General features: G+C 72.7%; 53 protein-coding genes (2 of these 53 only partly in view). 32 read left to right on the top strand and 21 right to left on the bottom strand.

All coding sequences use genetic code 11. From position 1 onward, the window contains the following. Positions 1-937: the 3' portion of a sigma-70 family RNA polymerase sigma factor gene (locus tag BKA00_RS26820; RefSeq protein ID WP_185029396.1), read on the top strand. It extends 494 nt beyond the left edge of the window; 937 of the gene's 1,431 nt are visible here — the last part of the coding sequence; its start codon lies beyond the left edge, outside the window; its stop codon occupies positions 935-937. A 12-nt stretch (positions 938-949) separates the two neighbouring features. Here the strand turns inward: BKA00_RS26820 and BKA00_RS26815 are convergent, their stop codons facing one another. After that, the gene (locus tag BKA00_RS26815; protein WP_185029394.1) at positions 950-2,215 is read right to left on the bottom strand and encodes a PucR family transcriptional regulator; all 1,266 of its coding nucleotides are present in this window, start codon (positions 2,213-2,215) and stop codon (positions 950-952) included. Between the two features lie 119 nt (positions 2,216-2,334). On the opposite strand from BKA00_RS26815, the gene nth reads away from it, so the two are divergent. From nth to BKA00_RS26800, 3 genes are all read left to right on the top strand, one after another. After that, on the top strand, positions 2,335-3,075 hold the full coding sequence (nth, locus tag BKA00_RS26810) for an endonuclease III (protein WP_185029392.1): 741 nt from the start codon (positions 2,335-2,337) through the stop codon (positions 3,073-3,075). Positions 3,076-3,131: 56 nt separating this feature from the next. Next, positions 3,132-3,818, top strand: coding sequence for an NUDIX hydrolase (locus tag BKA00_RS26805; RefSeq protein WP_185029390.1), 687 nt, complete (start codon positions 3,132-3,134; stop codon positions 3,816-3,818). Positions 3,819-4,034: 216 nt separating this feature from the next. Beyond that, the gene (locus tag BKA00_RS26800; RefSeq protein WP_185029388.1) at positions 4,035-5,231 is read left to right on the top strand and encodes a MarP family serine protease; all 1,197 of its coding nucleotides are present in this window, start codon (positions 4,035-4,037) and stop codon (positions 5,229-5,231) included. 5 nt (positions 5,232-5,236) lie between these two features. On the opposite strand, the gene BKA00_RS40060 is transcribed toward BKA00_RS26800, so the two are convergent. The 5 genes from BKA00_RS40060 to acs all read right to left on the bottom strand — a co-directional run bounded on the left by BKA00_RS40060 (position 5,237) and on the right by acs (position 10,520). Further along, a complete protein-coding gene (locus BKA00_RS40060; RefSeq protein ID WP_185029379.1) occupies positions 5,237-5,698 on the bottom strand; it encodes a DUF309 domain-containing protein in 462 nt (153 codons plus the stop codon). Between the two features lie 19 nt (positions 5,699-5,717). Then, complete coding sequence (locus tag BKA00_RS26790) at positions 5,718-6,641, bottom strand: alpha/beta fold hydrolase (protein ID WP_185029377.1); 924 nt, start codon at positions 6,639-6,641, stop codon at positions 5,718-5,720. A gap of 8 nt (positions 6,642-6,649) precedes the next feature. Continuing rightward, positions 6,650-7,081, bottom strand: coding sequence for a phage holin family protein (locus BKA00_RS26785; RefSeq protein ID WP_185029375.1), 432 nt, complete (start codon positions 7,079-7,081; stop codon positions 6,650-6,652). A 12-nt stretch (positions 7,082-7,093) separates the two neighbouring features. Beyond that, the gene (nhaA, locus tag BKA00_RS26780) at positions 7,094-8,257 is read right to left on the bottom strand and encodes a Na+/H+ antiporter NhaA (RefSeq protein ID WP_230298762.1); all 1,164 of its coding nucleotides are present in this window, start codon (positions 8,255-8,257) and stop codon (positions 7,094-7,096) included. Between the two features lie 298 nt (positions 8,258-8,555). Beyond that, on the bottom strand, positions 8,556-10,520 hold the full coding sequence (gene acs / locus BKA00_RS26775; protein ID WP_185029370.1) for an acetate--CoA ligase: 1,965 nt from the start codon (positions 10,518-10,520) through the stop codon (positions 8,556-8,558). Between the two features lie 250 nt (positions 10,521-10,770). On the opposite strand from acs, the gene BKA00_RS26770 reads away from it, so the two are divergent. The 11 genes from BKA00_RS26770 (at position 10,771) to BKA00_RS26720 (ending at position 21,233) form a co-directional block, all read left to right on the top strand. Continuing rightward, the gene (locus BKA00_RS26770) at positions 10,771-11,562 is read left to right on the top strand and encodes a Fic family protein (protein ID WP_185029367.1); all 792 of its coding nucleotides are present in this window, start codon (positions 10,771-10,773) and stop codon (positions 11,560-11,562) included. Between the two features lie 37 nt (positions 11,563-11,599). Further along, entirely contained in the window at positions 11,600-12,217 is a 618-nt protein-coding gene (locus BKA00_RS26765; RefSeq protein ID WP_185029365.1) for a pentapeptide repeat-containing protein, read from the top strand. Between the two features lie 913 nt (positions 12,218-13,130). Next, a complete protein-coding gene (gene ssd / locus BKA00_RS26760) occupies positions 13,131-14,204 on the top strand; it encodes a septum site-determining protein Ssd (protein WP_185029364.1) in 1,074 nt (357 codons plus the stop codon). Continuing rightward, positions 14,201-15,355 (top strand): TadA family conjugal transfer-associated ATPase, encoded by a 1,155-nt coding sequence (locus tag BKA00_RS26755; RefSeq protein ID WP_185029361.1) that lies wholly within the window; start codon positions 14,201-14,203, stop codon positions 15,353-15,355. The genes ssd and BKA00_RS26755 overlap by 4 nt, the downstream gene beginning before the upstream one ends. Before the next feature lie 424 nt (positions 15,356-15,779). Continuing rightward, complete coding sequence (locus BKA00_RS26750) at positions 15,780-16,475, top strand: type II secretion system F family protein (protein WP_230298763.1); 696 nt, start codon at positions 15,780-15,782, stop codon at positions 16,473-16,475. Positions 16,476-16,821: 346 nt separating this feature from the next. Further along, complete coding sequence (locus BKA00_RS26745) at positions 16,822-17,382, top strand: type II secretion system F family protein (RefSeq protein WP_230298764.1); 561 nt, start codon at positions 16,822-16,824, stop codon at positions 17,380-17,382. An 86-nt stretch (positions 17,383-17,468) separates the two neighbouring features. Further along, on the top strand, positions 17,469-17,663 hold the full coding sequence (locus BKA00_RS26740; RefSeq protein ID WP_173394687.1) for a DUF4244 domain-containing protein: 195 nt from the start codon (positions 17,469-17,471) through the stop codon (positions 17,661-17,663). Further along, on the top strand, positions 17,660-18,019 hold the full coding sequence (locus tag BKA00_RS26735) for a TadE family type IV pilus minor pilin (RefSeq protein WP_185029359.1): 360 nt from the start codon (positions 17,660-17,662) through the stop codon (positions 18,017-18,019). The genes BKA00_RS26740 and BKA00_RS26735 overlap by 4 nt, the downstream gene beginning before the upstream one ends. 316 nt (positions 18,020-18,335) lie before the next feature. Beyond that, positions 18,336-18,770, top strand: a complete 435-nt coding sequence (locus tag BKA00_RS40630) for an Rv3654c family TadE-like protein (RefSeq protein WP_338072165.1) — start codon at positions 18,336-18,338, stop codon at positions 18,768-18,770. A 161-nt stretch (positions 18,771-18,931) separates the two neighbouring features. Next, on the top strand, positions 18,932-20,197 hold the full coding sequence (locus tag BKA00_RS26725; RefSeq protein WP_185029354.1) for a hypothetical protein: 1,266 nt from the start codon (positions 18,932-18,934) through the stop codon (positions 20,195-20,197). 664 nt (positions 20,198-20,861) lie between these two features. Then, positions 20,862-21,233: a hypothetical protein gene (locus BKA00_RS26720; protein ID WP_185029352.1), complete on the top strand. Its 372-nt coding sequence runs from the start codon at positions 20,862-20,864 to the stop codon at positions 21,231-21,233. Positions 21,234-21,237: 4 nt separating this feature from the next. On the opposite strand, the gene BKA00_RS26715 is transcribed toward BKA00_RS26720, so the two are convergent. Beyond that, the gene (locus tag BKA00_RS26715; RefSeq protein ID WP_185029350.1) at positions 21,238-23,547 is read right to left on the bottom strand and encodes a DEAD/DEAH box helicase; all 2,310 of its coding nucleotides are present in this window, start codon (positions 23,545-23,547) and stop codon (positions 21,238-21,240) included. A 246-nt stretch (positions 23,548-23,793) separates the two neighbouring features. Between BKA00_RS26715 and BKA00_RS26710 the strand changes: the two genes are divergently transcribed. The 5 genes from BKA00_RS26710 (at position 23,794) to BKA00_RS26690 (ending at position 28,917) form a co-directional block, all read left to right on the top strand. Further along, positions 23,794-24,147: an STAS domain-containing protein gene (locus tag BKA00_RS26710; RefSeq protein WP_021597910.1), complete on the top strand. Its 354-nt coding sequence runs from the start codon at positions 23,794-23,796 to the stop codon at positions 24,145-24,147. A gap of 13 nt (positions 24,148-24,160) precedes the next feature. Beyond that, entirely contained in the window at positions 24,161-24,610 is a 450-nt protein-coding gene (locus BKA00_RS26705) for an ATP-binding protein (protein WP_185029348.1), read from the top strand. 1,030 nt (positions 24,611-25,640) lie between these two features. Next, the gene (locus BKA00_RS26700) at positions 25,641-28,166 is read left to right on the top strand and encodes a sodium-translocating pyrophosphatase (RefSeq protein ID WP_185029346.1); all 2,526 of its coding nucleotides are present in this window, start codon (positions 25,641-25,643) and stop codon (positions 28,164-28,166) included. 129 nt (positions 28,167-28,295) lie between these two features. Beyond that, complete coding sequence (locus tag BKA00_RS26695; protein WP_185035391.1) at positions 28,296-28,436, top strand: hypothetical protein; 141 nt, start codon at positions 28,296-28,298, stop codon at positions 28,434-28,436. A gap of 10 nt (positions 28,437-28,446) precedes the next feature. Next, positions 28,447-28,917, top strand: coding sequence for a SixA phosphatase family protein (locus BKA00_RS26690; protein WP_185029344.1), 471 nt, complete (start codon positions 28,447-28,449; stop codon positions 28,915-28,917). Between the two features lie 4 nt (positions 28,918-28,921). Here BKA00_RS26690 and BKA00_RS26685 read toward each other — a convergent pair whose 3' ends face one another. The 5 genes from BKA00_RS26685 to BKA00_RS26665 all read right to left on the bottom strand — a co-directional run bounded on the left by BKA00_RS26685 (position 28,922) and on the right by BKA00_RS26665 (position 35,709). Beyond that, on the bottom strand, positions 28,922-31,171 hold the full coding sequence (locus BKA00_RS26685; protein ID WP_185029343.1) for an FUSC family protein: 2,250 nt from the start codon (positions 31,169-31,171) through the stop codon (positions 28,922-28,924). Positions 31,172-31,328: 157 nt separating this feature from the next. Continuing rightward, positions 31,329-32,582, bottom strand: a complete 1,254-nt coding sequence (serB, locus tag BKA00_RS26680; protein ID WP_185029341.1) for a phosphoserine phosphatase SerB — start codon at positions 32,580-32,582, stop codon at positions 31,329-31,331. A gap of 63 nt (positions 32,583-32,645) precedes the next feature. Next, the gene (locus BKA00_RS26675; RefSeq protein WP_185029339.1) at positions 32,646-33,689 is read right to left on the bottom strand and encodes an S-adenosylmethionine:tRNA ribosyltransferase-isomerase; all 1,044 of its coding nucleotides are present in this window, start codon (positions 33,687-33,689) and stop codon (positions 32,646-32,648) included. Continuing rightward, positions 33,686-35,017: an MFS transporter gene (locus BKA00_RS26670; protein WP_230298765.1), complete on the bottom strand. Its 1,332-nt coding sequence runs from the start codon at positions 35,015-35,017 to the stop codon at positions 33,686-33,688. Before BKA00_RS26670 ends, BKA00_RS26675 begins: the two co-directional genes overlap by 4 nt. A gap of 23 nt (positions 35,018-35,040) precedes the next feature. Next, the gene (locus tag BKA00_RS26665; protein WP_185029337.1) at positions 35,041-35,709 is read right to left on the bottom strand and encodes an SDR family NAD(P)-dependent oxidoreductase; all 669 of its coding nucleotides are present in this window, start codon (positions 35,707-35,709) and stop codon (positions 35,041-35,043) included. A 214-nt stretch (positions 35,710-35,923) separates the two neighbouring features. Here BKA00_RS26665 and BKA00_RS26660 point away from each other — a divergent pair, with 214 nt between their 5' ends. The 5 genes from BKA00_RS26660 to BKA00_RS40625 all read left to right on the top strand — a co-directional run bounded on the left by BKA00_RS26660 (position 35,924) and on the right by BKA00_RS40625 (position 40,261). Continuing rightward, entirely contained in the window at positions 35,924-37,063 is a 1,140-nt protein-coding gene (locus tag BKA00_RS26660; RefSeq protein ID WP_185029335.1) for a GAF domain-containing sensor histidine kinase, read from the top strand. Beyond that, the gene (locus BKA00_RS26655; protein WP_185029334.1) at positions 37,060-37,761 is read left to right on the top strand and encodes a response regulator; all 702 of its coding nucleotides are present in this window, start codon (positions 37,060-37,062) and stop codon (positions 37,759-37,761) included. The genes BKA00_RS26660 and BKA00_RS26655 overlap by 4 nt, the downstream gene beginning before the upstream one ends. 36 nt (positions 37,762-37,797) lie before the next feature. Next, positions 37,798-38,583, top strand: a complete 786-nt coding sequence (locus BKA00_RS26650) for a PP2C family protein-serine/threonine phosphatase (RefSeq protein ID WP_185029332.1) — start codon at positions 37,798-37,800, stop codon at positions 38,581-38,583. A 528-nt stretch (positions 38,584-39,111) separates the two neighbouring features. Beyond that, positions 39,112-39,456, top strand: a complete 345-nt coding sequence (locus BKA00_RS26645) for a DUF2752 domain-containing protein (RefSeq protein WP_230298766.1) — start codon at positions 39,112-39,114, stop codon at positions 39,454-39,456. A gap of 88 nt (positions 39,457-39,544) precedes the next feature. Next, positions 39,545-40,261 (top strand): RDD family protein, encoded by a 717-nt coding sequence (locus BKA00_RS40625; RefSeq protein WP_185029329.1) that lies wholly within the window; start codon positions 39,545-39,547, stop codon positions 40,259-40,261. Between the two features lie 220 nt (positions 40,262-40,481). Here BKA00_RS40625 and BKA00_RS26635 read toward each other — a convergent pair whose 3' ends face one another. Further along, the gene (locus BKA00_RS26635; RefSeq protein WP_185029327.1) at positions 40,482-41,249 is read right to left on the bottom strand and encodes a hypothetical protein; all 768 of its coding nucleotides are present in this window, start codon (positions 41,247-41,249) and stop codon (positions 40,482-40,484) included. Positions 41,250-41,475: 226 nt separating this feature from the next. Between BKA00_RS26635 and BKA00_RS26630 the strand changes: the two genes are divergently transcribed. From BKA00_RS26630 to BKA00_RS26620, 3 genes are all read left to right on the top strand, one after another. Continuing rightward, on the top strand, positions 41,476-42,264 hold the full coding sequence (locus BKA00_RS26630) for an ABC transporter ATP-binding protein (RefSeq protein WP_185029325.1): 789 nt from the start codon (positions 41,476-41,478) through the stop codon (positions 42,262-42,264). Positions 42,265-42,370: 106 nt separating this feature from the next. Then, positions 42,371-43,144: a sulfite exporter TauE/SafE family protein gene (locus BKA00_RS26625; RefSeq protein ID WP_185029323.1), complete on the top strand. Its 774-nt coding sequence runs from the start codon at positions 42,371-42,373 to the stop codon at positions 43,142-43,144. Between the two features lie 89 nt (positions 43,145-43,233). Further along, positions 43,234-43,470: a hypothetical protein gene (locus BKA00_RS26620; protein WP_185029321.1), complete on the top strand. Its 237-nt coding sequence runs from the start codon at positions 43,234-43,236 to the stop codon at positions 43,468-43,470. Positions 43,471-43,523: 53 nt separating this feature from the next. Here the strand turns inward: BKA00_RS26620 and BKA00_RS26615 are convergent, their stop codons facing one another. The 5 genes from BKA00_RS26615 to BKA00_RS26595 form a co-directional block, all read right to left on the bottom strand. Further along, a complete protein-coding gene (locus BKA00_RS26615; RefSeq protein WP_185029319.1) occupies positions 43,524-44,210 on the bottom strand; it encodes a class F sortase in 687 nt (228 codons plus the stop codon). A gap of 4 nt (positions 44,211-44,214) precedes the next feature. Beyond that, positions 44,215-44,919, bottom strand: a complete 705-nt coding sequence (locus BKA00_RS26610; RefSeq protein WP_185029317.1) for an SH3 domain-containing protein — start codon at positions 44,917-44,919, stop codon at positions 44,215-44,217. Between the two features lie 364 nt (positions 44,920-45,283). Next, positions 45,284-46,198 carry a Rieske (2Fe-2S) protein gene (locus BKA00_RS26605; protein WP_185029315.1) on the bottom strand — a complete coding sequence of 305 codons (915 nt, stop codon included), beginning with the start codon at positions 46,196-46,198 and terminating at the stop codon, positions 45,284-45,286. 105 nt (positions 46,199-46,303) lie between these two features. After that, on the bottom strand, positions 46,304-48,556 hold the full coding sequence (locus tag BKA00_RS26600) for a molybdopterin oxidoreductase family protein (protein WP_185029305.1): 2,253 nt from the start codon (positions 48,554-48,556) through the stop codon (positions 46,304-46,306). Between the two features lie 139 nt (positions 48,557-48,695). Further along, entirely contained in the window at positions 48,696-49,316 is a 621-nt protein-coding gene (locus BKA00_RS26595) for a hypothetical protein (RefSeq protein ID WP_221493300.1), read from the bottom strand. Between the two features lie 245 nt (positions 49,317-49,561). Here BKA00_RS26595 and BKA00_RS26590 point away from each other — a divergent pair, with 245 nt between their 5' ends. Next, positions 49,562-50,662, top strand: coding sequence for a CapA family protein (locus tag BKA00_RS26590; protein ID WP_185029303.1), 1,101 nt, complete (start codon positions 49,562-49,564; stop codon positions 50,660-50,662). A 126-nt stretch (positions 50,663-50,788) separates the two neighbouring features. Next, the gene (locus BKA00_RS26585; RefSeq protein ID WP_185034837.1) at positions 50,789-52,591 is read left to right on the top strand and encodes an SDR family oxidoreductase; all 1,803 of its coding nucleotides are present in this window, start codon (positions 50,789-50,791) and stop codon (positions 52,589-52,591) included. A gap of 1 nt (position 52,592) precedes the next feature. Here the strand turns inward: BKA00_RS26585 and BKA00_RS26580 are convergent, their stop codons facing one another. Together BKA00_RS26580 and BKA00_RS26575 are read right to left on the bottom strand one after the other, a co-directional pair. Beyond that, positions 52,593-53,585, bottom strand: a complete 993-nt coding sequence (locus BKA00_RS26580; protein WP_185029301.1) for a helix-turn-helix transcriptional regulator — start codon at positions 53,583-53,585, stop codon at positions 52,593-52,595. Next, complete coding sequence (locus tag BKA00_RS26575; RefSeq protein WP_185029298.1) at positions 53,582-54,688, bottom strand: LLM class flavin-dependent oxidoreductase; 1,107 nt, start codon at positions 54,686-54,688, stop codon at positions 53,582-53,584. The genes BKA00_RS26580 and BKA00_RS26575 overlap by 4 nt, the downstream gene beginning before the upstream one ends. A 105-nt stretch (positions 54,689-54,793) precedes the next feature. On the opposite strand from BKA00_RS26575, the gene BKA00_RS26570 reads away from it, so the two are divergent. Both BKA00_RS26570 and BKA00_RS26565 read left to right on the top strand, forming a co-directional pair. Beyond that, entirely contained in the window at positions 54,794-55,555 is a 762-nt protein-coding gene (locus BKA00_RS26570; RefSeq protein WP_185029296.1) for an endonuclease/exonuclease/phosphatase family protein, read from the top strand. A 101-nt stretch (positions 55,556-55,656) separates the two neighbouring features. Next, positions 55,657-56,712 (top strand): MBL fold metallo-hydrolase, encoded by a 1,056-nt coding sequence (locus BKA00_RS26565; protein ID WP_185029294.1) that lies wholly within the window; start codon positions 55,657-55,659, stop codon positions 56,710-56,712. 10 nt (positions 56,713-56,722) lie between these two features. Here the strand turns inward: BKA00_RS26565 and BKA00_RS26560 are convergent, their stop codons facing one another. Then, on the bottom strand, positions 56,723-56,763 hold the 3' end of the coding sequence (locus BKA00_RS26560) for a class I SAM-dependent methyltransferase (RefSeq protein ID WP_185029292.1). It continues 721 nt past the right edge of the window; only the last 41 of its 762 coding nucleotides appear in the window; the start codon falls outside the window, past its right edge — the gene reads right to left on this strand; it ends in the stop codon at positions 56,723-56,725.

The following is a 56,763-nucleotide window of genomic DNA, read 5'->3' as shown; positions in this document are numbered from 1 at the left end:
GCGCGAAGGGCTCCGGCAGGCCTTCCTCGTCGCCGGCTCCGGGGGACGTCCGGAGTGCGCGGAGTTCACCGCCCAGCTCGCCGCGAGCGTCCGCCGCCCCGGCCGCCGCCGCAGCCGTGCCCTGCGCCGGCACCTGGAGTCCTGCGAGGAGTGCGGAAGGGCCTCCAGGGAGATGGCCGACCTGAACGGGCGGCTGCGGCGCGCCCTGCCGGTCGGCGCCGTCCTGCTGGGGGCGCCGTCGACGTCGCTCGGCCCGCTCGGACCGCTCGCCCCGGCGGCGTCCCTGCCCGGCTGGACCCTCCCGGCCGCGGTGGCCGGCGGCGTCGCCACCGGCATCGCGATCATCCTGTCCACCACGGTCGGCGGCGGTCCGGGCGAGAGCCCGCACGCCGCCCCGCCTCCCGCGACGCCCACCCCGGCGAGTTCGGCGCCGGCGGACGTCGCCCAGCCCGACTACACCGTCGGCTCCCGCTCCCCCGGAGGCGGCGGCCGGGTCCCGGGGGGCGGCGGCGACGGTGCGGCTTCCGGGGCGCCCTTCCACGTGCGGAACACGACGCTCCAATCGTGCCTGGCACCCAGCGGGACGTCGGTCGTGCAGCGCCCCTGCACCGACCAGGCGACCGGATGGAAGCGCAAGAACACCGGCGGAGGCTTCACGCTGACGAGCAGCTCCACCGGCCGATGCCTGAGCCGCGGGACGCCCGCGGCGGGCGTCCCGTGGGAAGGCGGCAGCGAGTACTCGGTGGTCACGGCCCCCTGCGGAGGCCCGAACCAGGTCTGGAAGCTCGTGCGGTTCGCGCCGTCGGTCTACCGGCTGGCCAACGGCGACGGCTACTACCTGCAGGCGAGCTGGTCGGGTCTGAAACCGGTGACGCTGAAGCCGTCCTCCTTCGCGGGCATGGCGGCCCAGGGCTGGGCCGTCGAAGCCGCCGGCTGACCTCATCGGCGGTCACCCGTAGCTCAGGCGGTCGCGCGCGGCGGCCGGCTCGGCGCCGGATTCGGCGTTGAGGGTGAGCCACGCCCGCAGCGCCATGTGGAGCTCCAGCCGATCCGTCGTCGCGTGCACGGCGTCCCCGAACAGGTCGTCGAGCTGCCGCAGCCGGTACCGGACGGTCTGCGGGTGCAGGTGCAGGTGGCCGGAGACCTCCGTCGCGTTGAACCCGTGCTCCAGGCAGGCCAGCAGCGTCTCGACGAGCCGGTAGCGCTGCGCCGGACGCGCCCTCAGCAGCGGGGCCAGCCGGCGGTCGATCACCTTCTCCACCAGCGCCCGCTCCCGCATCATCACCAGGATCGGCATGTGCCGCTCGGCCGGGATGGGCGTCGCGCCGCGGATCAGTCCCTCGCAGGCGAGGGCCAGGGTCTCGCGCGCCAGCCGCAGGGACGTCCCGACCTCGCCGATCCCGACCGCCGGGCCGATCGCGGCCGTCCAGCCGTGCAACTGCCGCTCCAGCATCCGGGCGCGGCCGGGGCCCTCCGGGTCCGGGACGATCAGGCAGGGCTCCCCCAGGTGCAGGCCCAGCAGGACGTCCGGGGGCAGCGACGGGTGCCGGGCCTCGGCGCCGTCCTCGCGGAGGGTGACGACCGCTAACGTGCGGGGCAGCGCCCAGTCCGCCTCGCGCGCCGCCCCCTTCAGGTCCGCCGGGGACGCGCCGTCCAGCAGCAGGCCGATCAGGCGCCGCCGGTGGTCCTGGAGCGCGCCCGCCGCTCGCGCGGCGGCGTCCGCGTGGCCCTCGGCGACGATCGCCGCCAGCTGGTTCAGGTAGTCGAGCGCCGCGTTGGCGATCGCCGCGATGCTCGCCGGACTCGTCCGGTAGCCCATCCGCTCGGCGTGGTCGGTGAGCCGCTCCACGGCGAGGCCCGTCCCGATCCGCGTCGCCGCCTGCCAGGAGTCCAGCGTCCGCCCCTCGCTGGCCTCGCCGACCCCGATCTGCCGCCAGAACTCCACGACCTCGGCCGACGGGGCGGCGGGGTCGGCCATCAGCTCCAGGAAGTGCCCGATGGCGCACTCCACGCCCAGCTGGACCGCCTTGGCGTAGCGGGGGTCGTGCGGCCGGACGAACTCCGGCAGCCGCCTCTCGATCCGGCGCACCGCCTCCGCCGCGATGCCGGGAACGTGCTCGCGAAGATCACCCACGATCCGGGCGGCGTCCTCGAACGACAGGTCGAGCTCGATCCGGCTCACCGGAAGGCGGACCACCTGGCTGAGGTCGGACATGAGATCTCCTTCGGGAACGTCGTGCCCGGAGAGACGGCCCGCCCCCGCCCCGATTACGCGGATCGGCGCGACTTTCCCGTTCGGCCGGAACGAGACCGCGAGGCTCTAGGCTGGCCGGTATGGCGACGGAGGCGTCCCCGCGGGCGCGGGCTCGGAAGTGGAAGGACGAGACGCGGCTGGGGCTGGTGCGGAGGGCGCGCCGGATCAACCGGATCCTGGCCGAGACGTATCCCGACGCGCACTGCGAGCTGAACTTCGGCACCCCGTTCCAGCTCCTGGTCGCGACCGTGCTGTCAGCCCAGACCACCGACATGCGGGTGAACCTGACCACGCCCGCGCTGTTCGCCAAGTACCCCACACCTGAGGATCTGGCCGCCGCCGACCCTGAGGACGTCGAGGCGATCCTGAAGCCCACCGGGTTCTTCCGTGCCAAGACCAAGTCGGTCATGGGGCTGTCGGCCGCGCTGCGCGACCAGTTCGGCGGCGAAGTCCCCGGCCGCCTCGAAGACCTCGTCAAGCTGCCCGGCGTCGGGCGCAAGACCGCCAACGTCGTCCTGGGCAACGCGTTCGACGTCCCCGGCATCACCGTCGACACCCACTTCGGCCGCCTGGCCCGGCGCTTCGGCTGGACGACCGAAGACGACCCCGTGAAAGTGGAAGAGGAGATCGGCACCCTCATCCCGCGCAAGGACTGGACGATGCTGTCCCACAGGCTGATCTGGCACGGCCGCCGGATCTGCCACGCGCGCCGTCCCGCCTGCGGGGCGTGCCCGCTGGCGCGGCTGTGCCCGTCCTTCGGCGAGGGGCCGGTCGACGAGGAGACGGCGCGCAAGCTCGTCAAGCCCGGACCGTTCTCGTGAGCGGTTCTCCCGACCGTCCAGGGAAGGAACGGAGCCGTTCCGGAGTTGGGACCACCGTGACCGACGCCACCCTCGACTGCCCCGCCTGGCTCGACCGCTTCCGCACGGAGGCGCCGAGGCTGCCCGTGCCGCCCGTCTTCCGCCCTGCCCCCGCCGCCCGCGCCGCCGCCGTCCTGATCCTGTTCGGCGACGGTCCGGCCGGCCCGGACGTCCTGCTCACCGAGCGCGCGGCCACCCTCAACAAGCACGCCGGTCAGCCCGCCTTCCCCGGCGGCCGCATCGACCCCGGCGACGACGGCCCGGTCGCGGCGGCGCTGCGCGAGGCCTGGGAGGAGGCCGGTGTCGAGCCGTCCGGCGTGGACGTGCTGTGCACGCTGCCGGAGCTGTACCTGTCGCACAGCGAGCACCGGGTCACGCCCGTCGCCGGCTGGTGGCGCGAGCCGTCGGAGGTCGCGCCCGGTCACCCCGGGGAGGTCGCGACGGTCGCGCGGGTCCCGATCAGTGAGCTGGTCGACCCGGCGAACCGGCTGATGGTGAGGCACCCGTCCGGCATCAGGGTCGGTCCGGCGTTCCACGTCCGGGACATGCTCGTGTGGGGGTTCACGGCGGCGCTGCTGACCCAGGTGCTGGGCGCGGGCGGCTGGGAACGGCCGTGGGACACCTCCCGCGTCGAGGACCTGCCCGAGGACGTCGTGACCCTCGCCGCGCGCGACCGCGCGGTGGACGCCGCCGCGCGCGACTGAACGGGCGAACCTCGCCGTACCCGGCCGAGGCGTCTCGTCGTTTCCCACGAAATCGCCCGCCCGCGCGCCGAGGGCTCGTGCGCAGGTCAGACGACCGTTCCCGGTGGACACGGCCGCCGTCGCGGTCGCGCGTCACCCCTGGCGGCTATCCGGCGCGCCCCAAACTGGTCCATCGAGGGGACGTGAAGCGGCGGCGCGGCCCTATACGGTGAAGCGGTGCTGCACGACCACATTCTCGACCTGATCCTGCTCGTGCTCGTCGTGCTGTTCGGAGTCTCGGGCTACCGGCAGGGCTTCATCGTGAGCCTGCTGAGCTTCGCCGGCTTCGTCGGCGGCGGCGTCATCGGGGTCCTGATCGCGCCGCCGATCGCCGAGGCCGCGGTGGACGGCGCCGCGCAGCAGGCGCTGCTCGCCATCGTGGTCGCGTTCCTGTCCGCCACCCTCGGGCAGCTCGTCGCCTCGTCCGTCGGCGCCGTCCTGCGCAACCGGGTGACCGGGATGAACGCCCGCACCGCCGACGCGGTCGGCGGCACGTTCGTCAGCGCGCTCTCGCTGCTGATCGTCGCCTGGTTCTTCGGCAGCCTGGTCGCCAACTCCGAGTTCAAGCCCGTCCGGACGCAGGTCAAGGGCTCCTCGATCGTCAACGGCATCAACGACGTGATGCCCTCGCAGGCGCAGACGTGGTTCACCTCGTTCCAGGGGTTCGTCAAGAGCAGCGAGTTCCCGCAGGTCTTCAACGGCCTCGGCGGCGAGTCGGTGGTGCAGGTGCCGCCGCCGGACGAGTCCGTCCTCAGCACCCGGGGCCTGAAGGCCGCCAAGAACAGCATCGTGAAGGTGGTCAGCACGGCGCCGCAGTGCCAGCGCCGCATCGAGGGCACCGGGTTCGTGTTCGCGCCGCAGCACATCATGACCAACGCGCACGTCGTCGCGGGCGCGCGCGGCTCCTCGGTGGTGGCGACGATCAACGGTGACACCAACCGCGGGCGGGTCGTGCTGTACGACCCGAAGCGCGACGTCGCCGTCCTGTACGTGCCGGGGCTGAAGGCGCCGGTGCTGGAGTTCGCCAGGGAGGCCCGCGTCCGCGACAACGCGATCATCGCCGGGTTCCCGAAGAACCAGCCGTTCACGCCCGGCGCGGCCCGGATCCGCGCCCGGCAGACGGCGCGCGGGCCCGACATCTACCACTCCGGCCAGGTCAGCCGCGAGATCTACGCCATCCGCGGCAAGGTCGAGCCGGGCAACTCCGGCGGGCCGCTGCTGTCCACCGACGGCCGCGTGTACGGCGTCATCTTCGCCGCGGCCCTGGACACGCCGTCCACCGGCTACGCGCTCACCGCCGAAGAGGTCACGCCCGACGCGCGCGCGGGGGCGAACGCCACGAAGCCGGTCTCGACGCAGAGCTGCTCTGACTGACCGGGCTACTGCGCCCGAACAGTGGTGAGGCGGAGGGGGACGGCTCCGTCCTGGGGCTCCTTGGCCAAGCCTCGGGCTCGCTGCACGACCCCTTGGACGTCGATGTCGTACGGAGCGGCATCCTGGTACGGGACCAACCGGTCGGCGGCGCGGCTGAGGAGGGCCTCGGCGCCGCGTGCGTTTCCCCTGCGGAGATGGGTTATCCCTACGGCGACCTGTGCGAGGCCCCGCCACAGCTCCCGTTCGGGCTCCGGGGCGGCCTTCCAGACCGCTTCCAGTACCTCGTGGGCATGGAACGGGCGGTCGGCGTCCAGGAGGCGCTGCGCTTCGGCCAGGGCTTCCGCCGGTGGCATGTCGAGCTCGTCCGGCATCGTGGGTATGCCGGTGGCGCCGTGCGGCAGTGGACGTCCGTAGGCGTCCCGAGGGCGTGCGTTGCGTGGGCGTCCCGACTCGTCCCGATCCCGCATGCCTCCACGGTACGCGGGTTCAGCGTTCCGGCCCCGAGTCGGTCAGCCAGTCCAGGAGTTGGGCGTCGAACTCCTGCGGACGCTCCTGGTGGGGGAAATGCCCTGCTTCCTCTATGAGCGTCCAACGGTAGGGGGCCTTCACGTAGCGTCCGGAGCCCTGCGCGCTGGCCGGGAGGGTGCACGTGTCGAGCGCGCCATGTACCTGGAGTGTGGCGGCGTGAACGGGAGTGCGCATGCGATGCGCGTAGCGGATGCCGTCTGGGCGGGCCTGGGAGCGGAAGAGCCAGCGGTGGTATTCGAGCGCGCTATGGGCGACCCCAGGGATCTGCACGGCTTTGCGTACGAGCCGCTCGGTGCGTTCGTCGGGCCAGTTCGGCCCCGACCAGTCGTGCAGGAGCTTTCCGACCAGTTCCGCGTCGTCGCGGACCAGGCGCCGTTCAGGCCATAGCGGCACCTGGAAGCCGAAGGTGTGGCGCGTCGCCCAGCCCTGCCCTCGCGGGTCGCCGGCGACGGCCTGCCGCAGCCGCAGCGGGTGCGGGGCGCCCACCACCGCCAGCCGCTGGACGATCTTCGGGTGGTAGACGGCCATCGTCCAGGCGAGCAGCCCGCCCCAGTCGTGCCCGACGACGGTCGCGTTCGCCTCGCCCAGGGCGCGGACCAGCCCCGCGGCGTCCCCGGCCAGCGTGATCAGGTCGTAGCCGCGCGGCGGCTTGTCGCTGCCGCCGTAGCCGCGCAGGTCGACGGCGGCCGCCCGGTAGCCCGCGGCGGGCAGCGAGACGAGCTGGTGGTGCCACGACCACCAGAACTCGGGGAACCCGTGCAGCAGCAGGACGAGCGGCCCCTCGCCGGCCTCGGCGACGTGGAAGCGCGTCCCGCCGGCGCTGACCTGCCGGTGCGTCCACGGCCCGTCGACCTCGATCAGCGACGCGTCGTGCCCGGACACGGCGGCGGTCAGCCCGTCAGCTCGGGATCGCCGGAGTCGCCGCGGTGGCGCAGCGCGGTGAAGTCGTCCTTCAGCGTCCTGCGGGTCCGCTTCGCCCCTTCGATCTTGCGGATGCGGAAGTACCCGATGGCGAGCAGGGCCAGGGCGAGGAGCAGGTACACCCCGGCCACGATGAGGAACGCCGCCCAGTGCCAGATGCCGGCGGCGACCAGCCCGTAGGCGAACGCGATCGACAGCAGGATGACGATCAGCCCGCCGATCAGCGCCGCGATCGTGAACATCACGCTGCCCAGTGCGGCCTTCTTGGCGTCGGCCTTCAGCTCCAACTTGGCCAGGTCCATCTCGGCCCTGATCAGGTCGGAGACGCTGCTCGACGCCAGGGCGACCAGCTCGCCGAGGGACTTGTCCTCGACGCGCTCGCCCGGTACTGCCTCGGACATATGGCTTTCTCCTTAGGCCGGGCGCGCGCGCAGACGCACCCTTCTCCGGAAGACGACGGCCGCGGCCGCCGAGGCGAGAACGCTCGCGATCAGGACCGCAGTCGTCACTCTCTCGAATTGTGACGGGTCGGTATAGGCCAAACCGCCGATCAGCAGCGAAACGGTGAAACCCACCCCGGCCAGGAGCGCGACCCCCGCGATCTCATGCCAGTGCAGGTCCTCCCCGAGGTTCGCGAGGCCGAGCCGCACGGCCGTCCACGCCCCGCCGAAGACCCCCACGAACTTACCGACCAGGAGGCCGGCGATCACGCCGAGGGCCACCCGGTCGGTGAACACCGCGCCCAGCTGCGCCGCGCCGAGGCCCACTCCGGCCGACACGAAGGCGAAGACCGGCACCGCCACCCCCGCCGAGAACGGCCGCAGCGCGTGGTCGGCGCGCTCGGCGTTCGTCGGCCTTCCGTCCGGTGTCTCCTTCGGGCTGGTGAGCATCCCCAGCGCGACGCCCGCGACGGTCGCGTGGATCCCGCTCCGCTGGAGGCAGTACCAGGCAAGGACGGCGATGGGCACGTACACCCACGGCGAACGGACGCCCCGGTGCTGGAGCAGCCCGTACACCCCGATCAGCGCCGCGCTGAGGAGCAGCGGCGTCCAGTGCAGGGTGCTGGTGTAGAAGAGCGCGATGATGGTGATGGCGATCAGGTCGTCCACCACCGCCAGCGTCAGCAGGAACGCGCGCAGAGGCGCCGGGCACGAGGTGAACGTCACGGCGAGCACCGCCAGCGCGAACGCGATGTCGGTCGCGGTCGGCACGGCCCACCCGCTGGACGCGCCCGGCGCGCCCGCGCTCACCGCGAGGAAGATCAGCGCGGGCACCGCCACCCCGGCCGCCGCGGCGATCACCGGCAGCGCCGCGTCCCTCGGGTTGCGCAGCTCGCCGTGCGTCAGTTCCTCGCGCAGCTCCAGCCCGGCGATGAAGAAGAAGACGGCCAGCAGCCCGCTGGACGCCCAGTGCTGCACGTCCATGTGCCCGAGGTGCAGCCAGTGCGGGCTGATCTCGAACTTCTGGAGGCTCTGGTAGGCGCCGTCCCACGGGGTGTTGGCCCAGACCAGCGCCGCGACCGCTGCGAGCAGCATCACCACGCCGCCGATGGTCTCCGTGCGGAGCGCGCTGGCCACCTGGACGCTGTAACGGACGGTCGGACGGAACGGCCACGTTGCTGCAACGCGGCGTTTCACGGGCGGGCGCGCCATAGAGAGGACCCCTGGGAAAGTGGCGGACGGCTGGACAAGGCCACGGCCCGCACGATGACTGCGGGACGTCCCTGCCGACCAGACTTCCCGGCGCACCTGAGGACATTTTACCTGGCCCGCCCAGTGGGCGGCCCCATGCCCCCCCGCCGGGCGCGCAAACGGCCCGCGCCCGGCGGGGTGCGCCGGGCGCGGGCCGTCGTGGAGCCCGCGTGTTCCGTGCGGGTCAGTCGTCCGACTTGGCGGCGGGCAGCTTCTCGGAGATGAGGTCCATCACCGTGCTGTCCGCGAGCGTCGTGACGTCGCCGATGCTGCGGTTCTCCGCGACGTCCCGCAGCAGCCGCCGCATGATCTTGCCGGAGCGGGTCTTGGGCAGTTCCGGAACGATCATGATCTGGCGGGGCTTGGCGATCGGGCCGAGGGTCTTGGCGACGTGGTCGCGCAGCTCCCGCAGGAAGTCCTCGCCCTCGACGTCGCCGGCGTCGCCGCGCGGGATCACGAACGCCACGATGGCCTGCCCGGTGACCGGGTCCGTCGCGCCCACCACCGCCGACTCGGCGACCTTCGGGTGCGAGACCAGCGCCGACTCCACCTCCGTCGTGGAGATGTTGTGCCCGGACACGAGCATGACGTCGTCCACGCGGCCGAGCAGCCACATGTCGCCGTCGGCGTCCTTCTTCGCGCCGTCACCGGCGAAGTACAGGCCCTCGAAACGCGACCAGTACGTCTTGACGTACCGCTCGTCGTCGCCCCAGATCGTGCGGAGCATGCCCGGCCACGGCTCCCGGACCACCATGAACCCGCCGCCGCCGTCCGGCACCGAGCGGCCCTGGTCGTCCACGACGTCCGCGGCGATGCCGGGCAGCGGGCGCATCGCCGCGCCCGGCTTGCCCTCCGTGACCCCCGGCAGCGGGCTGATCATGATGGCGCCGGTCTCGGTCTGCCACCACGTGTCGACCACCGGGGTCCGGTCGGCGCCGATGTTCCTGCGGTACCAGACGTAGGCCTCCGGGTTGATCGGCTCGCCGACCGACCCGAGCACGCGCAGGGACGACAGGTCGTACTGGGCCGGGATGTCGTCGCCCCACTTCATGAACGTGCGGATCGCCGTGGGCGCGGTGTAGAAGATGGACACCTTGTACTTCTGGATGATGTCCCACCAGCGGCCCTTGTTGGGGGTGTCGGGCGTCCCCTCGTAGATGACGCTGGTCGAGCCGTTGGCGAGCGGCCCGTACACGATGTAGGAGTGGCCCGTCACCCACCCGATGTCGGCCGAGCACCAGTAGACGTCCGTCTCGGGCTTCAGGTCGAACACCGCCCAGTGCGTGTAGGCGCACTGGGTGAGGTAACCCCCGCTGGTGTGCAGGATGCCCTTCGGCTTCCCCGTCGTGCCCGACGTGTACAGGATGTACAGCGGGTGCTCGGAGTCCATGGGCTCGGCAGTGTGCACGTCACTCTGGCGCTCGACGACGTCGTGCCACCAGAGGTCGCGCTCGTTCTCGGCCACCTGCTCGCCGGTGCGGCGCACCACGAGGACGTGCTCGATCGTCGGCGTCTGCGCGACGGCCTCGTCCACGATGCCCTTGAGGTCGGACGGCTTACCGCGCCGGAAACCGCCGTCCGCGGTGATGACGAGCTTGGCCTGCGCGTCGTCGATGCGGGTACGGAGGGCCTCCGCGGAGAAGCCGCCGAACACCACCGAGTGGGTCGCGCCGATGCGGGCGCACGCCAGCATCGAGATCGGCAGCTCGGGGATCATCGGGAGGTAGATGGCGACACGGTCGCCCTTGCGCACGCCCAGTTCGAGCAGGGCGTTGGCGGCCCTGCTCACCTCGCGCTGGAGGTCGGCGTAGGTGAGCGTACGGGAGTCGCCCGGCTCCCCTTCCCAGTGGAACGCCACCTTCTCACCGCGACCGGCCTCCACGTGCCGGTCGACGCAGTTGTAGGCGACGTTCAGCTCCCCGCCCACGAACCACTTCGCGAACGGCGGCTTGCTCCAGTCCAGGACGTCGTCCCAGCGCTTCGTCCAGGCGAGCCGGTCCGCCTGCTCCGCCCAGAAGCCCAAGCGGTCCTCGGCAGCGCGCTCGTAGGCGTCCGCCTTGACGTTGGCCGAGGCGGCGAGGTCCGCCGGCGGGGGGAAGCGGCGCGTCTCCTGCAGAAGGTTCGACAGTGTTTCTTGGCTCTGGCTCAACGCGAACTCCTTGCTAGCTGAAGCGGGGGTCGCCCGGTAATCCCCACTTCACCAGGTAGGTCCCGGTCCCCACAAGGCCGCGATTCCGGGTGCCGGGGGGATGGACGCGATCGGTGCTCACGGCTCTGGATCGTGCTTTGTGAAGCCCGACACAACGGGCCTTCCCAGGTCCGGGCCGGGGGAACCGTTTCCGTTCCACGCCTGGTGGGCCGCTGCGCGAGTGCACCGGACGACGGCATAAAGTCGGGCCGTGACCGATGCTCTAGCTGATGTTGCGAACCTTCCCGGCGTCGTCGACGCCGTCGACGAGGCGCGCAAGGCCGTGGACCGGCTGCTCGGCCACCGCGTCCTGCGGCGGCGCAGCGCCGAGGTGTCCACGGAGTCGGCGCTGCGCGGCGCCCGGGCCTCCGCCGTCCTCGACGGCGCCTCGGTCACCCTGGACGAGCTGCGCACCACCGACCACCCGTCCGACCCCGTCGTGCAGGGCGCGCTGCGCGTGTCGGCGGAGCTCGGCACCTTGACCGAGGTCTGGCGCAAGGCGCCGCGGCAGGCACTGGCGCGTCTGCACGTCCTCGCTGCTGCGGACGCGGTCGACAGCGCCGAGCTCGGACGTCCCCGTTCCGACGACGGTGTCGTGAAGGACGTTCTGGGCCTGGGGGAGCCGCCTTCGCCGGCCGAAGTGGCGGCGCGCCTGGACGCGCTCAGCGGGCTGCTGACCGAACCCACCAAGGCGCCTGCTCTCGTGGTCTCGTCGATCGTGCATGGCGAACTCCTGGCTCTGCGTCCGTTCGGCTGGGGGGACGGGATCGTCGCCCGCGCCGCCCAGCGGCTCACCCTGGTCGCCCGTGGGCTCGACCCCAAATCGCTGGTCGCGCCTGAGGTCGGGCACCTCGAACTCTCCGACGAGTACGCCGAGGCCCTTCGCTCCTACGCTTCCGGTACGTCGGAGGGTGTCGCGCGGTGGATCGTCCACTGCTCCTCGGCCATCGCGGCCGCCGCACGGGACTCGCAGGCCATCTGCGAAGCGTTCATGCGCGGCTGAGACTGTCACTGTCACCCACCGGGGTCATGCTGGGCTTATGGCCGATCGCATGTACGGGCGACCAGCGGCGCCGACGGAGACCACGATCTCGGCGGCGGACTGGGATTCGCGTGATCTGACGGGTGAGCGGCACGACAGCGTCCTGTTCGTGGACGTGGACATGACCGAGGCCAGTGGCACCGGTGCCGTCTTCACCGGTTGCACCTTCCGGGGGGTGCGGTTCAACGCGTCCAGGCACACCGACGGGGCGTTCCTGAACTGCACGTTCGTCCGGTGCGGCTTCTTCGACGCCGCCTTCGCGGGCTGCAAGTTCGTCGGCAGCATGTTCGACGGCTGCACCTACGACCTGATGAAGGTCGAGGGCGGCGACTGGTCGTTCACCGGCCTGCCCGGCGCGGATCTGCGACGAGCCGCGTTCACGGGCGTGCGCATGCGCGAGGCGGACCTCACCGGCGCCCGCTGCGCCGGGGCGAAGCTGCGCGGAGTCGACCTTTCGGGGGCGTCCCTGCACAAGGCCGACTTCTCCCGCTGCGACCTGCGCGGCAGCGACGTGTCGTCGCTGGATCCGTTCACCGCCGAGCTGAGTGGCGCGGTGATCGACCCGTATCAGGCGGTCGTCCTCGCGGCGGCGCTGGGCTTGGACGTGCGCGAGTAGAGGCCCGGCGGGTGCGCGGCGCAAGCGAAACGGCGTCCCTTGCCGGGACGCCGCCGCTGGACACGTCACACCGGGTTACCAAGCGTGCACCTCATATCCGTCGGATCGGGTCAAGCCCGTCTCGACGCGCCTCCCGCGGCTGGTCGCGCGTGGGTACCCGGCTGCCGTGCCCGGACACTCGGTCCGTATGTCCTGTCTACGCCTTATTTGCCCAGATGACAAGGCCCATTCGGGAAACGGCCCTCGGGCGGCGGAGGCGGTGCCGGAGGGGACCGTGATGCCCGCCGAGCTTGAGGAGGCATATTCCGGACTTCCGGAAACGGCGTCCGGATCGCGAAATTGATCACTCAGGGTAACCATTTCCCTTTGTCGTCGATCACTCGAACGCACGGGAAAGATCTTTAGTTCTCCGGTACGCTCCCAATCCCGTCCCGTTGCACTTCGTGTGCGCCGGAACGGGGGCCCCAGCCGTGGCCGGGCGGCGCCCTGCGCCGGCCGCTCCGGCGGATCGTCGTCGCCGGGCGCGAAAAATCGCCATGTGCCGGGCGAGTTTGCGGCTCGACGGAACTCTCGGCGATCGGGCAGCATATGTTGTATCCGCCTAGACTTGAGTCGGTGAGTTTGCCTCTTCCATAGAGGGGACTTACCTGTGGCATAGCCCGAACTCCCTGAGACTTTTCTGGGAAAGCGGGCCGGCTCTACCCCCCCGGAGCCGGACCGCCGGCGACCCCCGCTCTCCCCCCCGGCGGGGGTCGCCCTGTCGTGAGGCGGCCGGGCGGTGGCCCCGGGTGAACGATCCCGCGCCACCGCCCGCCCGCCGCCCCGGCGAAGTTATCCACAGTCGGCGGAACCCCATCGCCGCTCCCGCCGCGCGCCGCAAGGTGGATGTCTCCGAACGTCGAAGGAGCATCCGATGAACCTCGCGGCACTGATCGTCACCGGTGACCCCGCGCTCGCCGACGGCCTCCTCCGCCTCGCCGCGGCCGCCGACGCCCACGCCGAGGTCGCCTACGGCGCCGACGAGGCCAGACCCGCCTGGACCTGGCCCTCCCTCATCCTCGTCGGCGCCGACCTCGCCGAGGACGTCGCCGCCGCCGGCCTCCAGCGCCGCCCGGGCGTCGTCCTCGTCACCGGCGGCGAGACCCCCGACGCCTACCGCCTGGCCGTGGAGGCCGGCGCCCAGGACGTCGTCGCCCTCCCCGACCACGAGGACTGGCTGATCGACGCCTTCGCCGCCGCCTGCGAGCCCGAGGGCGGCTGGGCCACGGCCCTCTGCGTCGTCGGCGCCCGCGGCGGCGCGGGGGCCAGCGTCCTCGCGACCGCGCTCGGCCTCTGCGCGGCGGGCACGGGCCTGCGCACCCTCCTCGTCGACGCCGACCCGTTCGGCGGCGGCATCGACCTCCTCCTCGGCCTGGAGTCGCACGAGGGCGTCCGCTGGCACGACCTCGCCGAACGCCGCGGCCGCCTCAGCAGCGCGACCCTCCGCGAGACCCTGCCCGGCACGGGCGACCTGTCCGTCCTGTCCTGGCGGCGCGGCGAGCCCGAACCGGTCTCCGAGGAGGCCGTCCGCTCCCTGTTCGACGCCGCCGCCCGCGGATTCGACCTGGTCATCGCGGACGTCCCCCGCCACCCCGGCGACCTCGGCCGCGCGGCCCTGCGCGCCGCCGCCGCCACGTTCCTGCTCGTCCCGGCCGAGGTCCGCGCCACCGTGGCTGCCGACGGCCTCGCCGCCGCCCTCCGCCGCGACACCGCCGACCTGCGCCTCGTCGTCCAAGGCCCCGCCCCGGGCGGCATCACCCCCGACGCCGTCGCGAGCGTCCTCGGCCTTCCGCTCGCCGGCTCCTTCGACCGAGACCGCCGCCTCCCCACCGCCATCGACTCCGGCGACCTCGGGCGCGCGTGCCGCCGCGGCCCCCTGGCCGACTTCTGCGCCACCGTCCTGGCCGACCTCGCCCTCCAGCCCTACGCCTACCGGGAGGCGGCATGACCGGCCTCTCCAACGCCGTCCGAGACCGGCTCGCCCACACGGGCGGCGAAGCCACCACCGGCCGCGTCGCCGCGGCGCTCCGCGCCGAGGAGCGCCTGCTGGGCGACCGCGAAGTACTGGCCCTGGCCGACGAGTTACGCGCCGAGTTCGTCGGCGCCGGCCCCCTGGAACCGCTCCTCCGCTCACCGGAGGTCACCGACGTCCTGGTGAACGGCCCCGACGAGGTCTGGATCGACACGGGCTCCGGCCTGGTCCGCACCGCGGTGCGCTTCCCGGACGAGGCGACCCTCCGCCGCCTGGCCCAGCGCCTCACCGCCGCGGCCGGCCGCCGCCTCGACGACGCCTCCCCCTACGCCGACGCCCGCCTCCCCGGCGGCGTCCGCCTGCACGCCGTCCTCCCACCGGTGGCCGCGACCGGAACCTGCCTGTCACTGCGCCTCCCCCGCCGTCGCGCCTTCACGCTGGACGAACTGGTCACCGCCCGCACCGTCCCGCCCGAGGGCGCCGACCTGCTGGCAGCCCTGATCGAGTCCCGAGCGGCCTTCCTGATCAGCGGCGGCACAGGAACTGGCAAGACGACACTTCTGAGCGGCTTGCTCTCCTTGGCGAACCAGTCCGAGCGCCTCCTCCTGGTAGAGGACTCCGCCGAACTGAAGCCCACCCACCCCCACGTGGTCAGGCTGGAGGCACGGCCGCCCAACACCGAAGGCGCCGGCGGCGTAACCCTGAACGACCTGGTTCGCCAGGCCCTCCGCATGCGCCCCGACCGCTTGGTGGTAGGCGAGGTAAGAGGCCCCGAGGTCGTAGTTCTCCTGCAAGCCCTGAACACGGGCCACGAAGGAGGCTGCGGCACCCTCCACGCGAACACCGCGGCCGACGTCCCCGCCCGCCTCGAAGCCCTGGCCTGCGCAGCGGGCCTGACCCGAGAGGCCGTCCACAGCCAGCTGGCCGCCGCCTTGGACATCATCGTCCACCTGGTCCGCGACCCCGGCGGAGGCATCCGCAGAGTGGCCGAGATCTGCCTCCTCCAAAGAGCCCCGAACGGCCTGGTCGGCGTGGTCCCCGCGATCTCGTTCACCGCCTCCGGCGAAACCATCCCCGCCGCAGGCGCAAACGCCCTGACCACCCGCCTAAAAGCCACCCAACGATGACCACACCCCTACGCGCCCCCACCACTCCCAGCCCAGGACCACGCAAGGCACCTCAAATCGACCGCCCTATCCGCCCCTGCACCACCACCGCGCGGACCGCCTTACCCGCCCCCAGCACCGTCGCCGTGGGGGGCCTCACCCATCCTCTGCTCCGCCCCCGCCGTACGGGCGTCTCGGATTTCCGCCCCTGCGAACTGCCGCCTGTTCCGCCTGCGAGGTGCCTCATGCGGACCGCACCAGCCGCGTCCTCCGCACCACCACCGCCGACGGCCCCACGCGATGCCCACCCGCGCGCGCCATCGCCTAGATCGCTTGCGAGGCACCCGGTGTTGGTCTCCTTAGCCGTCCTCTGCGCAGTCGTCGTGCGGACCTGGCGGATACCCGGCCCTGCGAGTTGCCCTCTGTTCTGCCCACGGGGTGCCTGGTGTTGATCGTTCTCGCCGTCTTCTGCGCGGCTGCCGCTGTGTGGATCTACCTGGGGCCCGCACCGGCGGCTCATCGCCTCGATCGCCTGGGCGCGGCTCCACCGGGCGACCCGATGCGTCCGCTGCGCGCCAGACTGGAGACCTTCAGGGAACGTCGGACGCGGCCGCAACGCCGCCGAAGCTCGATCATCGAACTCTGCGATGCCATGGCCGCCGAGCTGTCCGCGGGCCGGACCCCGGACGAAGCCTTCACAGCAGCCGCCGCCGTCCTCGACCCCCACGTCTCCAAAGAACTGCTCGGCCTGCCTCGCCCGCCCCCGGACCACCTGGACGAAGTAGCGACGCTGCCAGGCGCCGAGGGGCTTCGCCTCCTGGCGGCCTGCTGGCGTGTCGGCTCCGAACGCGGCGGCACCTTGGCCACCGTCCTGGACGGCTTGGCTAGCGCCCTCCGCGATGAGGAGGCCCAACGCCAGGACGTCTCCGTTCAACTAGCCGGCCCCCGAGCCACGGCCCGCCTACTGGCCGCCCTCCCTCTCCTGGGCCTGGGCATGGCCGCCGCCTTGGGCGCCCACCCCATCCCGTTCCTCTGCACGACCCTCCCTGGCCTCGCTTGCCTGATCACAGGCACGGCCCTCAACGCCACCGGCCTCTACTGGACCCGCCACCTGGCCAAAGCCGCTGAATCTCCCCGCTAGCCGATGTCCGCCCCACCCAGGAGGCCGCCATGCACACGCAGAAATCTCGCAGGGAGCCGGTGAAATGGTGATGACGACGCTCATGGCCATGCTCTGCGCTGCGGCATCGGGGTTCCTCCTCCCTAGGGGAGCCGATACCTCCACGCGGAGGCTGATCGGCCAGTTCGGGGGGCCTCCTCCCAGGCACGCGGCTCCCGGGCGACGGGGCGGGTGGGCCATGGAACGCGTTCCCCCACAGGCGACGTCCGCCCCAGCCTCGGGGGCCAAGGAACGGGACGGGCCGACCGAGGCGTCCGGGCGCCGCGACGTCGTCCTTCGGCGGGTTGCCGCAGGCGTGGCGGGAGCGGTGTGCGTAGTGGTGCTGGGCGACCCTGCCGGTGGAGTGATCGGCGTGCTGGTCGCCGCGGCCGTCTGGCTTTCCTTCAGTCGCGTCGGCGGCGGGGAGCGTCGCCGCAGACGGGCGCGGCTCATCGCCGATCTCCCCGTCGCGGTCGATCTCCTCGCCGCGTGCCTGCGCGGCGGCGCGCCCTGGCACGAGGCGGTCGAAGCGGTCGCGGGCGCGGTGGGAGGCCCGCTCGGCGAGGAGTTGCGGGCCGTGTCCGTGCAGATCCGGCTGGGGGCCGACCCGGTGGAGGCCTGGCTGGCCCTGGCGCAGGAGCCGATGCTCGCGCCCTTGGCGCGTGCGGCCGTCCGGGCGGCGTCCACGGGTGCGGCGCTCGCCCCGTCCCTCGGACGGCTCGCCCGCGACCAGCGCCGCGTGGCACGTTCGGCCGCCGCCGCCAGGGCGCGAGCGGCGGGCATTCGGGCCCTTGCCCCACTCGGCCTCTGCTTCCTCCCCGCCTTTGTCCTCCTCGGCGTCGTCCCTGCCATCGCGGGGATCGCCTCGACGATCCTCCTGCCCTGGTGAGCGGGTTATCCACAGAACGCGGTTCACCTGTCACCCGGCTTCCCGGCCCAGCAGCCTGGAACCGACCACGAGCGAAAGGAGCCCCGATGAGGGCATGGAAGACGGTGGTGCGGCGATGGTCCGGCACGTGCAAGGACCGCGGGATGTCCACAGCCGAGTACGCGGTCGGCACCATCGCCGCGGCGGCCTTCGCGGGCCTGCTGTTCAAGATCGTGACCAGTCCGCAGGTGAAGACGATGCTCTTACGGATCATCGAGAAGGCGCTCAACCTGGCCGGTTGAGCGATCGCGGGATGGCCACGGCGGAGATCGCCGTGGCCCTCCCCTCCCTGGTGCTGATCACCGCGATGGCGCTGTGGGGGGTGAGGGCGGCGTCCATACAGCTCGCCTGCACGGACGCGGCCCGCAGCGGCGCCCGGGCGGCGGCCAGAGGCGAGTCCCTCACCGCCGTCCGCGAGCTGGTGGAGAGCGGCGTCCCGAAGGAGGCGACCGTCCAGCTCCACCGCGACGAGGCCACCGTCCGCGTCGACATCTCGGCCCCCGTGGCCACCGCCGCCGCGATCGGTCTCCCACCCGTCATCGTCCACGCCCACGCGGCCGCCGAAGCAGAACCCGGCACCCCACCCACCACCCCGTGACCACCCGGGTCGGTGACCGGTGAGGCGACGGGGAGAGAGCGGTGGGGCGGCGGCGATGGAGGACCGGTGAGTGGAGGACCGGTGAGTGGAGGACCGGTGAGGCGATGGGCGGTGAGGAGCCGGATGAGTGGAGGGGCGGAGTGGTGGAGGGGCGGCGAGGTGACGGGGGAGTGGTGAGGGATGGGCGGTGGGAGCGGTGGTTGGTTGGTGGTGGAGGGAGTTGTGAGTGGGGGCGGGGGCGAGTACGCCGCGGGGACGATCGCCGCGACGCTGGCGGCGCGGTCAGATCGCGGCGCTGCCAGTCGACGCGGGGCCGATGACGGCGGGGCCCGCGAGCATCCCGAACGTGGGGCGATCGGTGGGGACCGGGGGTCGGGGACGCTTTGGGTATTGGGGTTCGCGGTTTTGGTCTGGGTGGTGGGGGTGGCGGCGATCCTGGTCGGTGGGGTTCGGGGGCGCGCGGCATCGGGGGGAGGCGGCGGCCGACATGGCGGCGCTGGCGGGGGCGGCGCGAGTCGCCGATGGGGGCGGAGCCGCCTGCGCGAGGGCCGGGGAGATCGCGGCCACGTCGGGGGCGCGGGTGGTGCGGTGCCGGGTGCGAGGTGAGGTCGTCGAGGTGTCGGTGGCAGTCGAAGCCCCGATGCTCATGGGGCTGAAGGGGCGGCTGATCGTTTCTCGGGCGAGGGCTGGTCCTGTGGAGCAGGACGGCGTACCCTGGCGCCACATGTCTCGTTGCACTGAGTGTCAATAGAGGCTGGGGAGGGGCGCGGAGAATGAAACACGTTTCTCTTTGTCATCCCTCTGTGACTTTTGCTACCCGGTGGTACGTTACGCTGCCGTAAGCCCGTAGTTATCGTCAGGTGCGGTGCGCCCGGCGGAAGTCCGGCGCGAGCTGTCGAAGGGATTGAGGCCGTGACCATCATTCGCAGGATCGGTGCGATCGCGCTCGCGGCACCCCTTGCGATGAGCTTCCCGGTACTCGCCGCCCTGCCCGCGCAGGCGGCCTCGACAAGCGTCATCACCCCGGCGGACGGCGCCGTGATCAGCAGCGGGTCCCAGGTGACCGCGAAGGCGCACTTCGACTTCGCCATCACGATGCAGCTGCGGGTGGACGGCCCCGGGATAGGCGACACGTTCCTCCAGGAGAAGGGCCTCTCCGGCGATATGTCCGGGACCTTCTCGATCAGTCGGAATGGTCGCTACAAGGTCTACCTGCTCGGCAAGCAGACCAACCACGTCTACGACTCCAACACCTTCACCGTGCGCATCGCGCCGGCCGCGCCCACCGGCGTGTCCGCCAGCGTGTCCGGCGGCAAGCTCGTCGTGAAGTGGAACCGCGGCCTCGAAGACGACCTCACCGGTTACGCGCTCGGCGGTTCGGGCGTGAAGTCCAAGTCCGGCTCGCTGAACTCCCTCTGCTCGGGAACGAGCTGCTCCACCACCCTGTCGCTGACCAGGACCACCGGCGCGGCCTCCGTGGGCGTCAAGGCGATCCGGTCCACGGGCACGGGTGGGTCGCTCTCCTCGGGCATCGCTTCGGCGACCACCTCACTCGGAGGCGGGACGGGGTCCACCCCGGGCAGCGGCTCGGTGCCGTCCCTGCCTTCCGGCGGCTCCCAGGTCCCCAGCACGGGGACGCCGCTGACCCCGTTCAACAACGACTCGCCGGTCACCCTCCCGTCCGTCCAGCCGGACGGTGCGACGCCCGGGTTCACCTACCCCGCGCCGCAGATCGCCACCGACTCGCCGAGGGCCCAGAACATCGCGGCGACCGACCGGCTCCAGTGGGGCAAGAGCGTCGGCATCGCGCTGGTCCTGCTGATCGTCGCCGCCCACCTCGGAACCTGGACGCGCCGCCTGCGCGTCGCCCAGGCGGGCACGAGCAGCAACGGCATGGCGGCCCGCATCGCGCGCAGCGGCACCGGCCGTAAGCGGGTGAGCAGGACGCGCGAGCAGATTGCGCGTGCCGAGGCCCGTGCCAAGACCGCCCCGGTGATGGCGGCCGGAGCCAAGGGGGCCCGCTCGTCCAAGCGCGCGACCGGCACGGCCGTCCTCGACTCGAAGCCGAAGACCGGCCGCCGTCCCGCGACTTTGGGCAAGCCCTCCGGCGGAGTGAACGTCCGGCTCGCCGGGCCTGGCGAGAAGGCGAAGCCCAAGCGCGGCCGCCGCCGCAAGTGACGTCTGGCGTTGGCTGGCTGGCGGCTGCGCACTGCTGGCCATGCCACGCGCCTCCGGGCCCGAACACTCCGACGTTGTCCCGCACCCATCACAGGGCCGCGACCCCCGCGATCGCGTCGGGCACGGCCTGGATCGGGAGCTCCGGTGCTCACAGTCGTCACCAACCGGCCTCCGCCGGTCAGTTGCGGACGGATGTCTGCCGGGGGCGGGGCCTGGGTTCGGGTGGGGTGGTCCTGGGCCAGACCGGTGAGGATGCCTGTCAGGCCTAGTTCTTGACCGCGCTCGACGCCCCGGCAAGCGGACGGGACGCCAGACATCGGCCACCGGCCCGGGCACCAGGATCGGAACGACCAGCGGCAGGAACGCCAGGCCATCCCGCAGCGCCGAGTAGGCAAGACGCACATGACCGCCACGATCCCGGCTGCCCCGCCCGCGCTCGGATGGCGAGGATCTCGGCCAGGGGCACGTGCGCTGCCCTGGGGGCTTCTGAGGGCGGAACTGCGGTGCCGGGGGTACCGGTGTGGGCAGTGGGGCTGGCGGGTGCTCTGGGCACGGTCTAGGCTGCCTTGCCAGTCGGATCGTCTGGCTTGTCCGGCAATGCGGTCCGTCGTCCGAGACCTCGGCCCCTCCTGCACAGGGGCCCGATGGAGAGGGGACCCTCCGCATGATCTTCCTGGGACTGCTCGTCGCGCTCGCCGCCGGTGCGGTCGGCGTCGCCGTGGTGCTGGACGACCCGGGCGCCGCCCGGCTGACCCTGTTCGGCGAGGAGGTTCCGGGCGTCACCTCGCAGTGGCAGGTCTTCATGGCCGGAGCCGTCGTCGCCATCGTGTTCATGGCGGGGATGATGGTCGCGTCACTCGGGCTCCGGCGCTCGATGAACATGCGGCGCGAGCTGCGGGACCTGCGGGACGAGCACGAGGAGTCCCTCCAGACGCTGGAGATGGAGCGGCGCAGGCTGCAGCAGGCGCTGGCCCAGGCCCGGCGCGGTATGGACGACCAGGCCACGGTTCCGGCCCAGCGCGTCGCGCCCAACTGACCGCCTACTCCGGGGCCTCGTGCAGGAGGACGGCCAGAAGGTCGAGGGCGCCGCGCTTGTCCAAGGGGTCGTTGCCGTTACCGCACTTGGGGGACTGGATGCAGGACGGGCAGCCCGAATCGCACTCGCAGGACGCGATGGCGTCGCGGGTAGCGCGTAGCCAGGCCGCGGCGTCGCCGTAGCCGCGCTCGGCGAAACCAGCGCCGCCTTCGTGGCCGTCGTAGACGAAGACGGTGAGCAGCCCGGTGTCGGGGTGGACGGCCGTAGAGACACCGCCGATGTCCCAGCGGTCGCACGTGGCGAACAAGGGGAGCAGGCCGATCGAGGCGTGTTCGGCGGCGTGGGCGGCGCCTGCCAGGTCGAGGTCGTCCAAACGCGAGATCTGCGCTTCGGAGAGCGTCCACCATACGGCGCGCGTACGGAGAGTCCGTGGCGGCAGGTCCAGAGGCTTCTCGCCGAGCATCTCCCCCGTTTGCAAGCGGCGCATCTGGTACGCGACCACTTGGCGCGTGACTTCGACGGTTCCGAAGTTGAGCGTGGCCTCGCCCCAGGAGACCGAGCGGAGCCGCTCCACGATGCGGATGTCGGTGACGTCGCGGGCGGTGGTCGAGTAGTCGGGATCGGCCGCCTCGACGAGCGCGACGGAGTCGTCCAGGTCGAGGGTCTGGACGATGAACGACTCTCCCTGGTGGATGTAGACGGCACCCTCATGGACGGTGGTGTGCGCGGACGGCTCGTCCACGGTGCCGAGAAGCCGTCCGGTGGACGCCTCGACGACCTGGACGGGAGCGCCGCCCGCGCCCCGGATGTCGGCCAGGTCGCAGGCCCTGTCGCGGCGCGTCCAGTACCAGCCGGCGGGGCGGCGGCGCAGGAGGCCGCGCCGCACCAGGTCCGGCAGCAGGTCGGCGGTCGCGGGACCGAAGAGCGGGAGGTCGTCCTCGGTGAGCGGGAGCTCGGACGCCGCCGCGCACAGGTGCGGTTCGAGGACGTAGGGGTTGTCGGGGTCGAGCACGGTGGCCTCGACCGGCGTTCCGAAGATCGCCTCGGGATGGTGGACGAGGAACGTGTCGAGCGGGTCGTCCCGGGCCACCAGGACGGACAGGGCGGCCTGCCCGGAACGTCCGGCGCGTCCCGCCTGCTGCCAGAGGGACGCGCGGGTGCCCGGCCACCCGCACACCAGGACCGCGTCGAGCCCGGAGACGTCCACGCCCAACTCCAGGGCGTTCGTGCTCGCCAGGCCGATGATCGAGCGCGAGCGCAGGGCGGCCTCCAGCGCGCGCCGTTCCTCGGGCAGATAACCGGCGCGGTAGGCGGCGACCTGCTCGGCCAAGCCGGGCGCTACCTCGTGCAGAGCGCGCTTGGCGCTGAGCGCCACCGACTCTGCACCGCGCCTGGACCGGACGAAGGCGAGCGTCTGGACGCCCTCGACGACAAGGTCTGCCAAGAGGTCACCGGCTTCGGCGGTGGCCGTACGGCGAACGGGTGCGCCCTGCTCACCGCGCAAGTCCGTCAGCGGGGGCTCCCATAGGGCGAACGTGGCGGGCCCACGCGGAGACGCATCCTCGTCCACGGCCACTACATCGAGGCCCGTAAGGCGGGACGCGGCCGCAGCGGGCTCTGACGCGGTGGCCGAAGCGAGGATGAACGTGGGGGACGCGTGGTACCGCCCGCACACCCGGCGCAGGCGGCGCAGAACCTGCGCGACATGCGACCCGAACACCCCGCGGTATCCGTGGGCCTCGTCGATGACGACATAGCGGAGGCGGCGCAAGAACGACGACCACCGGGCGTGCCCGGGAAGGAGCGACCTGTGCAGCATGTCAGGGTTGGTCAGCACGTAGTTGGCGTGCTGCCGGACCCACGTCCGTTCGTCCTGCGGCGTGTCGCCGTCGTAGGTCGCCGCGCGCACCCGGGTGAGGCGCAGCGAGCGGAGGGCGCGGAGCTGGTCGGCGGCCAGAGCCTTGGTCGGCGAGAGATAGAGGACCGTCCCCTCGTGGCGAGGGTTCTCCTCACCCGCGTAGATCGCCTCGACGCAGGGCAGCAGGTAGGCGAGCGACTTGCCGGACGCCGTCCCTGTGGCGATGATCACAGAGCGTCCGGCGCGGGCGTGCTCGGCCGCGGTGGACTGGTGCTCCCAGGGCGACTCGATGCCGGCGGCGGCCAGCCGCTCCACCAGCAGCGGCGTCGACCAGGAGGGCCACGCGGCACGGCGGCCCCGACGTGCGGGAACGCTCTCCACATGGGTGATGCGTTCGCGCCGTCCGGGGTCGGCGAGCAGCCGGTCCAGGGGAGTTGAGGATCTTTGGGCGCCCATCAGGTTTTCAGTGTGCCAGCCGGGGCAAAACTACGGGAACGCCCCGGCGCCGGAGGGCCCGTTCCCCCTGCTCTGACCCTGAGATCAGCAGGTCAGACGGGATGGCGCGAACTTTCGCCCGTGTGGGCGATTACGCGCGTACACGACGCCGGAGCGTGGTTGAATCACGGCGAAGTCTCGGCGTTCGGTGCCCTGCCATGGGGCCGGACGACGGGATCGGATAGCTGCACGGCGCGTGGAGGATCTGTGGATCTGAAGGTTAACGACTACACCACCGACGATGGCCTCACCGTCATCAACGTGGAGGGCGAGATCGACGTCTACACGGCGCCGAAGCTTCGCGAGAAGCTCATCGACCTGGTCAACAAGGGCAAGTTCCACCTGCTCGTGGACATGGAGAAGGTGGAGTTCCTCGACTCGACCGGGCTCGGCGTCCTCGTCGGCGGGTTGAAGCGGGTGCGCGCCCACGACGGCTCGCTGGAGCTCGTCTGCACCCAGGAGCGCATCCTCAAGATCTTCCGGATCACGGGGTTGACCAAGGTCTTCGGCATCCACGACTCGATCGCCGAGGCCGAGGAGAAGCGCAAGGGCGCCAAGTAGGCGGCCCGCGGCTGTGTCGACCGTTGAACTGTCCTTCAGCGCGCTGCCCGTCCACGTCCGGACCGCCCGGCTGATCGTGACCGCCGTCGCCCGTCGCAGCGGCGTCGCCGAACCTCTGCTGGACGAGGTCCGGCTCGCGGTCGCCGAAGCGTGCTCCCGGGCCGTGGAGGCGCACCGCCGGCACTGCCCGGACGAACCCGTCCGCCTCGAACTGCGCGGCGAGAAAGGCCGCTTCGAGGTGATCGTCAGCGACACCGTCCCCGGTGACCTCCAGCCGGACGGGCCCCCCGCGGCCGCCGTGGACGATGGCGCGGACGAGTTCGAGTACGGCCTGGGCGAGGGCACCGCTGAACTGGGTCTGGCCGTCATCGCCGGGCTCGCCGACGACGTGGAGATCGCCAACACGCCGAAGGGGGTCCAGATACGGATGAGCTGGCCGGCCGAAGCCGAGGCGACCATCTAGACGCGCCCGCGCCACCGCAACCCCGAAGGCCCCGCCACCCCGGCGGGGCCTTTCTTATTTGCAGTTCCCTCCTCCTTCGGGCCTGGCGGCCCTCCATCGTCGGGCACTGCGGGCGATCGCTGGCATCGCTTCGTCTCGCCTGGCGGCTCGCTGCGCGATCAGGTTCTCGCTTCGCTTGAACCTGCCTTCGGACGCGATCGCGACCATTGAGGTTGTCGCGTGGTTGCGGCGCGGGCTGAGGCTGGTGCGTTGTGGTGCTCCCCTCTTTCGGGCCATGAGGGTCCTCCGTCGTCGGGTATGGCCTCGCTGGCGCTCGCCATCGTTGGGGCTCTCGGACCGCTTCCGCTCGTCAGGGCTCCTTGGGGTGCTCTGCTCGGGACCTGGCGCGCCCGGTGGCCAGTTCGGCCGGGTCGCCGTCGGCGGGCAGCACGAGCCGGTCGGGCCGGTCGCACGAAGGCGGCGACCGGCTTGGGGTGTGGGCGCGGTCCTCAGTGGGCGGTGCTGGGGCCCGGGGTTGGTCGGCTCGGCTCGCGGCTTGCTCTGCTCGGACCTGCTTCGTGGGGGCGGTGACGGTGTGTGAGCGGGGGGCGCGGCCGGGGTGGGGCTTGTGGGGGCGGTGGGGTTGAGGGTGTGAGATTCTCTTGTGATCATCGTTTGGTCGGTTCGATTTGGGTCTAGACATATTCCGTGTTAATGCCTAGCTTGAATGCGGACGCCAGTGGTCGCGCCGAGGTGCCGGTCATGCCCCGCGCCCGTCAAGGTATCGGCGGGGTAATGAATGCCTGGCCCGGTCTGACCTGGGACGATGACGCCTGATCAGGCTAATGGGTCAATTTCCGGCGTATCGCGTGTTTCATTTCGGCGACATCTTCATGAAGGGTGTCGCGGCCTTAACATTCGACTTACGCGTGCGTAGACTCCCGGCACCCGCGTTGCCGTGCGAGGCGTTCGAAATCGTGACTCGTTGGGTACGCGGTAAAGATCGCTTTTATCTCGGTCGCGATCGCAACGCCCCTGTCGAGGAGGACGGATGCCCGGGTTTTCCCTGTCAAGCCCGGCCAGCGCTGAAGTGGATCTCGGCGGCGGCGACCTTTCCCTGGTCGTCGTCGTCGCCGTGGTCGCACTGCTCGCACTGGCCGTCGCCGCGGGTCTCGTACGCGACGTCCTGGCCGCCGGCCAGGGCACCGCCAAGATGCAAGAGATCGCGCGCGCCGTTCAGGTGGGCGCGGGCGCCTATCTGAAACGCCAGTTCCGGACGGTCGCGATCTTCGTGGTCCTGATCCCGCTCGTCCTGCTGCTCCTGCCCGCCGACTCCACCGGCGAGCGGATCGGCCGGTCCGTCTTCTTCGTCATCGGGGCGATCTTCTCCGCCGTCACCGGGTTCACCGGCATGTGGCTGGCCGTCCGGGGCAACGTCCGGGTCGCCGCCGCCGCCCGCGAGGAGGGCGGCGAGAAGACCGCGATGCGGATCGCCTTCCGCACCGGCGGCGTCGCCGGCATGTTCACCGTCGGCCTCGGCCTGTTCGGCGCCGCCGTCGTGGTCCTGGCCTACCAGGGCGACGCGCCGAAGGTGCTGGAGGGCTTCGGCTTCGGCGCCGCGCTGCTCGCCATGTTCATGCGGGTCGGCGGCGGCATCTTCACCAAGGCCGCCGACGTCGGCGCCGACCTGGTCGGCAAGGTCGAGCAGGGCATCCCCGAGGACGACCCGCGCAACGCGGCGACGATCGCCGACAACGTGGGCGACAACGTCGGCGACTGCGCCGGCATGGCCGCCGACCTGTTCGAGTCGTACGCGGTCATGCTCGTCGCGGCGCTGATCCTCGGCACCGCGGCGTTCGGGAACCAGGGCCTGGTGTTCCCGCTGATCGTGCCGATGATCGGCGTGATCACCGCGGTGATCGGCATCTTCGCGGTGGCGCCCCGCTCCGGCGACCGGTCCGGGATGACCGCGATCAACCGGGGCTTCTTCATCTCCGCGGGGATCTCGGCGGTCCTCGTCGCGGTGGCCGCGTTCGTGTACCTGCCCTCGTCCTTCGCGGAGCTGGAAGGCGTCCGCGACAAGGCCATCGCCGGCCTGGACGCCGACCCGCGGTGGGTCGCGCTCGGGTCCGTCCTGATCGGCATCGTGCTCGCCAGCGCGATCCAGCTGCTCACCGGCTACTTCACCGAGACCAACCGCAAGCCGGTCAAGGAGGTCACCGACAGCGCCCGGACGGGTCCCGCCACGGTCATCCTGTCGGGCATCTCGCTCGGCCTGGAGTCCGCCGTCTACACCGCGCTGGTGATCGGCGCCGCCGTGTACGGGGCGTTCCTGCTCGGCTTCGGCAACACCACCGTCGCGCTGTTCGCGGTGGCGATGGCGGGCACCGGGCTGCTCACCACCGTCGGCGTGATCGTCTCGATGGACACCTTCGGGCCCGTCTCCGACAACGCCCAGGGCATCGCCGAGATGTCCGGGGACGTCCAGGGCGAGGCCGCCTCGGTGCTGGAGCGGCTGGACGCGGTCGGCAACACCACCAAGGCCATCACCAAGGGCATCGCGATCGCGACGGCGGTGCTCGCGGCGACCGCGCTGTTCGGCTCGTTCCGCACGACGGTGATCGCGGCGCTCGCCGGCGCGTCGACCAGCGCCAAGGACGCGATCGGCGCCGAGTTCCTGAACTTCAACCTGTCGATCGCGAGCCCGAACGTGCTGATCGGGCTGATCATCGGTGCGGCCGTGGTGTTCATGTTCTCCGGCCTGGCGATCATGGCGGTGGGCCGTGCGGCGGGCCGGGTCGTGGTCGAGGTGCGCGAGCAGTTCCGCACCAAGCCCGGGATCATGGACTACACCGAGAAGCCCGACTACGACCGGGTCGTGGACATCTGCACCCGGGACGCGCAGCGCGAGCTCGCCACCCCGGGCCTGCTGGCCATCCTGACGCCGATCGCGGTCGGGTTCGCCCTCGGGTACGCGCCCCTCGGCGCCTTCCTCGGCGGCGCCATCGCGGCGGGCGTGCTGATGGCGGTGTTCCTCGCCAACTCCGGCGGCGCGTGGGACAACGCCAAGAAGCTCGTCGAGGAGGGCCACCTCGGCGGCAAGGGCAGCGAGGCGCACGAGGCCACGATCATCGGCGACACGGTCGGCGACCCCTTCAAGGACACCGCCGGCCCCGCGATCAACCCGCTGATCAAGGTGATGAACCTGGTCGCGCTGCTGATCGCGGACGCGGTGGTGACCTACGCGGGCAACACGGCGCTGCGCGTCGGCGTCACCGTGCTGTCCGTCGGGGTCGTCGTCGCGGCGATCGTGGTCTCCAAGCGGCGCGCCGACCCGATCGGCGACTCCTCCGCCGACCCCGCCGTCGAGGGCGGCAGGCCGGGGCCGGACGCGGCGAAGAGCGGCGGGGCCGCCGGGGCGCTCGGCAAAGGCGTTCGGGAGGAGGCCGAGTTCGGCGCCGAAGGCGGCGCGGGGGGCGTGGGGGGTCGCCCTCCCTCGGACAGCGCCGTAGGCGCCGATCCGGCCGCGGCCAAGGCCGAGCCGGACGCCGAGGAGTCGTCCGCAGGCAAGTCCTGACCGTCTGAACGCGAGGGGCCGGTGGCGACGCGCCACCGGCCCCTTCCGCGTTCCCCGGGGTCCCGTCCGACCATCCCGGACGCGGTCGTACGCTGTACGGGAGGGCCGGGACGTCCCGTCCCCGACCCAGTGGAGCGATCTCGGGAGGCGGCCGTGGCGAGCGGCGGCAAGCGGGCGATGTCGGGGCCCAAGGGCTTCGCGATCGTGATCGGCGGAATGTTCGGCATCATGCTCGTGCTGTGGACCCTGGCGGCCATCGCGGCCCCCTAATGTGGCGCTCATGCCCACGCTCATCCTGCTCCGCCACGCCAAGGCCGAAGCCGGTCTCGGCATACCCGACGCCGACCGCACGCTCACCGACCGCGGGCGCCGCGCCGCGACCGCGGCCGGGGACTGGCTGCGCGCGAACGGCCTCGTCCCCGCGCGGGTCCTGTGCTCGCCCGCCGCGCGGACCCGGGAGACGCTCGCCCGCCTCGCGCTGGACGCGGAGGCAGTGTTCGAGCCGCGCATCTACGACAACGACCCCGACGGGCTCCTCGCCCTCGTCTCCGAGACGCCGGACGAGACCGGCACGCTCCTGCTGGTCGGGCACAACCCGTCCGTGCACCACCTCGTCCACGACCTGACCGGCCAGGCCCCCGACGGCTTCCCCACCTGCACCCTCGCCGTGATCGACCTCCCTCCGGGCGACTGGGCGGACCTTCGGCCCGGCCTCGGGACGCTGCGCACCGTCCACACGCCGAAGGACTGACGGCTCACGGGCGCGGCCCGGCGGCCTCCAGCGACGACGCGATGACCTGGTTCACGTCCCGCCGCAGCTCCCCGATCGTGTAGCGGGTGCCGGAGACCTGCAGCAGGGCGTGCCGGAGCGGGGTGAGCTCGTCGGTGCCGACGCCCTCCTTGATCTCGGCGCGGCGCCGCCGGGTCAGCGTGGACAGGTAGGAGTCGAGCTCGGCGAGCTCCTCGCCGAGCTCCTCGACGGGCGCGCCGGCGTCCGGGTCGCGCTCGCCCGGCTCCTCCAGCAGGCCGGCCGCCTCCTCCAGCTGGTCGGCGAGGCGGTCGAGGATCTCGGGGATCGGCCCGGTGTCCACGGCCCGCTCGCGGGACAGCTTCGCGACCGCGACGAGGTGGTCGCGTGCGCGGTGCGCGGCGGCCACGGCCCTGCGCAGCCGGTCGTTCAGGTCGAGGTCGGGCACCCGTTCGTGGCCGAGCCGGGTCCGGGTCTCGGCGACCTCCTCCGCCGCGCGCTCCGCCGTGACGATCGTGTCGTGCGGCAGCCGGGTCCGCTCCCCGGCGAGGACGTCCGCCGCCGTCCGGACGAGCCCGGCGTGCGTGCGCAGGAGCCGTTCGAGCTGGCCGGGCATTCGTTCGAGGTGCCCGGCGGGCCACAGCAGGCGGACGGCGAGGTAGGCCATCAGCGACCCGGCCAGGGTGAGGCCGATGCGCTCGCCGGCGGTGCGCCAGTCGGCGGGCGTGGAGAAGTCCAGCAGCATCATCGCCAGCGGCGTCCCGAACAGGGCCCAGTAGGCGAAGTTCACCGACCGCATCGCGAAGCCGGCCCCCGCGAAGCAGAACGCGATCACCGCGACGGTGTTCTGCCCGGGCGCGAGCGTCAGGATGACCGCGGCGACGGCGGCCCCGGCCGCGGTGCCCCCGACGCGCTGGACGAGCCGGTCCACGGTCTCGCCGTAGGTCGCGCGCAGGCTCAGCATGGCGGTGATGGTCAGCCAGTGGCCGTGCGAGATCCCGATCGCGGCGGCGAGCGCCATCGACACGACCGCCGTCACGTACACCCGCGCGACCTGCCGGAACGTGGGGGAGCGCGTGCGGACGGCGCGGCGCACCCGGTCCCAGGCCGGCACGGGGTCGAGCGTGCCCGGCATCCGCGGCGCCGCGAACCCGATGCGCAGCCCGCCCGCGACGAGGCGGCGCGTGGAGGCGACCTCGCCGGCGATGCGGTCGACGGAGCGGCGCACCTGGCCGATCAGCGCGACCGCGACGAGGTCCTCGTCGCCGGCGAGCCCGGCGCGCCTGATCTGCTCCGCGGAGCGGACCATCCGGCGGACGGCGGCGGACTCCTCGCGGCCGAGCGGCGCCTGCCCCGCCGTCGCGACCGCCCCGGCCAGCAGCCGCAGCCGCGCCGCGAGCGCCGAGATCGCCGTCTGCGTCTCCATCTGCCACTCGCGGTCCGGCGGGTAGTTCTTCGCCGCCTCCAGGACGGCCTGGAGCGTCACCGTCTCGTGCAGGACGCGCCCCAGCGCGTCGATCACCCGCTCGGGCCTCGTGGGTTCGTTCCCCGCCCGCCCGGACCGGTACAGCCCGTAGGTGGCGCGGGCCGCCGTCAGCGACTCCGACGCCGCCCGCCGCTTGGCCTCCCAGTCGGGGATCCGGGTGACCGCCAGCAGGTCGGGGTTCGTCAGCTCGACGGCGTCGAGGGGGCCCGCGTCGTGGGCGCCCACGTCCTGCGCCACGGCGTCCAGCGCCTCGGCGACCGCGTCCGCGGACTCGCTGAGCGCCTCCCGCAGCGGCCGCAGCCGCCGCGCGGGCCACGGCGCCAGCAGCAGCGCGGCGGTGAGCAGCCCGCCCACCAGCTCCAGCAGCCCGATGGCGACCACGTCCGCGGACGGCGGCCGGACGGCGCTCAGCAGCACCGCGAGCCCCGCCGTCGACCCGATCCGGGGCACCGCCACGCCGAGCGCGACCAGCGGCGGCACCACGATCACGGCCGGCCACAGATGCCCGCTGAGCAGCCCGCCGACCCCGGAGCCGACCGCGACGATCAGCACGCCGACCGTGAGGTCGCGCGCCCGCGCCCCGTACGGGCCCTCGGGCGCGCGCAGCGCCACGAGATAGGCCCCGAGCGCGATCATCGATCCCTGGGCGGCGTGCCCGGTCAGCGCCCCGGCGAGCAGCGGCACGGAGACCGCGAGCGCGGCGGCCAGCCCGTAGAAGGGCGCCGCCTGCCCGTGCACCTGGGCGTAAGCCCCCCGCGCCCGCCGAAGCATGAGCGATATCTTCCCTGTTTTCCCAGGGAGGCGCGCCCTCGGACATCCCAGCGCGGGGCGGGTGGCTGGAAGGCGCTCTGGCGCCTGGAGGCCGCACGGCCCGTCGAGCCGGGCGACCGGAGCGCCACGACGCCGGCCCGCACGGGCACGATCTATCTCAGCCGTGGCGTGAGGATCGCCCGGCTCGTGACGGGGGTTCCAGGGGGTCGCCCCCCTGGGAGTCCTGAGCGTCGGCGGCTTCGACCTCTTCGCGGGAGATGCCCAGGAGGAAGACGATGGTGTCCAGGTAGGGGACGTTGACTGCGGTGTCGGCGGCCTGCCGGACGACCGGCTTGGCGTTGTAGGCGATGCCGAGGCCGGCGGCCTGGAGCATGTCGAGGTCGTTGGCGCCGTCGCCGATCGCGACCGTCTGGCTGATCGGGACGCCGGCCTCGCGGGCGAAGCGCTCCAGGGCGGCCGCCTTGCCGGCGCGGTCGATGACCTGGCCGGTGACGCGGCCGGTGAGCTTGCCGTTCTGGATCTCGAGGGTGTTGGCGGCGGAGTAGTCGATGCCGAGGTCCTCGACGAGGGCGTCGGTGACCTGGGTGAAGCCGCCGCTGACGATCGCGAACTTGTAGTCGAGGCGCTTGAGGGTGCGGACCATGGTCCGGGCCCCGGCGGCGAGGCGGAGCCGGTCGCGGACGGAGTCGATGGCGGAGGCGTCGAGCCCGGCGAGGAGCGCGACCCGCTCGCGCAGGGAGCCCTCGAAGTCGAGCTCGCCGCGCATGGCGGCCTCGGTGACCTTGGCGACCTCGTCGAGGCAGCCGGCGTGCTCGGCGAGCAGCTCGATGACCTCGCCCTGGATGAGGGTGGAGTCGACGTCCATGACGATGAGCCGCTTGGCGCGCCGGTGCAGGCCGCTGTGCTGGACGGCGACGTCGACGCGCTGCTCGACGGCCTCGGCGGTGAGCGCGGCGCGCAGCCCGTCCGGGTCGGCGCCGGAGACGTCCATCTCGATGCAGGTGACGGGGTTCTGGGCGAGGCGCTCGATGCGGTCGATGTTGGCGCCGTGCGCGGAGATCCGTCCGGCGATGCCCGCCATGGCGGCGGGCATGAGCGGGTTGCCGAGGACGGTGACGTGCAGGCGTCCGCTGCGCTTCGGCATCCGCTTGTTGCGCCCTGTGGAGAGCTCGATCTCCATGTCGAGGTCGTTCGCGACGCGTTCGGCGGCGTTCCACACGCGTCCGATGTCGGCGCCCTCGGTGTAGGCGAGCAGGACGCCGAGGACGAGCCGCCCCCGGATCACGACCTGCTCCACGTCCGCCACCGTGAGGGGGAACTGCGAGAGTGTCCGGAAGAGGCGCGACGTGACGCCGGGGCGGTCGCGGCCGGTGAGTGTGATGAGCAGCGTGCGCTCTGCTGACCCGTCCATAGCTGTTCACAACGGTACCGGCCGCGCCGGGCGTCCCGCCCGCCAGGTCCGGCATGCGAGACGCTATCCGGGCAGGATGAGGTTCAGATCGCCGAATTCGTGCCAGAGGTAGCGTTCGGCGAGGGCGGCCTCGTAGGTGGCGGTGAGCAGGTCGCCGCCCGCGATGGCGGTCAGCATCATCAGGTGGGACGACCTGGGCTCGTGCAGGCCGGTGAGGAGGCCGTCCACGGCTCGGACACCGCCCTCGGGGGTCACGACATGCTCGGTCCAGCCGGAGGACGCCTGGACGCGTCCCGAGGCGTCCACGGCCGTCTCCAGGGCGCGCACGGCGGTGGTGCCGACGGCGATCACCCGGCGGCCCCGCGCCCGGACGTGTCCGACGAGGGCGGCGGTCGGCTCGGGCACGGCGTAGCGCTCGGCGTAGGGCGGTTCGTGGGCCTCGGGGGACGCGACGCCCGTGTGGAGGGTGATCGGGGCGATCAGGACGCCGCGCGACACCAGCCGCGTCACCAGTTCGGGCGTGAAGGGGCGGGCGGCGCTCGGCATCTCCGCGCCGCCGGACGAGCGGTCGTGGGCGAAGGCGGTCTGGTAGGCGGCGACCGGCCAGTCGCGGCGGACGTACCCGTACCGGATCGGGACGCCGTGGCGCCGCAGGTAGGGGACGACGTCGGTGCTCAGCCGGGCCTGCCAGAGCCGGTCGGACCTCTCCCCGGCGCGGTGCCCGTGCCGTCCGACGAGGGTGAGGGTGGCGCCGCCGGGCATCGGGATCCACTCGCCGGGGGAGCCTCCCGCGTAGGGGCGGCCGGCCTTGCCGGCGAGGCGGCGCAGCTCGACGAGCCACAGCCGGTCGTCGGCGCCGGGCACCGGGGTGGAGAAGTGCACGCTGATCCGGTCGAGCCGGACGGCGGCGGGCAGCGTCGCCGAGGTGTTGACGACGAGCAGGTCGCCCGGGTCGAGCAGGCCCGGCAGGTCGCGGAACGCGTGGTGGGAGACCTGCCCGGAGGCGCGCCGGGAGACCAGGAGCCGGACGCCGTCGCGGGCCCGGCCGCGCGCCTCGGGCGGCTCGTGCGCCTCCAGCGCGGCGGGGAGGGTGAAGTCGACGGTCATGTCCGGACCTCCAGGCGGAGAGCGGCGATCACACCGAACGCGGCGATCGCGGCGAACAGCGCCCCGGCGACGGCGAGCCCGGCGTCCAGCCGGGCGGCGCCGAAGCCGGTGACCAGCGCGCCCGCGACCCCGACCACGAGGGACGAGCCGAGGGTGTCGCTGATCTGCAGCGCGGAGGAGTTGACCCCCTGCTCGTCCTCGGCCGACAGGTCGAGCAGCAGGACGGAGAGGCTGCCGATCGAGAAGCCCATGCCGGCGCCGCCGACGATCCACGCGGGGGCGGCGAGCCAGCCGGAGAACTGCAGGGCGACGGTGGCGAGGACGATCCCGGTGGTGACGAGCACGGCGCCGAGGAGCGCGTAGAACTCGCGGGGGCGCTCGGAGCGGCCCTGGATCTGGGACGCCGCCGACCAGCCGAGGGCGCCGACCGTCAGGACGATCCCCGCCTGCGTGGCGCTGAAGTCGTGCAGCCGCGTCAGCGCCAGCGGGATGAAGACGTCGGTGCCGAAGAAGGCCCCCGACAGCAGGCCCCGCACGAGGATGACGCTCGGCAGCCCGCGGCGGAGCCGGAGCGTTCCAGGCGGCACCAGGCGGGGCAGTCCGAACGCCAGGCCAGCGAGGCCGACGAGCACGGCCGGGAGCAGCTTCCAGTCCGTCCCGTCGAGGCCGTAGAGGAGGAGGCCGGTGCCGGCGGCGACGCCGAGTGCGGCCGGATACCGCGACCGGCCGGGGGCCGGGGCGGCGCCGGACGGCGCGATGCCGCGCAGCACGGGGAGCAGCATCAGCGCCGGCGGGATCACCAGCGGGACGAGGCCGAGGAACACCCAGCGCCAGCCGGCGTGCTCGGCCAGGGCGCCGCCGGCCGCCGGGCCGATCAGCGACGGCAGCACCCAGGCGGCCGACAGCGCGGCGAACACCCGGGACCGCAGCTCCTCCGGGTAGACGCGGGCGATCACCACGTAGAGGGCGACGAGCGGGACGCCGGTGCCGAGGCCCTGCACGGCGCGCCCGGCGACGAACACCCACATCGACGGCGCCGCGCCCGCGATCAGCAGTCCGGCGACGAACACGCCGAGACCGACCAGGAACGGCCGGGTCGGTCCCGACCGGTCGACCCAGCCGCCCGCGAGCACCGTGGCCGCCAGGCTCGTGATCAGGGTCGCGCTGAAGCCCCACGCGTACAGGGACAGGCCGTCCAGGTCGGCGGCGACCACCGGCATGACGGTGCCGACGGCCATGCTCTCGAACGCGAGCAGCGTCACGACCAGGACGATCCCGAACGTCGGCGCCCGGAACCCCGTGCCCAGAATGCCCGGCTTTGTTGTCAACTGATCATGATCAAGGATGGCGGTCACGGCGCGGCCGCCAGGTCCGCCGCGCGGTAGCGCCCGCTGGGGAGGCGGCCGGAGACGAGCCGGTGGAGCGCGGCGGCGGCCTCCTCGGGCGGCGGGGCCGCGTCCGCGTCCTCGCCCGCCGCGCGGAGCATGGCGGTGTTCATCTCGCCGGGGTCCGCCCACCACACGGCCACGTCGGGCTCCTCGGCCGCGAGGACGTTCGACAGCTGCTCCAGCGCCGCCTTGGACGCCCCGTAGCCGCCCCACGTCTCGTAGCCCTCCACGGCCGCGTCCGACGTGATGTTGAGGATCGCGCCGCGCCGCTCCCGCAGGCCGGGCAGGACGGCCTGGATCAGCGCGAGCGGCGCCAGGACGTTCGTCGCGAACGTGTCCGCCAGGGCGCCCGCGGGGAGGGAGGCGAGCCGGGGCATCGGGGTCGGGCCGAGCGTGCTCGCGTTGTTGACGAGCAGGTCGAGCCCGCTTCCGGCCGCGCGGGCGAGGGCGGCTCGGTGCGCTGGATCGGCGACGTCCCCGGGGATCGCCGTCGCGCCGGTCTCGGCCGCGACCGCCGACAGCGCGGCGGCGTCGCGGGCGTCGACGACGAGGTTCCAGCCGTCCCGGGCGAGGGTGCGGGCGAGCGCCCGGCCGAGGCCCCGGGAGGCCCCGGTGATCAGTGCCGTCTTCATGCCCCCGACGCTAGGAGCCGGCGCGTCCGGCGGCATCGGCCGACGGGTCCCCCGGACGGTCGTCAGATGGTCCTAGGACCGGCGTCCCGCGCCTCGGGGAGGGGCGCCGCGGCACGTACTCCCGCCGGCTGATTCGAGAAGACCCGCCTAGAGAGTACGGTCTTCACATGCGGGCGCCGAAGGGCGTCCGCCGGGGGGAGGGCGAGAGGCCGGGATGGTGACGGACGAGGGCTGCCGCGGCGACCAGGGCGCGACCCTGCACGCCGTCAGCTCCGCCGTGCTCGCCGTGACCCGCCACCTGTCCGTCCACGAGGTGCTCCAGGTGATCGTCCGGGCCGCGGCGCAGCTGCTGGACGCCCGGTACGCGGCCCTCGGCGTGCCCGACGACGAGGGCTCGTTCGCCGAGTTCGTCGTCGAGGGCGTCTCGGAGGAGGACTGGGAGCGCATCGGCCCGCTGCCCCGCCAGCACGGGATGCTCGCCGCGATGCTGAAGGGCGAGGCGCCCAAACGGCTCGACGACATCCGCAAGGAGCCCGAGTTCGAGGGCTGGCCGGTCGCGCACCCCGTCCTGAAGGACTTCCTCGGCGTGCCGATCCGCGACGGCGAGGACGTCCTCGGCATCGTCTTCCTGGCCAACAAGCGCCGTCCCGGCGGCTTCACCCAGGACGACGAAGACCTGCTCACCCTCTTCGCCGCGCACGCCGCGATCGCGATGGCGAACGCCCGCCTCTACGAGCACAACCGCGAGCTGACGGTCGTCGCCGAACGCAACCGGCTCGCCCGCGAGCTGCACGACGCCGTCGCGCAGAAGCTGTTCTCGCTGCGGCTGACGGCCCGCACCGCGTCCGCGCTGGCCGAGCGCGACCCGGTCCGGACCGTCCAGGAGCTCCAGCAGGTCGAGCGGCTCGCCGCCGAGGCCCTCGCCGAGCTGCGCGCCGTCATCCTCGAACTGCGCCCCACCGATCTGGCGGACGGCCTCGTGGCGTCGCTGCGCAAGCACGTCGAGGTGCTCGACCGCGCGCACGAGTCCAACGTCCGCCTCTGCGCCGACGAAGCGATCGTCCTGCCGGAGGAGCACGAGGCCGTCGCCTTCCGCATCACCCAGGAGGCGCTCTACAACGCCCTACGCCACGCCAGGGCGAGCACCGTGCAGGTTCGGCTCCGCACAGAGGACCAACGGGCCGTCCTAGAGGTCTCGGACGACGGCACGGGTTTCGACGCGTCCGAGGTGGAGCCCCAGGGCGGGCTGGGGCTCACCTCCATGCGCGAGAGGGCGTACTCGATCGGGGGCGACCTCGTGATCGGCGCCGCGCCCGGCGGGGGCACGACCGTCCGGCTGGAGGTGCCGCTGTGAACGCCGCGCGGGGGCCGATCCGGGTGCTGATCGCCGACGACCATCCGGTCGTCCGGCAGGGGCTGCGGACCTTCCTCGGCATCCAGGACGACATCGAGGTCGTCGGCGAGGCCGGGGACGGCACGTCGGCCGTGACACTGGCCGAATCCCTGGAGCCCGATATCGTGCTCATGGACCTGAAGATGCCGGGCGCCGACGGCCTGACCGCGCTGGCGGAGCTGAAGGCGCGCGGCGTGGCGGCACGGGTCCTCGTCCTGACCAGCGTGACGGAACGCGGGCACGTGCTGCCGGCGGTCCAGGCCGGGGCGGCCGGGTACCTGTACAAGGACGTCGACCCGCAGGCGCTGGTCCAGGCGATCCGGGCGGTCCACGACGGGCACGTCCTGTTCGCGCCGGACGCGGCCGAGGCGATGCTGCGGAACGGGACGGCGGGTGACGCGGGGCGGGACGACCGCGGCCTCGCCGCGCTGACCGAACGGGAACGGGAGGTGCTCGTGCACATAGCGCGGGGCAGGTCGAACCGGGAGATCGCCCGCGCCCTCGTGGTGTCCGAGAAGACGGTCAAGACGCACGTCAGTAATCTGCTCATGAAACTGGGAGTCCAGGATCGGACGCAGGCGGCGCTGTACGCGGTCCGGCACGGTGTGGGAAACACGAGTGCCGCCGGGGAAACCGGGAAGACCACCGCCCGCGGCTGATACAACTCCTCTGACAGGATCGTCATCGAAATTGGTATGAACGTAGCAATCAGGTACGCAGCAGGCAGCGACATCGGGTGCAACCGGGAGAACAACGAGGACTCCGGGTACGCCGGTGCGCGGTTGATCGCGGTCGCGGACGGCATGGGCGGGTATGCGGGCGGCGAGGTCGCGAGCTCGACCGTGATCGGCTCACTGCGCTCGCTGGACACCGATGCCCACAAAGACGATCTTGTCGACATGCTGGGCCGCGCCGTGGCCGAGGCCAACGAGAAGTTGCGCATCGTCCGGGAGGAACGCCCCGACCTGAGCCGGATGGGCACCACGCTCACCGCCATGCTCTGGTCCGGCGAGTCCGTCGCGCTGGCGCACGTCGGAGACTCGCGCGGCTACCTGCTGCGCGACGGCGAGCTCTTCCAGATGACGCAGGACCACACCATGGACGAGCTGCTCAAGGCGGAGGCCGAGCAGGCCGGCCAGCAGGCCGACCCCGCGGAGACGTCCCGGCTCTCGCACGTGCTGTACCGCGTGCTGGACGGCCGCGACGACCGCGAGCCCGACCTGCGGCTGCGCGAGGCCCGTCTCGGCGACCGGTACCTGCTGTGCTCGGACGGCCTGAGCGGCCCGGTCGACGCGCAGAAGATCTACGAGGTGCTGTCCGCCGAGGCCGACCCGCAGCGCGCCGTCGACCGGCTGATCGAGATGGCCCGCGACAACGGCGGCCCCGACAACATCACCGCCGTCATCGCCGACGTCGTCGAGGCCGAGCACCTCTCCGGCGCCGACCAGTCCGTCATCGTCGGCGCCGCCGCGCAGGCCTGACGTCCCGCCCGGCCCCGCAGCCCCGGGCCGGACGCCGGACCCGGCCCGACGCTCCCCGGGCCGGACGATCCTTCGGGCCCAGACGCCCCCGGGCCAGGCGCGACGCGCCGATCCGCCCGTCCGCGCGACACGCCGTGCCCTCAGGGCGCCGCGCCCTGCCCCGGTCTCCGGCGCATCCCCGGCATCGCCCCGTCCGCGCGCACGTCCCGTTCGCCGCACGCCCCGAACCGGACGATTCATTCATGCTCGGAACGCGAAAGAGTGCCCATGTAGCAGGTGATTTGTCCTACTCTTGCCCAAGAGGTGGGGTAGCCGAGCACTGAGTAACGGTCTGACACCGGATCGTTGCCCGGACTTGACCCGCCTCAGGGTGCACCCGATATACGGGTCACTCACCTGTATGTCATCGAGGCGGAGGATTCGTTGGGGGGAGCGCCCGGGGCGGCGTCCGCCGGTGCACCGCGAGGTGCTCTCGGGGGGATCGTCAGCCGGACCCTCACCGCAGCGCGGCACGGACCCCAGGGTGCGGTGCTGCGTGTCGCGGCGATGGCCGTCGCGGCCATCGGCGCGTCATGGATCCACCGCGTGAACGACCCCGGCGTGCTCTGTCCCCTGCGGGCACTCACCGGAATCCCGTGTCCCCTGTGCGGGGGCACGACCGTGTTCATCGAGTTCGGCTCGGGCCGCCCCGGCCAGGCCGTCCTCGCGAACCCGGTCGCGCTCACCGGCGCCATCGCCGTCGCCGCCGCACCACTGGGGCTGGGTGACCGGTGGTGGGCACTCCAGCCGAAGACCCGTGCCTGGATGCTCGGCACCGCCCTCGTCGGGTCGGAGCTGTGGCAGCTCGTCCGGTTCGGTGTTCTGCGGGTTTGAGCCGCGGTCGGTCCTCGGTCAGACTTGCGGAGCCCACCGGGTCCGGCGGGCGTCACATAACCACAGGGTCAATCAATAAGGAGCAAGTGTGGGCAACCCCTACGACCCGTACGGTCAGCAGCCGGGCTACGGGCAGCAACAGCCCGGGTACGGCCAGCAGCCCCCGGCCCAGCCCGGCTACGGCCAGCCCCCGGCGCAGCCCGGCTACGGCCAGCCTCCGGCGCAGCCCGGCTACGGCCAGCCCCCCGCGCAGCCGGGTTACGGTCAGCCCCCGGCGCAGCCCGGGTACGGCCAGCAGCCCCCGGCCCAGCCCGGCTACGGAGCGCCCTCGGGCCCCTCCCAGCCCGGCTACGAGGTGCACCACCACCACTACGGCTCGGGCGGCCAGCTCGCCGAGTGGGGCTCGCGCGCCGGCGGCTACATCATCGACTACCTGATCTTCGGTGGTCCGGTGTTCGTGCTGTACATCCTGATGATCGTGCTCTCCAGCTCCGGCAGCTCGGGCGCGGCGCTGTTCGGGCTCCTGCTCATGCTGATCGGCGCGGCCATCTCCATCGCGGGCGGCCTCTGGATCTGCTACCAGGAGGGCACCACCGGCCAGTCCATCGGCAAGCGCCAGATGGGCATCCGCCTCGTCGGCGCGCAGACCGGCCAGCCCATCGGCTTCGGCATGGCCTTCGTGCGCAAGATCGCGCACGTCGCCGACAGCTTCCTGTGCTACATCGGCTTCCTCTGGCCGCTGTGGGACGAGCGCAAGCAGACCTTCGCCGACAAGATCTGCAACACCATCGTGGTCCGCGCCTGACCCACGACCCACGACAGCGGGGCGCCCCACCCGGGACGCCCCGCTTCGCTGTGCACGCCCAAAACCCCAGACGAAGCCCGCACTCCGCTAGCTGTAGTGACCAACGTCCATGGTCACTACAGCTAGCGCTCCGCTCCAGGCACCGGGCGGTTTCTTTGTGGGGGGCGACCCCCCACGCCCCCCGGGCAGGGGCGGAGCCGACCCGGCGCCTTCCGCTCCGCTAGCGCTCCGCTCCAGGCACCGGGTCGAACGCACTGTTGCAAGCCGCCACCAGGGCGCGGCGTACGGCGGCGTCCAGGAGGCGGAGGGCCTCGCCGCGGCGCCTCATCTGGTCGGCGCTGAGGCCGCGGTCGTCCATCTGCCGGGCGAGGTCGACGACCAGGGACAGGCGGCCGGCGAGGGCGGCGACGCGGTGGGCGCGGGGCGGGTAGCCGGGGGACAGCGGGTGGTCGCCGCGGTCGGGGTCGCGCAGGTCGACCAGCGCGTCCGCGATCTCGGGCGGCACGCCGGCGAAGTCGTCGACGGCCAGCAGCGCCTCGGTGGCGTCCCCCATGGCGAGCGTGAGCCGCCGGTCGGCCTCCGCGAGGGACGGGACGTCGGGCGGCGCCGCCGACGCGTCGTGCGTCGTCCAGCGGACGCCCACGTAGGACGAGCCGCGCCGGTCAAGCGACGGGACGAGCCCCATCGCCCGCCCGCCGAGCACGGCGACGGCCGCGGCGCCCGCCTCGATCGCCGCGGCGTTGAAGGACGGCGGCCCGGTCAGTCCGAGCGGATCGCCCGGCTCGGGCAGGGCCAGCCGCAGCGCCGCCAGACCGCCGACGCGCAGGTCGCCGAGGCCGCGCCGCAGCGTCACCTCGGCGGGCTCGCCGCCGACGATCTGCGGGCCCGCGCTCTTCTCGATCTCGTCGACGGCCTCGTCCAGGCCGACGTGCCCCGTCAGCCAGGCGTTGCCCCAGGCGACGAGGGCGATCGCGACGGCCCTGCTCATACGTCCGTGCTCATTCTCGGTCTCGTGCGTTCCGCAATGGGCATGCGATCCACGATAAGCGCTCGGATCGCCGGTGCCACCGGACGTAAGGGACCTCTCGCGCCGCGGGAGTGTTCCTGGACCGTTCTTCTGGTGCGATCCCGGGGGGCCACGGCCGCCCCGGATCGCATAGGTTCTTTCCTGCAAGCGGGAGCACGGACCACCGGATTGGGGACGAAGGCGCGCGATGGCAGGCGAGGTGCTTCAACTCCGCGGAGTCGGGGTCAGGCGCGGCGGGGCCACCCTGCTGCGCGACGTCACATGGACGGTCGACGAGGGCGACCGGTGGGTCATCGTCGGCCCGAACGGCGCGGGCAAGACCACGCTGCTGCAGATCGCCGCCGCCATGCTGCATCCCACCGAGGGCAGCGTCTCCATCCTGGAGGAGGAGCTCGGCCGCACCGACGTGTTCGAGCTGCGCCCGCGGATCGGCCTCGCCAGCTCCTCGGTCGCGGAGAAGGTCCCGGCCGGTGAGACGGTCATCGACCTGGTGCTGACCGCCTCGTACGCGATCATCGGCCGCTGGCAGGAGGAGTACGACTCGACCGACCTCGACCGGGCCGTCGCGCTGCTGGAGGCGCTCGGCGCCGCCGACCTGATCCGCCGGACGTTCAGCACGCTGTCGGAGGGCGAGCGCAAGCGCGTCCAGATCGCCCGCGCGCTCATGCCCGACCCCGAGCTGCTGCTGCTCGACGAGCCCGCCGCCGGCCTCGACCTCGGCGGGCGCGAGGACCTCGTCGCCCGCCTCGCCGCGCTCGCCGACGACCCGGCCGCGCCCGCCATCGCGATGGTCAGCCACCACGTGGAGGAGGTCCCGGAGGGCTTCACCCACGCGCTGCTGCTGCGGTCCGGGGGCATCGTCGCCCAGGGCAAGGTGGACGAGGTCTTCACCCCCGAGCACCTGTCGGAGACGTTCGGGCTCCCGCTGACGATCGACCGCCAGAACGGCCGCTGGTACGCCCGCTCGGCCCGTTGAACCGGGCGGGATGCCACAAAACGGCCCCCCGATCGACGGCCGCGCGCCGCGGGATCCCTACGATGTACGCGCCGTCGGGAACTCGTAGCGCAGGGATGGGACGTACGTGAATCTGCTGGACGCGGCAGCCGTGTTCGCGGCCGGTGTGGCCGCCGGAGGCATCAACACCGTCGTCGGGTCCGGCTCCCTGATCACCTTCCCGACCCTGGTCGCGCTCGGCTACCCGCCCGTGGTCGCGAACATCTCCAACAACATCGGGCTCGTCCCGGGCGGCGTGACGGGCGCCTACGGCTACCGCCACGAGCTGAAGGGGCAGCGCGGCCGGCTGACGCGCCTGGCGTCCGGCTCCTTCGTCGGGGCCGTGATCGGCGGCCTGCTGCTGCTCGGACTGCCCGCCGAGGCGTTCGACGTCATCGTCGTCGCGCTGATCGTCATCGCGCTCGTCCTCGTCATCGTGCAGCCGCGCCTGCAGAAGTGGATGCTGCGCCGCCGGGAGGGGGAGCACCGCCCGCAGCACGGCGGCCCGGCGCTGTGGGTCGGCGTGCTCCTCGCGGGGATGTACGGCGGCTACTTCGGCGCCGCGCAGGGCATCATCCTCATCGCCCTGCTCGGCATCATGCTGGACGACGACCTGCAGCGCCTGAACGCGGGCAAGAACGTCCTGTCGGCCGTCGTGAACGGCACCGCCGCGATCCTGTTCACGCTCATGTGGCTGTTCGCCGACGCCCGGATCGACTGGTGGGTCGTGCTGCTCATCGCCGCCGGCTCCACCTGCGGGGGCGTGATCGGAGCCAAGGTCGGCCGCCGCATCCCGCCGCTGGCGCTGCGCGCCGTGATCGTCGTCGTGGGCGTCGTCGCGATCGTGAATCTCCTGGCCTGACCAGGGCTTTCGCACCTTTTGGAAGGATTGCGGGCAGCGCGTTCCGGGTATAAGTCGAATATACGTTCGACTACCGGAGGTTCGCGCGGATGAAGGGCGACAGGGTCGAAATCGTGATCGACGCCGGCGAGGGAACACGGACGTACGAGGTCGCGGCGAGCCGGGCGGGCCGCCGCGTGGAGATCGCGACGCGGCGCGGCGTCGTGGAGGTCAGCGAGGTCACCCGGACGGGGACCCCCGTCCGCACGGCCCGCTTCATGGCGAGCCGCGTCCTGGCCCTGGTGGAGCACCCCGTGGCCACCGACGGCCGCGAACCGTCCGGCTGACGGCCGCGAGCCGGGCCCGGCGGGGGCGGGCCCGGCTCGGCGGCCACCGGCCGTCAGGACTTGCGGTGGGTCCCCGGAACGGCGTTCCGGGGACCGGGGATCAGGGACGCGTAGACGATGACGTTGTCCAGGTAGTGCCCCCGCTTGCGATCGAACCTGCCGCCGCAGGTCACCAGGCGCAGCTCCGGCCGCCCCCGCTGCCCGTAGACGCTGTCGGTCGGGAACCGGTCCTTGTCGACGCGCTCGATCCGGTCGATGCGGAAGGCCGGCGCGGTGCCGTCCTCACGGACGATCTCGATCCGGCGGCCCGGGCGGAGCGCGCCGAGCTCGTAGAAGGCGCCCGGCCCCGACTTGGAGTCGACGTGGCCGACGAGCACGCTGCTGCCGTTCTCACCGGGCGTCGGGCCGTCCTCCCACCAGCCGACCTCCCGGACCCGGTTCAGCGGCGGGACGCCGAGCGTCCCGTCCCGTTCCGTGGTGACGCGGCGGATCGGCGCGTCGACCCTGATGGACGGAATTCTGACGCGTTCCGGAACGGACGGCCGGAGCGCGTTGTCCGGCTCGGGCTCGGCGTTCACGGGAGTCGGCTGCACGAGATCCGAGGACGGCGGTTGCGGTGGCGGACCGGTGTGGTCGCGCACCAGTCCGACCACGAACATCGCGGTCCCCGTCGCGATGAGCGCGGCGGCCAGCCGGTACCAGAAACGGCTCGACCGGCCGCCGCGCCTTCTGCTGTCCATGGGCTCAGGAAACGCCCTTCACCTGACGGCGACGGGCCGCGACGGCGATGCCGCCTCCGAGGGCGAGGACCCCGAGACCGGCGCCCGCCAGCATCGGGAGGCTCGACATCGAGGTGCCGCCGCCACCGGCCATGACGCCGCCATGCGGCTTGATCGGCTTGAGGTAGGTCCGCGAGACCCACTTGCCGATCCAGGCCGGCGGGACGCTCTGGCGCAGCTGGGTCCAGCCGCTGTTCTTGCAGTCGGCGCCGATGTGCTTGCCGTAGGGCAGCGTGCCGACCTGCTTGAACTTGGTGCCGGGACCGTTGCGGACCGCGAGGCCGTGCCTGGCGGTGACCTCGTAGCGGCAGACGCTGACGGACGCGATCGGCTTGAGGTAGGTCCGCGAGACCCACTTGCCGATCCAGGCCGGCGGGACGCTGCCGCGAAGCTGGGTCCAGCCGCTGTTCTTGCAGTCGGCGCTGATGTGCTTGCGGTACGGCAGCGTGCCGACCTGCCTGTACTTGACGCCGGGACCCGTGCGGACCGCCAGGCCGTGCCGTGCGGTGACCTCGTACCGGCAGACCGCCGCCCGGCTGGCGGTGGCCGCCGCCTCGGCGTGGCCCGCGTCCGTCGCCGCGACGGCGACGGCTCCGCCGGACAGCAGCGACAGACCGCCCGCCGCACCGGCCACGGCGAGCGCCATGCCGGTTCGCGCGCTTGTCCTCATTCTTCCCCCATCGAAATGATCTTCGTTGCCGGAGGTGTCCGGCATCGTGTTCCTTGATCACGCTTCCCGGGGGGAATTCCGCGCATGTCGTGCTGGTCGCAAACATTGAGAATAGTGATCAGTGCGAACCGTGAAGGCTTTGGTGCGGAACGATCAATGGCAATCTCCATGGCCCCGACGAAAGGCCCATAATGGACATCCAGACCCCATTGAAAGGGGTCAATCAGTGAAAACCCCATGATCTCCCTGGCGTTCGGTCCATACCGGCATCGTCACGGGACGGCGGGCATGCGCGAAGGCGCCCGCGCGGATGCGCGAGCGCCTCAGATCGGAGCCGTTAGAACGAAGCCTTCAGATCGGAGCCTCAGATCGGGCGGACCTGGAGGGTGCCCTCCTCGGTCACGCGGGTCTCGAAGGACGGCTGGCGGGCGGTGGCCGGGCCGTGGACGACGGAGCCGTCGGCGACGCGGAACGTGCTGCCGTGCCAGGGGCAGACGACGCAGGTGTCGGCGCCGTCGTCGGTCAGGACGCGGCCCTGGTGGAGCGGTCCGGCGAGGTGGCTGCAGCGGTCGGCGAGGACGTGCACCTCCTCGCCCTGCCGCAGCACGAACAGGTCGATGTAGCCGAGGCGCCGGGAGACGGGCCAGCCGTCCGGGAGGTCCTCGACGGCGCACAGGTCGTGCCAGCCGAGGGGGACCAGGTGGGCGAGCTGGTCGGCGTGGCTGGCGCCCGCGGCCTGCCGGAACGCCAGGTGCCCACCGAGGTAGGCGCCCGCGACGAGGGCGCCGAGGCCCGCGAAGCCGAGCGCGCGCCCGGCGGCGTCGCGGCCCTGGTAGCGGGCCACGAAGGACGCCGAGTACAGCATGCTCGCGGTGGCCGTCCCGGCGGCGTGGACGAGCCCGACGCGCTGCTGCTCGCGGTGCAGGGCCGACCAGTCGGCGATGCCGGTGAGGACGGTCGGGACGGCGCCGGCGAGCCCGGCGGCGACGAGGACCTGCGAGGCGCGGCGCGTGCCGGGGACGAGGTCCAGGACGGCGGCCGACATCCACAGGCCTATGGGCAGGTCGGTGAGCGGCGGGTGGGCCGGGTGGCCGACGGGGACGCCGTGGAGGGCGTCCTTGACCGGCCCTGGGCGCAGTACCCGCCGCACGGCCCCGGACAGCACCCGGATGGGGCGGTCCAGGCCGCTGGCGTGCTCCAGCTCCTCGGTGACGTCGGCCAGCCGCGCGGTGGTCGGGGGGCTCTCCCCGCGCCGGAAGATGTTGACCCGTCGGTTCATGCCCCTCCTCCGCGGCCTGCTGGGACGCCTGTTGCGACCCTAGTCTCCCGCGTTCCTCCGCGGCCAGTCATACCTACCTGGTGCCGGGAGGGGCTAAACAACGGGTCAGCGTGCCGCCTCCAGGGTGACGGGGACCCCGTTGAGGACGGCGTTGCCCGAGAGCGGGTCGATCTCCTGCTCGTCGGTGACGGCGTTGACGTTCACCCCGGCGTGCAGGCTCGCGACGCGCGTCCGGGTCCCGGGGCGGTCGTGGCCCCAGCCGTGCGGCAGGCTGACCACCCCGGCCATGATCGTGTCGGTGGGCTCGGCGACGGCCTCCAGGGACCCCGCCCGGGACGTGACCCGGACGGTGTCGCCCGCGGCGACGCCGAGGCGTTCGGCGTCGGCCGGGTTGAGCTGGAGGGTGCAGGTGTTGGAGCCGCGCACCAGCTCGGGGACGTTGTGCAGCCAGCTGTTGTTGGACCTCAGGTGGCGGCGCCCGATCAGCACCATGCCGGGCGCCGCCGGGCCGCGCAGGGCGGAGCGCAGCCGGTCGACGTCGGCGGCGCACGTGGACGGGCACAGCTCGATCCGGCCGGACGTGGTGCACAGGACCTCGTCCAGCCGCGGCCGGAGGGCGCCGAGATCGAGCCCGTGCGGGTACTCGGTGCGCAGCCGCGCGAGCGTCAGGCCGGTGAAGCCCGAGGCGCCGCCCGGCTCCTCGCGCAGCGCGGGCTCACCGCCGAACGCGTCGCCGTAGGGGCCGAGGCGGAGCATCATGTCGAGCCGCTGCTCGGTGAGGGTGCCGGTGTCGAGCATCTTGCGCAGCTCGTCGGGCTCGCGGCCGAGCACGGGGGAGCCGGGGAGCGCGACGGCCTTCTCCAGCGTCGCCTTGATGATCATCTCGTCGAGGAGGGCGGGGTCGCCGTCCGTCCCGGAGGCGGCCATGGCGAGCCGCGCGAGGATCTCGGCCTCGCCGGGCCGCCCGTCCGGCAGCGGGACGGCCGGCGGCGAGTAGCGCGCGTAGTCGCGGACGGCGAGCCCGGTCAGCGCGATGTCGTAGTGCGGGGTCTGCGCGGGGCGCGGCGGCGGCAGGACCACGTGCGCGTGCCGGGTCGTCTCGTTCAGGTAGGGGTCGACGCTGACCATGAACTCCAGGCCGCCGAGCGCACGGTCGAGCCGGGCGGCGTTCGGGGCCGACAGGGCCGGGTTCCCGCCGATCGTGATCAGCGCCCTGACCTGGCCCTCGCCCGGCGTCTCGATCTCGTCGGCGAGCGTCGCGACGGGCAGTTCGCCGTTGACCTCGGGCAACCCGCGGACGCGGCTGCGCCACCGCCCGGTCGTGAACGGCTTCTTGCGCCGGTACACCGGGGCGTGGGCGGGCCGCGGGAACATCGCCCCGCCCGGCCGGTCGAGGTTCCCGGTGAGGGTGTTCAGGACGTCCACGAGCCAGCTGTTCAGCGTCCCGTAGGCCTGGGTGCACGTCCCGATGCGGCCGTAGACGGCGGCGCGCTCGGCGGCGGCCAGCTCGCGCGCGGTCCTGCGGATCGTCGCGGCCGGGACGCCCGTGACGGCGGCGACGTCCTCGGGGGCGAAGTCGACGGCGAGGGCGCGCAGGTCGTCCAGGCCGTTGACGCGTCCGGCCAGGTGCCCGGCGGAGCTGACCAGCTCCTCGGCGAACAGGGTGTGGACGAGCGCCATCAGGAAGAACGCGTCCGTCCCCGGCCGGATGAACAGGTGCTCGTCGGCGAGGGCGGCGGTCCGCGTCCGGCGCGGGTCGACGACGGTGATCTTGCCGCCGCGCGCCCGGATCGCCTTGAGCCGTCCGGGGAAGTCGGGGGCCGACGCGAGGCTGCCGTTGGACTCCAGCGGGTTCGCCCCGAGCATGAGCAGGTGCCCGGTGCGGTCGAGGTCGGGCACGGGGATCGCCAGGGGGTCGCCGAACATGTGCCCGCACGCCACGTGCTTCGGCATCTGGTCGGCGGTGCTCGCCGTGAAGAGGTTGCGGGTGCCGAGCGCCTTGACGATCGCGGACCCGTACAGCGGCCCCGCGATCGAATGGGCCGTGGGGTTGCCGATGTAGACGGCGACGGCGTCGCGCCCGTGCCGCGCGACGACCTCCGCCAGCCTCCGGCCGACCGTCTCGAACGCCTCGTCCCATCCGGAGGCCTCGCCCGCCACGAGCGGCTCCGCCAGCCGGTCGGGGTCGCCGTCCAGGCTCCCGAGCGTCGCGCCCTTGGGGCAGATGTAGCCCTTGCTGAACGGGTCCTTCCCGTCACCGCGGACCCGCGTGACCGCACCGGCCTCGTCGAGGGTCAGTTCGAGCCCGCACAGGGCTTCGCAGAGGGGACAGGTGCGGAAGGCCGTGCGGTCGCCCATCGAGACACTCCTTGTGAACGGGACCGTCTCTCTATCATGGCCGCCCGAACTTCACTGCGCTACGCCATAAAGCGCCCTATAAAGGCACTTTGGCATTTATTCCGCCCTAAACCCCATTCAGCACCCTCGCGCGGGCGGTTCAGGCGGCGAAGGGCGGGGCCGACTTGAAGGCGGGGTGGAGCTCGATGGTGGGGGCCAGGGCGGCGAGGATGCGGCGGGCGCGGGAGAGGGGGTGCTCGGGGAAGTGCGGGTCCCAGCCGGGGTCCTCGGAGAGGTTGCGGGGCAGGCCGCCCTGGAGTTCCGGGGCGTAGGCGTGCTGCGCCCACCAGCGCATCATGTCCTGGAGGTCGCGGCCCTGCCCGTACTCGGTCAGGTAGTGGTTGAGCGCGGTGCTGTCGCGCATCCCGGTGACGCCCTGCTCCAGGCACTGGATCTTCAGGACGAGGCTGCGGTCCGCGCGCGGCACGGTGAAGGAGGCGACGTAGGCCACGCCGGTCGGGCGGTCGGGCAGCGGCAGCTTGACGATCTGCCGCACGGCGGGGAGCCCGTCCAGCGTGATCACGTCAAGCTCGATCAGCCCGCCGCCGGAGCCGGCGGTCTTGGCGGCGGTGCCGCGGCGCAGGAGGTCGAGCTGCTCCAGGGAGGCCGGCAGGTCGGGCGGGATGTCGAAGCCGTAGAGGGCGACGGTGTCGCCGTCGGCGTTGCGGAAGGCTCCGGGTTGGAGGGGCTGCCAGCCGGTCTGGTCGAAACGCAGGGACATGAAGCTGCACGTTAACGCACAGAACGGGGCGGATGGGGAGCGGCCGGGCGGGAGGTCGCCACGGTCGTCGGATGCGCGGCCTCGGCGTCCGGAGTGCGGTCATGCGGGGCGACTTGTCCCCATCAACATGAACGGCTCAAGGGACAGAGTTGCACGTCTTTGCCGAGACGCGGCGCGCTCGTGGCATGCTGGGCCGATCCGACCCACAGGTCCACGGGGGGCCGGACGGAGGCGAGGCGATGGCCATGCGGGGGAAGACGGGCATGCGGGGCGCGACGGCCCTGGTCATGGTCGGGGTTGCCCTGGCCGCGGCGGCGTGCGGCGGCTCGGACAAGTCCAAGGCGGAGGGCGCGACGCCCCCGGCGTCGCCGTCCGGGCGGCAGCAGGGCGGGACGCAGCCCGCGAAGGCCGCCAAGCAGCCGATCCTGATCGCCTTCGGCGGCGACACGCACTTCGAGGGGTCGCTGCGCGGGCGGCTGGCCCGGCCGTCCACGGCGCTGGGCCCGGTCGCGAAGCAGTTGCGCGCCGCGGACCTCGCCATGGTGAACCTGGAGACGGCCATCACGACCGGGGGGACGCCCGCGCCCGGCAAGCAGTTCACCTTCCGGGCACCGGCGACCGCCCTCACGGCTCTGAAGGCCGCGGGCGTCGACGTGACCTCCATGGCCAACAACCACGGCATGGACTACATGGAAGGCGGCCTGCGCGACTCCTTGGCCGCCATCAAGCGCAGCGGGTTCCCGGTGGTCGGCATCGGCAAGAACGCGGACGCCGCCTACCGCCCGTACCGCGTCACGGTGAAGGGCAACAGGATCGCCATCGTCGGCGCCACGCAGGTGCTGGACGACCACCTGATCCAGGCGTGGACGGCCACCGACACCAAGGGCGGCCTCGCGTCGGCCAAGGACGTCCCGCGCATGGTGCAGGCGGTGAAGGAGGCGCGCCAGGGCTCGGACGTCGTCATCGTCCATCTGCACTGGGGCGCCGAGCTGAAGGGATGCCCGCTGCCCCGCCAGCAGGAGCTGGCCAAGGCGCTCGTCGCGGCGGGCGCCGACGTCGTGGTCGGCGGGCACGCGCACATCCCGCTGGGCGGCGGCTACATGAACGGCGCGTACGTCCACTACGGCATGGGCAACTTCGTGTTCTCCTCCGCGCAAGGGCAGACGGCTAAGTCCGGCGTGCTCTTCCTCAAGGTGGTGAACGGCAAGGTCGCCAAGGACAAGTGGAGCCCCGCGCTCATCTCCGGAGGCATCCCCGTGCCGATGCAGGGCGCCGCCGCCAAGGCGGAGGTCAGGCGATGGAACGGTTTGCGCGCGTGCACCGGCCTGAGCGCGCGTCCGTCCTGAGCTGGACGGACCCGGCCAGAATGCGCACGATCCTGCGCCGGCCGGTCCGCTGGGGAACTGTGGACACGCCGCCCCAGGGGCGTAGTTTCACGGGAAACGAGCTCCTAGGGACAGGCGGGCGTGCCGATGCGTGACCAGTGGGTGAGGTCGGGCGAGATCGAGCTGGCCGTGCGGGTGCGGGGCGCGGAGGGGCGGCCGACGGTCGTCCTCGTCCACGGCTATCCCGACACCGGCGCGATGTGGGACGAGGTCGCCGGGCGGCTCGGCGAGCGGTTCCGCGTCGTCGTCTACGACGTGCGCGGGGCCGGCGCGTCCGGCGTCCCGGCCGACCCGCTGGACTACCGGCTGGACGCGCTCATGGGCGACCTGGAGGCCGTCCTGGACGGCGTGGGCGCCGACGAGCCCGTCCACCTGGTGGGGCACGACTGGGGCTCGGTGCAGGGCTGGGAGGCCGTCATCGGGAACCGGCTGCGCGGCCGCGTCGCCTCGTTCACCTCGATCTCCGGCCCGGACCGGCGGCACATGGCCCGCTGGGCGCGGGAGGCCGTCCGGTCCGGGCCGCGGGGCGTCGCGGAGGTGCTCGGGCAGGCGCGGCGCAGCGTCTACATGCCGGTCCTGATGACGCCCTGGGCGGGCGAGGTCGCGGCGCGGGTGCTCGCCGCCGGGTTCGGCCGGGTGATGCGGCTGCGCGAGGGGGCCGAGCCGCGCTCCGGGCACCCCGCAGGCACGCTGCCCGCCGACGCCCGCCACGGGCTCGGCCTGTACCGCGCCAACATGGGCCGTGGCCGCGACGGAGGGGACGGGGGCGCGGGCACACTGGACGACGGGCGGACGGACGTCCCCGTCCAGCTCATCGTCCCCGTCAAGGACCGCTACGGCTCGCAGCCGCTCCTGCTGTCCGCGCGCGGGCCCGTGGAGCGCCTGTACGTGCGGCGCGCACCGGCGGGGCACTGGGTGGCGCGCAGCCATCCCGACCTCGTCGCCCGCTGGATCGGCGAGTTCGTGGAGCACGTCGAGGGCGGGCCGGAGACGCCCGCGATCGCTCACGCGCGCGCGGCGGGGCTGCCCGGCAAGGACTTCGGGGGCGATCTGGTCGTCGTCACGGGGGCGGGCAGCGGCATCGGACGCGCCACCGCCCATGCCTTCGCCGCCGCAGGGGCCCGCGTCGTCGCGGCCGACATCGACGAGGGCGCCGCCGAACGCACCGTGGAGGAGATCCAGGCGGCCGACGGCGAGGCCCACGTCTACGGGGTGGACGTGGCCGACGCCGAGGCGATGGAGCGGTTCGCGGGGTACGTCCGCGAGACGTTCGGGGTTCCCGACGTCGTCGTGAACAACGCGGGCATCGCCATCGCGGGATCGCTGCTCGAGACGTCCGAGGAGGAGTGGAACCGCATCCGCTCCATCAACCTGGACGGCATGTACCGCGGCTCACGCCTGTTCGGACGCCAGATGGTGGAACGCGGCGAGGGGGGCCACATCGTCAACCTCTCGTCGATGGTCGCCTACATGCCCAGCGCGGACATGCCCGCGTACGGCGCCACGAAGGCCGCCGTACTGCAGATGACCGAGAGCCTCCGCCTCGACCTCGACCGCTACGGGATCGGTGTCTCCGCCGTCTGCCCCGGGGTGGTCGACACCCCCATCGTCGGCAGGACCCGGTTCGTCGGGCTGCCGTCCGGCGCGGAGACCGAGCTGCGCGAGCGGATAGGGCGCGCGTCCGAGCGCCGGGGGTACTCGCCGGAAAGGGTCGCGGGGGCCATCCTGCGGGCCGTCCGGCAGAACAGGCCGGTCGTGCTCGTCACCGCCGAGGCGCGCTTCGGCCGCGCCCTCTCCCGCGTGTCGCCCACCGCGAACAGGGCCCTGGCCCGCATGGGACGGCGCGCGGGGGACCGCATCCGGACGGGCTTGGAGCGGCCCGAGGGCTGAGTCAGGCCCGCATCAGGGTCTGCGAGGGCGTCTCGCCGAAGCGCTGCCGGTAGTGGGCGGCGAAACGGCTCATGTGGAAGTACCCGGCCGCCCCGGCGACCTCGGTGATCGCGCCGGGGCCGGGCCTGGCGACGGTGAGCGCGGCGCGGGCGCGGTCGAGCCGCACGCCGCGCAGGAGCTGCGTGGGCGTCATGCCCCACTCGGTCTGGCAGACGACCTGGAGCTGCCGGACGCCGAGCCCCACCGCCGCCGCGACGTCGGTGACCCCGATCGGGCGCTGGTGGTGCGCCTCGACCCACTCCCGGATGATCCCGGCCAGATGGTGGGGGACCCGGTCGGCGGGCTCGGCGAGGCTCGGCGTGCCCGTGTGGGGCAGGCCGAGCAGGATCGCCGTCAGCAGGGACTCCTCCAGGCTGCGCTCCGCCAGCGGGTGGAGGCCGCCCTGCGCCGCCGCGTCGTCGAGGACGTCGCACACGTACCGCCAGGTGCGCTCCACGATCGAGGACGGCACGAGGCCCTCCTCCCCGACGTTGTGGAAACGCAGCGGCGGGGCGTGCTCGCGCCCGAGGTGGGCGCCGAGATGGTCGGCGAGCCGCCCGGTGCTCGTCGCGATGACCAGGCAGCCCTCCGTCGGGTGCGGCGTCATCCGCATCGACTCGTCGTGCGACAGGACGAGGCTTCCCGCGGAGGTCGTCCGGCGGCCGGAGGCCCGGTACTCGACGCCCATGGGCGCCATGGGCGCGCACATGGCGAAGTGTCCCTCCGTGGGCGGCGTGTCCACGATGACGCCGCCGCCCCCGTACCGCACCCAGACGAGGTTGACCGAGCCCACGCCGAGGGCGTTGACCAGGCCGTCCATCGGCACGTCCGGTTCGAGTGCCTGGAGGTCGTGGCCGACGGCGAACGGCTCGACGGTGTCGTGCAGGACTCCCATGTCCTTGCTGAGGACGCGCCGGTGGGCGGACAGGGGCGGTTTCGTCGCGGAAGAAGTCATCGTCCTGGTGGGGAGGCCGGTTCCTGATGGTCGACGGACAGAACACCTCGGGCGCGCAGCCGCGGCATGACCTCGGCTGCGAAGTAGCCCAAATCGTCAGCGTAATTGAGGAACGACAGAGCGATACCATCGAATCCCGCATGAGCGAAATCCGCCAGGCCCTCCGCGACGTCGTCGGGGTCGCCGACCAGCGGGCAGCTGCCGTGCCCGGCCGCGAACCTGCCGCGGTACACCTGGAGCATCTCCGGCGTGAACGACTGCGCGTGCAGCCCCTGCAGCCGCATCACCTCGTCGACGGCGGGCCAGTCGGCGCGCTCGTCGGCGTAGTAGCGCAGGAAGTCCTCCGCCTCCTTCCTCGTCGGGCGGCAGACGACGTGGCCGAGCGTGAAGACGCCCACCGTCCGGCCGTGGGAGGCGGCCTCGGTGCGGATGGCCTTCACGATCTCGGCCCCGTCCTGCGGGCCGCCGACGACGGTGAACGCCCGGTCGGCGTTGCGCGCGGCGAACGAGCGCCCCTGCGTGGACGACCCGGCGTTGATGACGGGGAGACTGTGCCCGTTGTACGGCTTGGGCCTGCCCACGACGTGCTTGAGCTGGAAGAACCGTCCCTCGTGGTCGAACGGCTCGTCGGACGACCAGATGCGCCTGACGACGTCCCACCACTCCTGCGCGAGGGAGTAGCGCGTGTCGTGGTCGCCGGGCAGCGTGAGGCCGAACATCTCGTATTCGGGAGCGTGCCAACCGGCCACGATGTTCAGCCCGACCCGCCCCTTGCTGAGGTGGTCGGCGGTCGCGAGCTGCTTGGCCGCGACGACGGGGTGGTGGAACGCGGTGTGGACGGTGGTGAACACGCGGAGCCGGCTCGTCTGGGCGAGCAGCCCGGACGCCCACACCAGCGGATCGAGGGCGCTGCGGTGGAAGTCGGTGTCCGGCCCCCAGTCCGTCCAGCGCGCGACCGGCAGGAGGAAGTCGATGCCGACCTCGTCCGCGATCCGCGCGAGCCGGAGATTGTCGTCCCAGGTGGCGTGCCATCGCTCCGGTGCGGTCGTGATGGCCAGCCCCGATTCGGTGTTGGGGGAGAACAAGCCGAGTTGGAATCCCATGCAGTACCTTTCTCGTCCAGCGTGCCCGGTATTGCGGTCCGGTCGTGGGCCCAGTATCGGAAGGCGCCACCGCGATGGGCAACGCGGTGACATAGAGTGGCCGCCATGCAGGCGCGCGTCCTCACGTTCAACACCCTTTTCAAAGGCGAGGCCCGAGCGCGGATGGGCGTCCTCGCCGAGACGATCGAGCGGTCGGACTACGACGTCGTCTGCCTGCAGGAGGTCATCTCGTGGCGGGTCCTGCGGCTGCTGCGGCGCGCCGCTATCTCGTATCCGCACGTCTCCTACGTCCCGATGTTCCCGCTCGTCCGCGGCGGACTGGTGACCTTTTCCCGCCATCCGGTGACGCGAAGCCATTTCCGGGCGTACATACCTGCCAGGCCGGCGCGTCCTGAATGGCTGCTGGGCAAGGGCGCCCTGTTCACCCGGGTCCGCCTCCCCGGCGGTCACCTCACCGTGGTGAACACCCACCTCTCGGCGAACCTGGACATGGACTGGTCCCCGTCCAACGTCTACACGCGGGTCGAGAAGGCGGAGCTGCGCCGGCTGGCGGCGGCGGTCAACCGGATTCCGAAGGCGGAACCGATGGTGGTGATGGGCGATTTCAACGTCCCCCGCGATTCCCCCGACCTCGCGGACTTCATTTCGGACACCGGCCTGCGGGATGCTTTCGGCGGCGACACCGAACCGACCTTCCGCCCCGAGTACGCCGAGATCGGCGCCATCGACCAGCTCCTGGTCAGGCCGGGCATCGAGGCGAAGACGCGCCTGGTGTTCAAGGAGAAGGTCCGCCTTCCCGGCGGGCGCTCGACCGTCCTGTCCGACCATTACGGGATCGAGGCCGACCTCACGGGACGCAACGGCTAGCCGTCCTCGCGGGCCACGGCCGTCCAGCCGGCGTCGGTGATGTACTCGCCGCCTGCGACCGGTAGGTGGGCCGCGTGCGGGGCGGCGGTTGGGCTGCCGCCATGTGCGAGACCGGTGGCGGGACGGGGGAGGCGGCGGCGTCGGCGCCGCGCCCGGTGAGGGGCGCGGCGGTCGATCCCGTCGCGCTGGAGCCGGTGGACGAGGTAGAGATCGTCACCCTGGTCGACAACGTCTACGACGCCCTGCTGGGAGACGACGAGCGGATCCGCCGGGCGGGCGGGGGCGCGGGCGTCGTGGCGGCGCCCCAGTTCGAGGGCGGCCGCACCACCGCGGGCATGATCGCCGAGCACGGCTTCTCGGCGCTGGTCACGGTGCGCCGGGCCGGGCGCTCCACCACCCTGCTGTTCGACACCGGCCGGTCGCCCGACGCGATGGTCACGAACGCCGACAGGCTCGGCATCGACCTCGGTGACGTCCAGGGCGTCGTGCTCAGCCACGGCCATTTCGACCACGCGGGCGGGCTGGCGGGGATGGTGGGCCTGCTCGGCGTGCGGTCGATGCCGATGGTGCTGCATCCGCTGGTCTGGACGAGGCGCCGCCTCGCCGTGCCCGGGCGGGACGCCGAGGAGCTGCCCACGCTGAGCAGGCGGGCGCTGGACGGGGAGGGCTTCCAGGTCATCGAGCGCCGCGAGCCCTCGCTGCTCCTGGACGGCAGCGTCCTGATCACCGGCGAGGTGGACCGGACGACCGAGTTCGAGCACGGCATGCCGCCCCCGCACCAGGCCTGGACGGGCGGGGAGTGGGCGCACGACCCGCTCGTCCTCGACGACCAGGCGCTCGTCGTCCATGTCCGGGGCCGCGGGCTGGTCGTGCTGACCGGCTGCGGCCACGCGGGCGCGATCAACATCGTCCGGCACGCGCAGCGGCTGACGGGGGTCGGCGAACTGCACGCGCTCCTCGGCGGGCTGCATCTCGGCGGTCCGGCCTTCGAACCGGTCATCCCGCCCACCGTCGCGGCCCTCACCGACCTCGCGCCGGGCCTCGTCGTCCCGGGGCACTGCACCGGCTGGCGCGCCCAGCACGCGCTGGCCGGAGCCCTGCCCGACGCCTGGGTGCAGGGCAGCACCGGCACCGCGTACCGCCTGAGCGCCGCCTAGCGCGCCCGCCTCACGACGGCTTGCGGGCCTCGATGAGGGTGCGGGACGAAT

The organism is Actinomadura coerulea, from assembly GCF_014208105.1.
GTDB lineage: Bacteria > Actinomycetota > Actinomycetes > Streptosporangiales > Streptosporangiaceae > Spirillospora > Spirillospora coerulea.
The sequence above is the reverse complement of the archived record's forward strand: the minus strand, read 5'-3'. Positions and strand labels throughout refer to the sequence as shown.

Bases quoted from the DNA above. Each gene is read 5' to 3' on its own strand.
- BKA00_RS26815 (WP_185029394.1), bottom strand. From the start codon at position 2,215: ATGTCCGACCTCAGCCAGGTGGTCCGCCTTCCGGTGAGCCGGATCGAG.
- nth (WP_185029392.1), top strand. From the start codon at position 2,335: ATGGCGACGGAGGCGTCCCCGCGGGCGCGGGCTCGGAAGTGGAAGGAC.
- BKA00_RS40060 (WP_185029379.1), bottom strand. From the start codon at position 5,698: ATGCGGGATCGGGACGAGTCGGGACGCCCACGCAACGCACGCCCTCGG.
- BKA00_RS26785 (WP_185029375.1), bottom strand. From the start codon at position 7,081: ATGTCCGAGGCAGTACCGGGCGAGCGCGTCGAGGACAAGTCCCTCGGC.
- BKA00_RS26765 (WP_185029365.1), top strand. From the start codon at position 11,600: ATGGCCGATCGCATGTACGGGCGACCAGCGGCGCCGACGGAGACCACG.
- ssd (WP_185029364.1), top strand. From the start codon at position 13,131: ATGAACCTCGCGGCACTGATCGTCACCGGTGACCCCGCGCTCGCCGAC.
- BKA00_RS26755 (WP_185029361.1), top strand. From the start codon at position 14,201: ATGACCGGCCTCTCCAACGCCGTCCGAGACCGGCTCGCCCACACGGGC.
- BKA00_RS26740 (WP_173394687.1), top strand. From the start codon at position 17,469: ATGAGGGCATGGAAGACGGTGGTGCGGCGATGGTCCGGCACGTGCAAG.
- BKA00_RS40630 (WP_338072165.1), top strand. From the start codon at position 18,336: ATGACGGCGGGGCCCGCGAGCATCCCGAACGTGGGGCGATCGGTGGGG.
- BKA00_RS26720 (WP_185029352.1), top strand. From the start codon at position 20,862: ATGATCTTCCTGGGACTGCTCGTCGCGCTCGCCGCCGGTGCGGTCGGC.
- BKA00_RS26715 (WP_185029350.1), bottom strand. From the start codon at position 23,547: ATGGGCGCCCAAAGATCCTCAACTCCCCTGGACCGGCTGCTCGCCGAC.
- BKA00_RS26700 (WP_185029346.1), top strand. From the start codon at position 25,641: ATGCCCGGGTTTTCCCTGTCAAGCCCGGCCAGCGCTGAAGTGGATCTC.
- BKA00_RS26690 (WP_185029344.1), top strand. From the start codon at position 28,447: ATGCCCACGCTCATCCTGCTCCGCCACGCCAAGGCCGAAGCCGGTCTC.
- BKA00_RS26685 (WP_185029343.1), bottom strand. From the start codon at position 31,171: ATGCTTCGGCGGGCGCGGGGGGCTTACGCCCAGGTGCACGGGCAGGCG.
- serB (WP_185029341.1), bottom strand. From the start codon at position 32,582: ATGGACGGGTCAGCAGAGCGCACGCTGCTCATCACACTCACCGGCCGC.
- BKA00_RS26675 (WP_185029339.1), bottom strand. From the start codon at position 33,689: ATGACCGTCGACTTCACCCTCCCCGCCGCGCTGGAGGCGCACGAGCCG.
- BKA00_RS26665 (WP_185029337.1), bottom strand. From the start codon at position 35,709: ATGAAGACGGCACTGATCACCGGGGCCTCCCGGGGCCTCGGCCGGGCG.
- BKA00_RS26660 (WP_185029335.1), top strand. From the start codon at position 35,924: ATGGTGACGGACGAGGGCTGCCGCGGCGACCAGGGCGCGACCCTGCAC.
- BKA00_RS26650 (WP_185029332.1), top strand. From the start codon at position 37,798: ATGAACGTAGCAATCAGGTACGCAGCAGGCAGCGACATCGGGTGCAAC.
- BKA00_RS26635 (WP_185029327.1), bottom strand. From the start codon at position 41,249: ATGAGCAGGGCCGTCGCGATCGCCCTCGTCGCCTGGGGCAACGCCTGG.
- BKA00_RS26630 (WP_185029325.1), top strand. From the start codon at position 41,476: ATGGCAGGCGAGGTGCTTCAACTCCGCGGAGTCGGGGTCAGGCGCGGC.
- BKA00_RS26620 (WP_185029321.1), top strand. From the start codon at position 43,234: ATGAAGGGCGACAGGGTCGAAATCGTGATCGACGCCGGCGAGGGAACA.
- BKA00_RS26615 (WP_185029319.1), bottom strand. From the start codon at position 44,210: ATGGACAGCAGAAGGCGCGGCGGCCGGTCGAGCCGTTTCTGGTACCGG.
- BKA00_RS26610 (WP_185029317.1), bottom strand. From the start codon at position 44,919: ATGAGGACAAGCGCGCGAACCGGCATGGCGCTCGCCGTGGCCGGTGCG.
- BKA00_RS26605 (WP_185029315.1), bottom strand. From the start codon at position 46,198: ATGAACCGACGGGTCAACATCTTCCGGCGCGGGGAGAGCCCCCCGACC.
- BKA00_RS26600 (WP_185029305.1), bottom strand. From the start codon at position 48,556: ATGGGCGACCGCACGGCCTTCCGCACCTGTCCCCTCTGCGAAGCCCTG.
- BKA00_RS26595 (WP_221493300.1), bottom strand. From the start codon at position 49,316: ATGTCCCTGCGTTTCGACCAGACCGGCTGGCAGCCCCTCCAACCCGGA.
- BKA00_RS26590 (WP_185029303.1), top strand. From the start codon at position 49,562: ATGCGGGGGAAGACGGGCATGCGGGGCGCGACGGCCCTGGTCATGGTC.
- BKA00_RS26585 (WP_185034837.1), top strand. From the start codon at position 50,789: ATGCGTGACCAGTGGGTGAGGTCGGGCGAGATCGAGCTGGCCGTGCGG.
- BKA00_RS26580 (WP_185029301.1), bottom strand. From the start codon at position 53,585: ATGACTTCTTCCGCGACGAAACCGCCCCTGTCCGCCCACCGGCGCGTC.
- BKA00_RS26575 (WP_185029298.1), bottom strand. From the start codon at position 54,688: ATGGGATTCCAACTCGGCTTGTTCTCCCCCAACACCGAATCGGGGCTG.
- BKA00_RS26570 (WP_185029296.1), top strand. From the start codon at position 54,794: ATGCAGGCGCGCGTCCTCACGTTCAACACCCTTTTCAAAGGCGAGGCC.
- BKA00_RS26565 (WP_185029294.1), top strand. From the start codon at position 55,657: ATGTGCGAGACCGGTGGCGGGACGGGGGAGGCGGCGGCGTCGGCGCCG.